Source organism: Atlanticothrix silvestris CENA357 (assembly GCF_016056295.1).
GTDB lineage: Bacteria > Cyanobacteriota > Cyanobacteriia > Cyanobacteriales > Nostocaceae > Atlanticothrix > Atlanticothrix silvestris.
On record NZ_JAECZB010000093.1, the window covers coordinates 1 to 57671 of the forward strand.

Annotated in this window: 44 protein-coding genes and 2 pseudogenes (1 of these 46 running past the window's edge); 39 read left to right on the forward strand and 7 right to left on the reverse strand. The window is 39.7% G+C overall.

Features of this window, described 5'->3' with window-relative positions; genetic code table 11:
• The 7 genes from psbD to I8751_RS23435 form a co-directional block, all read left to right on the forward strand.
• On the forward strand, window positions 1–954 hold a 954-nt coding region (gene psbD / locus I8751_RS23405), incomplete at its 5' end, for a photosystem II D2 protein (photosystem q(a) protein) (protein WP_214441497.1).
• 613 nt (window positions 955–1567) lie between these two features.
• Complete coding sequence (locus tag I8751_RS23410) at window positions 1568–1849, forward strand: 4a-hydroxytetrahydrobiopterin dehydratase (RefSeq protein WP_214441498.1); 282 nt, start codon at window positions 1568–1570, stop codon at window positions 1847–1849.
• Window positions 1850–2227: 378 nt separating this feature from the next.
• A complete protein-coding gene (locus tag I8751_RS23415; RefSeq protein ID WP_214441499.1) occupies window positions 2228–3970 on the forward strand; it encodes an iron uptake porin in 1743 nt (580 codons plus the stop codon).
• A gap of 239 nt (window positions 3971–4209) precedes the next feature.
• On the forward strand, window positions 4210–4647 hold the full coding sequence (locus I8751_RS23420; RefSeq protein ID WP_214441500.1) for an RrF2 family transcriptional regulator: 438 nt from the start codon (window positions 4210–4212) through the stop codon (window positions 4645–4647).
• A 73-nt stretch (window positions 4648–4720) separates the two neighbouring features.
• Complete coding sequence (gene cysK, locus I8751_RS23425) at window positions 4721–5683, forward strand: cysteine synthase A (protein WP_214441501.1); 963 nt, start codon at window positions 4721–4723, stop codon at window positions 5681–5683.
• Between the two features lie 15 nt (window positions 5684–5698).
• Window positions 5699–6403 carry a J domain-containing protein gene (locus I8751_RS23430; protein ID WP_214441502.1) on the forward strand — a complete coding sequence of 235 codons (705 nt, stop codon included), beginning with the start codon at window positions 5699–5701 and terminating at the stop codon, window positions 6401–6403.
• 108 nt (window positions 6404–6511) lie between these two features.
• Window positions 6512–7384, forward strand: coding sequence for a 6-carboxytetrahydropterin synthase (locus I8751_RS23435; RefSeq protein ID WP_214441503.1), 873 nt, complete (start codon window positions 6512–6514; stop codon window positions 7382–7384).
• 176 nt (window positions 7385–7560) lie between these two features.
• On the opposite strand, the gene I8751_RS23440 is transcribed toward I8751_RS23435, so the two are convergent.
• Window positions 7561–7845, reverse strand: coding sequence for a DUF427 domain-containing protein (locus I8751_RS23440; protein ID WP_214441504.1), 285 nt, complete (start codon window positions 7843–7845; stop codon window positions 7561–7563).
• Window positions 7846–8268: 423 nt separating this feature from the next.
• Between I8751_RS23440 and sbcC the strand changes: the two genes are divergently transcribed.
• The 4 genes and pseudogenes from sbcC to I8751_RS23460 all read left to right on the forward strand — a co-directional run bounded on the left by sbcC (window position 8269) and on the right by I8751_RS23460 (window position 13857).
• Complete coding sequence (sbcC, locus tag I8751_RS23445; protein WP_214441505.1) at window positions 8269–11295, forward strand: exonuclease subunit SbcC; 3027 nt, start codon at window positions 8269–8271, stop codon at window positions 11293–11295.
• A 301-nt stretch (window positions 11296–11596) separates the two neighbouring features.
• Window positions 11597–11821: a helix-turn-helix domain-containing protein gene (locus tag I8751_RS23450; RefSeq protein ID WP_214441506.1), complete on the forward strand. Its 225-nt coding sequence runs from the start codon at window positions 11597–11599 to the stop codon at window positions 11819–11821.
• Window positions 11822–11874: 53 nt separating this feature from the next.
• Window positions 11875–12021, forward strand: a pseudogene (locus I8751_RS30515) (IS630 family transposase); the annotation flags it as partial.
• A 723-nt stretch (window positions 12022–12744) separates the two neighbouring features.
• Window positions 12745–13857: a glutamate--cysteine ligase gene (locus I8751_RS23460; protein ID WP_214441507.1), complete on the forward strand. Its 1113-nt coding sequence runs from the start codon at window positions 12745–12747 to the stop codon at window positions 13855–13857.
• Between the two features lie 457 nt (window positions 13858–14314).
• Here the strand turns inward: I8751_RS23460 and I8751_RS29840 are convergent.
• A pseudogene (locus I8751_RS29840) lies at window positions 14315–14456 on the reverse strand (SAM-dependent methyltransferase); the annotation flags it as partial.
• 135 nt (window positions 14457–14591) lie between these two features.
• Here I8751_RS29840 and hemH point away from each other — a divergent pair.
• Window positions 14592–15758, forward strand: coding sequence for a ferrochelatase (gene hemH, locus I8751_RS23465; RefSeq protein WP_214441508.1), 1167 nt, complete (start codon window positions 14592–14594; stop codon window positions 15756–15758).
• Window positions 15759–15902: 144 nt separating this feature from the next.
• Here the strand turns inward: hemH and I8751_RS23470 are convergent, their stop codons facing one another.
• The 4 genes from I8751_RS23470 to I8751_RS23485 all read right to left on the reverse strand — a co-directional run bounded on the left by I8751_RS23470 (window position 15903) and on the right by I8751_RS23485 (window position 22777).
• Window positions 15903–17189: an APC family permease gene (locus I8751_RS23470; RefSeq protein ID WP_214441509.1), complete on the reverse strand. Its 1287-nt coding sequence runs from the start codon at window positions 17187–17189 to the stop codon at window positions 15903–15905.
• Window positions 17190–17323: 134 nt separating this feature from the next.
• The gene (locus I8751_RS23475) at window positions 17324–17647 is read right to left on the reverse strand and encodes a 2Fe-2S iron-sulfur cluster-binding protein (protein WP_214441510.1); all 324 of its coding nucleotides are present in this window, start codon (window positions 17645–17647) and stop codon (window positions 17324–17326) included.
• A gap of 83 nt (window positions 17648–17730) precedes the next feature.
• Window positions 17731–19890 (reverse strand): Tex family protein, encoded by a 2160-nt coding sequence (locus I8751_RS23480; RefSeq protein WP_214441511.1) that lies wholly within the window; start codon window positions 19888–19890, stop codon window positions 17731–17733.
• 625 nt (window positions 19891–20515) lie between these two features.
• Window positions 20516–22777, reverse strand: coding sequence for a GumC family protein (locus I8751_RS23485; protein ID WP_214441512.1), 2262 nt, complete (start codon window positions 22775–22777; stop codon window positions 20516–20518).
• Between the two features lie 1257 nt (window positions 22778–24034).
• On the opposite strand from I8751_RS23485, the gene I8751_RS23490 reads away from it, so the two are divergent.
• From I8751_RS23490 to I8751_RS23620, 27 genes are all read left to right on the forward strand, one after another.
• Complete coding sequence (locus tag I8751_RS23490) at window positions 24035–25390, forward strand: glycosyltransferase family 4 protein (RefSeq protein WP_214441513.1); 1356 nt, start codon at window positions 24035–24037, stop codon at window positions 25388–25390.
• 706 nt (window positions 25391–26096) lie between these two features.
• The gene (locus tag I8751_RS23495) at window positions 26097–26525 is read left to right on the forward strand and encodes a hypothetical protein (protein WP_214441514.1); all 429 of its coding nucleotides are present in this window, start codon (window positions 26097–26099) and stop codon (window positions 26523–26525) included.
• A 40-nt stretch (window positions 26526–26565) separates the two neighbouring features.
• Entirely contained in the window at window positions 26566–27408 is an 843-nt protein-coding gene (locus I8751_RS23500) for an ABC transporter permease (protein WP_214441515.1), read from the forward strand.
• Between the two features lie 9 nt (window positions 27409–27417).
• A complete protein-coding gene (locus tag I8751_RS23505) occupies window positions 27418–28707 on the forward strand; it encodes an ABC transporter ATP-binding protein (protein WP_214441516.1) in 1290 nt (429 codons plus the stop codon).
• A 25-nt stretch (window positions 28708–28732) separates the two neighbouring features.
• Window positions 28733–29245: an acyltransferase gene (locus I8751_RS23510; protein ID WP_214441517.1), complete on the forward strand. Its 513-nt coding sequence runs from the start codon at window positions 28733–28735 to the stop codon at window positions 29243–29245.
• Window positions 29246–29603: 358 nt separating this feature from the next.
• Window positions 29604–30638: a Gfo/Idh/MocA family protein gene (locus I8751_RS23515; RefSeq protein ID WP_214441518.1), complete on the forward strand. Its 1035-nt coding sequence runs from the start codon at window positions 29604–29606 to the stop codon at window positions 30636–30638.
• Window positions 30635–31744: a DegT/DnrJ/EryC1/StrS family aminotransferase gene (locus I8751_RS23520; RefSeq protein ID WP_214441519.1), complete on the forward strand. Its 1110-nt coding sequence runs from the start codon at window positions 30635–30637 to the stop codon at window positions 31742–31744. Before I8751_RS23515 ends, I8751_RS23520 begins: the two co-directional genes overlap by 4 nt.
• A complete protein-coding gene (locus I8751_RS23525; RefSeq protein ID WP_214441520.1) occupies window positions 31744–32748 on the forward strand; it encodes a hypothetical protein in 1005 nt (334 codons plus the stop codon). The genes I8751_RS23520 and I8751_RS23525 overlap by 1 nt, the downstream gene beginning before the upstream one ends.
• A gap of 11 nt (window positions 32749–32759) precedes the next feature.
• A complete protein-coding gene (locus I8751_RS23530) occupies window positions 32760–33725 on the forward strand; it encodes a methionyl-tRNA formyltransferase (protein ID WP_214441521.1) in 966 nt (321 codons plus the stop codon).
• Entirely contained in the window at window positions 33715–34725 is a 1011-nt protein-coding gene (locus I8751_RS23535) for a GDP-mannose 4,6-dehydratase (RefSeq protein WP_214441522.1), read from the forward strand. The genes I8751_RS23530 and I8751_RS23535 overlap by 11 nt, the downstream gene beginning before the upstream one ends.
• A 1-nt stretch (window position 34726) precedes the next feature.
• A complete protein-coding gene (locus I8751_RS23540) occupies window positions 34727–35929 on the forward strand; it encodes a DegT/DnrJ/EryC1/StrS family aminotransferase (protein WP_214441523.1) in 1203 nt (400 codons plus the stop codon).
• Between the two features lie 93 nt (window positions 35930–36022).
• Window positions 36023–37741: a glycosyltransferase gene (locus tag I8751_RS23545; RefSeq protein ID WP_214441524.1), complete on the forward strand. Its 1719-nt coding sequence runs from the start codon at window positions 36023–36025 to the stop codon at window positions 37739–37741.
• Between the two features lie 167 nt (window positions 37742–37908).
• On the forward strand, window positions 37909–38805 hold the full coding sequence (locus tag I8751_RS23550) for a hypothetical protein (protein ID WP_214441525.1): 897 nt from the start codon (window positions 37909–37911) through the stop codon (window positions 38803–38805).
• A gap of 116 nt (window positions 38806–38921) precedes the next feature.
• Window positions 38922–40037 (forward strand): glycosyltransferase family 4 protein, encoded by a 1116-nt coding sequence (locus tag I8751_RS23555; RefSeq protein WP_214441526.1) that lies wholly within the window; start codon window positions 38922–38924, stop codon window positions 40035–40037.
• A gap of 218 nt (window positions 40038–40255) precedes the next feature.
• Window positions 40256–41323 carry an NAD-dependent epimerase/dehydratase family protein gene (locus I8751_RS23560; RefSeq protein WP_214441527.1) on the forward strand — a complete coding sequence of 356 codons (1068 nt, stop codon included), beginning with the start codon at window positions 40256–40258 and terminating at the stop codon, window positions 41321–41323.
• Between the two features lie 47 nt (window positions 41324–41370).
• The gene (locus I8751_RS23565) at window positions 41371–42567 is read left to right on the forward strand and encodes a glycosyltransferase family 4 protein (protein WP_225894368.1); all 1197 of its coding nucleotides are present in this window, start codon (window positions 41371–41373) and stop codon (window positions 42565–42567) included.
• Between the two features lie 55 nt (window positions 42568–42622).
• A complete protein-coding gene (locus tag I8751_RS23570; protein ID WP_214441528.1) occupies window positions 42623–43828 on the forward strand; it encodes a glycosyltransferase family 4 protein in 1206 nt (401 codons plus the stop codon).
• Window positions 43829–43851: 23 nt separating this feature from the next.
• A complete protein-coding gene (locus tag I8751_RS23575; RefSeq protein ID WP_214441529.1) occupies window positions 43852–44943 on the forward strand; it encodes a glycosyltransferase family 1 protein in 1092 nt (363 codons plus the stop codon).
• A 35-nt stretch (window positions 44944–44978) separates the two neighbouring features.
• Window positions 44979–46043, forward strand: coding sequence for an exostosin domain-containing protein (locus tag I8751_RS23580; RefSeq protein ID WP_214441530.1), 1065 nt, complete (start codon window positions 44979–44981; stop codon window positions 46041–46043).
• A gap of 74 nt (window positions 46044–46117) precedes the next feature.
• A complete protein-coding gene (locus tag I8751_RS23585) occupies window positions 46118–47128 on the forward strand; it encodes a glycosyltransferase family 4 protein (protein ID WP_214441531.1) in 1011 nt (336 codons plus the stop codon).
• On the forward strand, window positions 47125–48525 hold the full coding sequence (locus tag I8751_RS23590; protein ID WP_214441532.1) for a hypothetical protein: 1401 nt from the start codon (window positions 47125–47127) through the stop codon (window positions 48523–48525). Before I8751_RS23585 ends, I8751_RS23590 begins: the two co-directional genes overlap by 4 nt.
• A 49-nt stretch (window positions 48526–48574) precedes the next feature.
• Window positions 48575–49726 carry a glycosyltransferase gene (locus I8751_RS23595; RefSeq protein ID WP_214441533.1) on the forward strand — a complete coding sequence of 384 codons (1152 nt, stop codon included), beginning with the start codon at window positions 48575–48577 and terminating at the stop codon, window positions 49724–49726.
• 16 nt (window positions 49727–49742) lie between these two features.
• A complete protein-coding gene (gene asnB / locus I8751_RS23600) occupies window positions 49743–51536 on the forward strand; it encodes an asparagine synthase (glutamine-hydrolyzing) (protein ID WP_214441534.1) in 1794 nt (597 codons plus the stop codon).
• 52 nt (window positions 51537–51588) lie between these two features.
• Window positions 51589–52797: a glycosyltransferase gene (locus I8751_RS23605; protein WP_214441535.1), complete on the forward strand. Its 1209-nt coding sequence runs from the start codon at window positions 51589–51591 to the stop codon at window positions 52795–52797.
• A 24-nt stretch (window positions 52798–52821) separates the two neighbouring features.
• Entirely contained in the window at window positions 52822–53964 is a 1143-nt protein-coding gene (locus I8751_RS23610; RefSeq protein ID WP_214441536.1) for a glycosyltransferase family 4 protein, read from the forward strand.
• 55 nt (window positions 53965–54019) lie between these two features.
• Window positions 54020–54805: a glycosyltransferase family 2 protein gene (locus I8751_RS23615; protein ID WP_214441537.1), complete on the forward strand. Its 786-nt coding sequence runs from the start codon at window positions 54020–54022 to the stop codon at window positions 54803–54805.
• Window positions 54806–54864: 59 nt separating this feature from the next.
• Complete coding sequence (locus I8751_RS23620; protein ID WP_225894369.1) at window positions 54865–55818, forward strand: SGNH/GDSL hydrolase family protein; 954 nt, start codon at window positions 54865–54867, stop codon at window positions 55816–55818.
• Window positions 55819–55954: 136 nt separating this feature from the next.
• Here the strand turns inward: I8751_RS23620 and I8751_RS23625 are convergent, their stop codons facing one another.
• Window positions 55955–57671, reverse strand: the 3' portion of a protein-coding gene (locus tag I8751_RS23625) for a DUF4082 domain-containing protein (protein ID WP_225894370.1). Its footprint extends 893 nt past the window's final position; the window shows 1717 of its 2610 coding nt (coding positions 894–2610); its start codon lies off the right edge, out of view; it ends in the stop codon at window positions 55955–55957.

The window sequence follows — 57671 nt, forward strand, 5'->3', positions numbered from 1 at the left end:
TTATTATTCCCTTGCGCCTTCCTGGCACTAGGCGGTTGGCTAACCGGTACAACCTTCGTCACCTCTTGGTATACCCACGGGTTAGCGTCATCATACTTAGAAGGCTGTAACTTTTTAACAGTAGCAGTATCATCACCAGCAGACAGCATGGGACACTCCCTGTTGTTGCTGTGGGGGCCAGAAGCACAAGGCGACCTCACCCGTTGGTTCCAACTGGGTGGCTTGTGGCCATTCGTGGCGCTACACGGAGCCTTTGCTTTGATTGGCTTCATGTTGCGGCAATTTGAAATTGCGCGCCTAGTAGGGATTCGTCCTTACAACGCTTTGGCATTTTCAGCCCCGATTGCGGTATTCGTCAGCGTCTTTTTGATGTATCCCTTGGGACAATCTTCTTGGTTCTTTGCACCCAGCTTTGGTGTAGCAGCCATTTTCCGCTTCTTGTTATTCCTACAAGGTTTCCACAACTGGACACTCAACCCCTTCCACATGATGGGTGTAGCAGGAGTATTGGGTGGTGCGCTATTGTGTGCCATTCATGGAGCGACAGTAGAAAACACCCTATTTGAAGATGGCGAAGGTTCTAACACCTTCCGCGCCTTCAATCCCACCCAAGCCGAAGAAACCTACTCAATGGTGACAGCAAACCGTTTCTGGTCACAGATTTTCGGGATTGCTTTCTCCAACAAGCGTTGGTTGCACTTCTTTATGCTGTTTGTGCCCGTCACTGGTTTGTGGATGGCATCAATCGGGATTGTTGGTTTAGCACTCAACCTGCGGGCGTATGACTTCGTGTCACAAGAATTGCGCGCGGCAGAAGACCCAGAGTTTGAAACCTTCTATACCAAAAACATTTTGCTGAATGAGGGTATCCGCGCTTGGATGGCTCCTCAAGATCAGCCTCACGAACAATTTATATTCCCTGAGGAGGTTCTACCTCGCGGTAACGCACTATAAGCATGATGAATTAAAATTCATCGATTCATCATTGATTATTTTCCAGAAATCCTCCGCGAATTTGCGGAGGATTTTCTATTTTTAGTTAATAACAAATAAATTGTGTTATATTGTTTCAAGGTGAATAACCCAGAGCTAAATGCTCTGCCCTTTTGAAACTAAGACCACTTAGGCAATAAGGAGGTGATGCCCATGATTGAAAGTAGTAAATGCGTGGGTCATCAGGTTGCAGTTAGCCGGCTGCGCGCCGGGGCTGTTCTTTAAAAGTTAGCCTTAGTTATCCTTGAGATACTAAGTTAGCTCAATTAGCTAGGCTAAGCTAGAAGTTCCTTCCGGCAGTCTGGTTGCAATCTGAAGACCCGCTAGACCGCTCTGATTTAGATCAGCTGATCCGAATCAGAGCGGATAGTTTTTGTGGGTAAGTTTTGATTAATAGATTGCTAATTGTTGACAACTTAAAGTAAGTGTCGCACTCTAAATCTTTTTCACACAAATCGATATTTTGTATCTTCACAGGATAGACCATTTTTCTTATCCTCCTAGTGACCTAGTTGAGATAATCATTGCCAATATCTATAAAAAGCGAGACGTAACTAAATAAGGATTTTTTGATATGGCACAACTATTGAGCGATGCAGAAATCCAAACACAGGCAAGTGGTCTGTCAGGTTGGACAGTTGACGAATCTAAGTTACAGACTACCCGCAAATTTAAAGATTTTATTGCAGCAATTGAATTTGTAAACAAACTCGTGGAACCTGCTGAATCAAAGGGACATCATCCAGATATAGAGATTTCTTATAACAAAGTGAAGATCATACTTACAAGCCATGATGCAGGTGGGTTGACGCAAAGTGACTTTGATATGGCCGCGGTAATTTCACAAATCAACTAACCAACTGGATTGGATCAACCCTAAGTGTCTTTACTTTTAGTAGTCTATGTGGATAAAAACTTGCAAAAAGTTTTAACCTTACTCCCACTGTAGATATATCAGTGATTCCATGTGACAGTTGATCAGCCGATCACTCAGATGTTGCCATCTACTTCAAATAGCTTATAATGATATGCTATAAAGCTATGTTTTTGCATAAGTTAATTACATCAATTTTTAACATTAAATTGATCATTTATGAGCTTTGCAAAAACTAAAATTGTAATAGTGGCAACTATAACCTCATCGATAGATTTTCTAAAAAAGATGTCGCGTCTTTGAGAAAGTTAAGTGCAGCGAAAACAATTATCTATACAAGGTGTGAGGAGAAAAGGAAAGATGTCTAATCTATTGTGGAAAGCCCTGGTAGTTAGCCCAGCAATCTTGGGAGCAACATTGTTAGTTTCAGCAACAGCAATTGCGGCTCCAAGTACCACCAAAGAAGTATCAACAACAGAAGCACCAGCTGTAACGGAATTTGCTCTGACCCCAGAAATTTTGGCTCAAGCAACCCCAGCAGCTAACGATGCCAAAGTAATAGATCAAGTTAATCGCTACAGCGACGAAGGCAAAGAAAGTACTTCTTTGTCTCAAGTCACATCGGTATCACAGTTTTCTGATGTCCAACCAACCGATTGGGCATTCCAAGCCTTGCAGTCCTTGGTTGAACGCTACGGTTGTATTGCTGGGTATCCAAATGGTACTTATCGCGGTAATCGCGCTTTGACCCGTTATGAATTTGCCGCTGGTTTAAACGCCTGTTTGGATCGGGTTAATGAATTGATTGCTACAGCAACAGCTGACTTGGTGACAAAGCAAGATTTGGCTACCTTACAGCGTTTACAAGAAGAATTTTCCGCAGAACTAGCAACCCTACGCGGTCGAGTAGATTCTTTAGAAGCGCGTACTGCTGAATTGGAAGCGAATCAGTTCTCCACTACTACCAAATTAGTTGGTGAAGCTATTTTTGCTGTTACTGACGTTTTTGGCGACAGCACTGGCGACGTTAACAATACTGTCTTCCAAAACAGAGTACGTTTAGGCTTGCAAACCAGTTTCACTGGTAGAGACCTATTGACCACCCGTTTGGCTGCTGGCAATGCACAAGCATTTAATGTCGTAGACAACGTTGGTAACACCATTCCTAGTGCTGAAGGCACCCAAACTTTTCAAATCGGTAGTACCGGCAATAACAACGTCGAGATAGACAAGTTGACCTACGAAGCTCCCATAGGTCCAGCTCAAGTTTATCTTGCTGCTGCTGGTGGTCGTCACAGCCATTATGCTGCGGTCAACAACCCTTACTTTTTCGACAAAACTGACGGCGGTAATGGTGCTTTGTCTGCCTTCTCTTCTGAAAACCCCATCTATCGGATTGGTGGTGGTGCTGGTTTAGCGCTGAATATACCTTTTGGTCAAGGCGGCGGTATTCTAAGACCAAGTTCAGTCACTTTGGGTTATTTGGCTAATGAAGCCAATGCTCCTGGTGCAGGCGAAGGTGTGTTCAACGGTAACTATGCTGCTTTAGGTCAGTTGAATTTTAGTGTTGGCGATCGCCTAGCTTTAGCTGCAACCTACGTCCACGGATACAAGGGAGCAGGTAGTAATCTATTCGACTCAGGTTTGAATCTCACTAACGCAGCTGGTACTCCAGTTGGTGTAGTAGGTACTCAACAAGCCAATACTCTACCAAACGCATCTTCAAGCAATTCTTACGGTTTGTCGGCGGCGTTTAGACCAAGTGATAAACTTTCTGTTAGTGGCTTCGTATCCTACACTGATGTTGTAGGTTCTGGCGCTGGTGATGATTTTGAATCTTGGACTTACGGTGCTGGTGTCGCTTTATCTGATTTTGGCAAAAGAGGTAACGTGTTAGGTATTTTCGCTGGTGCAGCACCCTACTCCTTAAATCGAGGCGCTAACAGTGGAGATGTGCCTTACCAAGTTGAAGGCTTCTACAAGTATCGCGTGTCTGATAACGTTTCCATCACTCCTGGTGTGATTTATTTGACATCTCCTAATCAAAATAGCGACAACGACGACGCTATTATCGGTACCCTAAGAACAACCTTTACCTTCTAGAGGTTTCTAGAGTATCGAAAATCTGTCTACAATCTGAAACTCTATTTTTCCCCGCCTCACGGCGGGGTTTTTTGTTTTTGGTAGAGTTAATCAGCAAACTCCAGTGGAGAACCGGAGTATACTAAAGAAAGTATGAAGGATGAAGTATAAAGTAGGGAAAATTTTGATTTCTTAGCCTTGATGATTCATCTTGAATTCTTCAGCCTTCATCATCTATCCTTCATCTTTAATTGCTGCTTGTGGAACTATCGTGCAAATCTGAATACGCAATTCTTGCCTTACTAGAGATGGCGACTCATCATGAAAGCGGTGAACCAATGCAAATTCGACAAATTGCCGCACAACAAAACATACCCGATCGCTATTTAGAACAGCTTCTAGCAACCTTGAGGCGTGGTGGTATAGTCAAAAGTCAACGCGGGTCAAAAGGTGGCTATTTTTTAACGCGAGAACCTTGGAAGATTACTCTTTTACAAGTTTTAGAATGTTTAGAAGGCTCAGATATGCAAACCTGTGAGGATGAGGTTAATCCTAAAAATTTAGATAGTTCTGTTATAGAAGACATCTGGCGGGAAGCGTGTCAGGCAACAAACTCTGTGTTGCAAAAATATACACTTCAGGAATTGCGAGAAAAACGAGATTCCCGCCAGCAGTTGGATATCATGTATTACATTTAGTCCAAAATCCATAGTCAATAGCATAAAAGTTTTTGACTATTGACTTCATAACTCTAATAACCAAGGAATAATTATGCGGATTGCTCGTAACATTACAGAACTTATTGGTCGTACACCCTTAGTGCAGTTAAACCGCATCCCCCAACAAGAAAGATGTGTGGCTCAAATTGTCGTGAAATTAGAAAGCATGAACCCCTCTGCCTCAGTTAAAGATCGGATTGGGATCAGCATGATTAATGCCGCCGAAGAAGAAGGACTAATCACTCCTAGAAAGACGGTATTGGTAGAACCTACCTCTGGAAATACAGGCATAGCCCTAGCAATGGCAGCAGCAGCTAAGGGTTATCGGTTGATTTTGACAATGCCGGAGACAATGAGTGGGGAACGCCGGGCAATGTTGCGGGCTTATGGAGCTGAATTAGAACTAACACCGGGAATTGAAGGCATGAGTGGGGCAATTCGCCGGGCCCAGGAGATAGTTGACAGTACACCAGATGCCTATATGTTGCAGCAGTTTCGCAATCCGGCGAATGCAAAAGTGCATCGAGAAACTACAGCAGAAGAAATTTGGGAAGATACCGATGGACAGGTAGACATGATTGTGGCAGGGGTCGGCACAGGTGGTACGATCACTGGTGTAGCAGAAGTTATTAAAGCGCGTAAGCCTAGCTTTCAGGCGATCGCAGTTGAACCAGCCAATAGCCCAGTGTTATCTGGGGGACGACCAGGGCCACACAAAATTCAAGGAATTGGTGCTGGGTTTATTCCTCAAGTGTTACAAGTCAAATTAATTGATGAAGTAATTGTTGTCACCGACGAAGAAGCGATCGCTTATGGTCGACGTTTGGCAAGAGAAGAAGGGCTATTATCTGGCATTTCTAGTGGAGCAGCTTTATGTGCTGCAATCCGTGTTGCCCAACGTCCAGAAAACGAGGGACGCTTAATTGTCATGATTCAGCCTAGTTTTGGAGAAAGGTATTTGAGTACACCGTTGTTCCAAGACTTGGAAACAAAGGTCGCCGCTAGCATTAGCTAACGATAAATTGGATGAATGGTCGATTCTAAGCAAGATTTTAACCACTACGAAACCCTCAAAGTTAGTCCCAGTGCGAGCCAAGCGGAGATTAAACAAGCTTATCGCCGCTTGGTTAAGTTATTTCATCCTGACAGCAACCAAGAAACATCTGATAAAGAGCAAATTATCCGGATTAATGCTGCATACGAGGTTTTAGGGGACAATCAAAACCGCCTCAGTTATGATCAGCAATTGCGAGATGATTCCCAGAAATTAAATAGCGATCGCCAACAGCGGACAGCTGCGGCTCAACAACGTTACAAAGCAAGACGACAAACGGGACGGGATGCTGATGAGCAAGTCGAAGAATGGCTGCGTCTAGTTTATCAACCAGTTAATCGCTTGCTTTGTGGCATTCTCTATTCTCTAGAAGAACAAATGGAGCAGTTAGCAGCCGATCCCTTTGACGATGAATTATTAGATGAATTTCAGGAGTACTTACAAATTTGTCGAGATGAACTTAAACAAGCTCAAGTAACTTTTCGTTCTCGACCAAATCCCCCAAGTCTCGCTAGAACAGCAGCTCACCTTTACTACAGCCTCAATCAAGTAGGAGATGGATTGGACGAGTTAGGTTACTTCCCTTTAAACTACGATGAGCGATATTTGCACACAGGGCAAGAACTATTTCGCATCGCGACAAGATTGCATTGCGAAGCACAAGTGTCTGTAAATAGTTAAAAGTCAACTAACAACTGACAACTAACAACTAACAACTGACAAACAAATTAGTTTATGCTGGAAACAGTGAAAGTTTAAGAAATTTTAAATTCTGTTTCCAGAGTACTCATGGAATGCATTGTAAATCGCCGCGCTCAGTTTTCGGCAAGTCATCGCTATTGGTTGCCAGAACTGAGTGAAGCTGAGAATATTGAAAAATTTGGTGCTTGCTCTAAATTTCCCGGACATGGGCATAATTATGTATTATTTATCTCTCTAGCTGGAGAATTAGATAAATATGGCATGGTGCTGAACTTGTCTGATGTAAAACAGGTAATCAAGCGCGAAGTTACAAGCCAATTAGACTTTTCTTATCTCAACGATGTTTGGGTAGAATTTCAACAAACTCTGCCTACTACTGAAAATATTGCACAGGTGATCTGGCAACGGCTAGCACCGCATTTGCCTTTAGTCCGCGTGCAGTTATTTGAACATCCTGAACTTTGGGCAGATTATATGGGAAACGGTATGGAAGCCTATCTTACTATTAGCACTCACTTTAGCGCCGCCCATCGGCTGGCTCATCCTCATCTTAGTAACGAAGAGAATTCTGAAATTTACGGTAAGTGCGCTCGTCCTAACGGTCATGGTCACAACTACCATTTAGAAGTTAGCGTCAAAGGAGAAATTGATCCGCGCACTGGGATGATTGTCGATTTGGGCGCTTTGAACCAGGTGATAGAAGATTATGTATTAGAGCCGTTCGATCACACCTTTTTAAATAAAGACATTCCTTACTTTGCCGAAGTTGTTCCTACTGCTGAAAATATTGCGCTTTACATTAGTAATTTACTGCGATCGCCTATCCAGGAATTGGGAGCTAAGCTTTACAAAGTAAAATTGATTGAAAGTCCTAATAACTCCTGCGAAATCTACTGCACAGACTTAGAATCAAATACCGCAAATTTAGTACAACACGAGCCAGTTTTAGCGCGTATTTAGTGCTTTTTGCGCTAGGTGGTGACTCCTAAACTCTTTTGTTGTTTCTTTGCGCTCTCTGCGCCTCTGTGGTTTAAGATAATTTATTTAACCGCAGAGGCGCTGGGGGCACAGAGCCAGAATATGTTATGCATATAGGGGCCTTATGTGGTAAGGCCCCTATATAATTTTTAACTTTTTTAAGCCTCGACCTTTACACCTTTCCAGAAGGCAACGTAACCCTCAATATTCTTAGCTTTTTCCTTAGCGGTGGGATAGTACCAAGCAGCATCTTTGTTCACTTGACCATCAACTTCGATACTGTAGTAACTAGCGACACCTTTCCAAGGACAAGTAGTGTGAGTATTACTTTCTTGGAAATACTGCTTGTTAATGGCATCAGATGGAAAATAATGATTGCCTTCCACAACTACAGTGTTATCGCTCTCGGCTAAAACAGTTCCATTCCAAATAGCTTTCGGCATAAGTTGAGATTGCAAATAAAGTTCACACATAATATTTTGACACTTCTACAGCTTTCAGCCTTGGGTTTCTCGAAACCTCAAACTATTGATGGGTGAGACCAGCAGTTTCTAACTACTCCGCAATAAATGCAAGTTTGCCGCTGGGACTTTAGCTCTGGAAAGATTTACTATGAGTGCCGAAGCATTCATTAAAAAGCTGTAAGCATGTTTGAAATTTAAGTTCGCTCATCCATAAGATTTAAATTTTTCTCTGAAGATTGGCAAAATAATTTGCCTAAGGTGAAAAATTGGTTCAAAATATTGTTAATTTTCGTAAAATTGCGGCGTTCAAGACTAGAATACTGATATTTACCTAGCTAAACTATCAAAGAGTGCATCTGTACTGCTTAGTTAATCAAACTTAGATGTGGCGCTATAGCCTCAATGATCCCAGTACAACTTATCCTCAAAAACTTTCTCAGTTATCGTGATGCAACTTTAGATTTTCGCGGTTTGCATACGGCTTGTATTTGTGGTTCTAATGGTGCAGGTAAATCGTCTCTTCTCGAAGCAATGACATGGGCCGTTTGGGGTGAAAGCCGCGCCGCTGCTGAAGACGATGTAATTCATTCTGGTGCAAAAGAAGTTCGAGTTGATTTCACTTTCCAAAGTAATCAGCAAAAATATCGAGTCATTCGCACTAGAATGCGGGGTGCTAGTGGCGTTCTAGAATTTCAAATAGAAACACCTTCTGGGTTTCGCGCCCTGACTGGCAAAGGGGTAAGGGCAACACAGGATGTGATTTTAGAACACATCAAGTTGGATTACGATACTTTTATTAATTCTGCCTATTTGCGTCAAGGTCGTGCAGATGAATTCATGCTCAAGCGCCCTAGCGAGCGCAAAGAAATTCTAGCAGAATTGTTAAAACTCAATCAATATGATGATTTAGAAGAACGGGCTAAAGAATCGTCGCGCCAATTTAAAGCTAGGGCTGAGGAACTAGGACGTTCTTTGGAATCGAGTAAAATTCAACTGCAACAACGTGATGTCACCCAGACACAAAGAGCAGAGTTAGAAGTCCAACTTAACCAACTACAACAAGTACAAGCTTTTGATAATATCCAATTGCAAAGTTTGCAAGTTATCCAGCACCAGCGCCAAACAAAAGTAGAACAACTGAGCTTTGTTAGGCAACAATACCAGAATTTAAGTCAAGATTGCGATCGCCTGCAACAAGAGCAATCAGCAGTTAAAAGTCAAATTTCCGGTTTACAAGCCATATTAAATCAAGAAGCAGAAATTAAAAACGGATACACTCAATACCAAAATCTGCAATCTCAAGAAGAAGCTTTTGCCACTAAATTTGAGGAACACAACCGCGCTACAGCGTTGCGTCAACAAAAGCAACAACAGCTAACCAAACAAATTCACGAAATTGAGCGCCAACTGCAACAAGTCCAAGGACAACTAGAAGCATTGCAGCAACAAGAGCAAGAAATTCAGCATACTCTCAGTAAATCAAGTGAGGTGGAAACTGCTTTAGCACAAGTTGCTGTAGCGCGTCGCCGTGTGGCTCATTTGGATGAATTGCAAATGCAAGTTAGTCCCTTATTACAACAGCGGCAAAATTTACAAAGCCAAATCGATAGGGTTCATGCTGGTTTAGTTGCACGGCTAGAACAGCTACAAACAACAGAGAACCAGCTGCAAAGTTCATCACGCCGCCAACCACAACTGCAACAAGCAGTAATGGAAGTGGGAATGCAGATTGATCAAATGGAAAAAGATCGGGTTTATCTGCAACGAGTCCAGGAAAAAGGCCAAGAAAGACGGCACTTTATCGAACGTCTACAAGCTCAACAACGAGAGTATGAAAGAGTATTGGGAGAACTGGATCAAAAACTGCAAATGCTTCGCAACCCCGATGCTATTTGTCCCTTATGCGAGCGTCCTTTAGACGAACATCATTGGAATCGTGTAGCAGAAAAAACTAAGGCTGAATACCAAGATACTGAAGGGCAATTGTGGGTATTTCGGGAACAAATGGCAGTTTCAGATCGAGAAATTCAGTTGTTGAGGCAGGAATATCGAGAAATATCCCAAAAATTGGCGGCTTATGATTCTCTGAGAGAACAGAGGGGACAATTAGCAGCACAACTACAATCTACAAGTGATGCGGAACAACAACTGCAACAACTGGCTGCGGAAAAGCAGCATTTGGAGCGATCGCTACAAGTCGGTGATTATGCGTCTGATAAACAAGCTCAATTGCAACAGCTAGATCAATATCTGCAACAATTAAATTACAATGAGCAAGACCATGCTCTAGCTCGTAGTGAAGTCGAGCGCTGGCGATGGGCAGAAATTAAACAGGGCCAAATCAAAGATGCTACTAAGCGACAAACCCAAATAGCCACCCGTAAACCCGAATTACAAGCTAATATTGCCCAATTAAAAACTAGAATCCAGCAGGAACAAATTGACTCTGACTGTGCCAGAGAAATCACTGAGTTGACGCGTTATATTGGTAAAATTAACTACAGTTCAGAGCAGCATAACAACCTGCGTCAAGCTGTACGCCAAGCTCAATCTTGGCAGTTGCGCTATCAACAAATGTTGTCAGCCCAGCAGCAATATCCCCAACTCCAGGAAAGATTGCAGGATTTAGAAGCTTCCAGGAGTGCAAGATTAAATGAGCGACAACAACTCGCCACCCAAATCGAAAACATTACCCAACAGCTAGCCCAAACAGCCAATCCAACTGAGCAAATTCAAGCATTAGAGCAGCAGTTAGCAACCCGCAGACGGCAACTCGATGAACAAATAGCTAAGTTGGGACGTTTAGAACAACTAGCTCACCAACTGGAAACTCTGCAAATTCAGTATGAGCAACAACAACAGCAACTACAATCTTGCAAGCGACAATACCGAATTTATCAGGAATTAACGCAAGCCTTCGGTAAAAATGGCATCCAAGCTTTAATGATTGAGAATGTGTTGCCCCAACTGGAAGCAGAGACAAATCAACTACTTTCACGCCTAAGCGCTAACCAGTTACATGTGCAATTTGTTACCCAAAAAGCTGGACGCAGTGGCAGTTCCAAGAGAAAAAATGCCAAGTTAATAGATACCCTAGATATTTTAATTGCTGATGCTAGAGGAACGCGAGCTTATGAGACTTACTCTGGCGGGGAAGCATTTAGAATTAATTTTGCCATCCGTTTAGCTTTGGCGAAATTATTGGCACAAAGGGCAGGAGCAGCATTGCAATTATTGATTATAGATGAGGGTTTTGGTACGCAGGACGCCGAAGGATGCGATCGCCTGATTGCTGCCATAAATGCGATCGCCTGTGATTTCGCCTGTATCCTCACTGTCACCCACATGCCTCACCTCAAGGAAGCTTTTCAAGCCCGCATTGAGGTGAATAAAACCCAGCAAGGTTCACAGTTACATTTGCTAATTTAATCTATACATAGTCTTAATCTTACAGTTGTGGCTGAAGGTGTATAAACTCAAGAACAACGCAATTTACTATATTTGAGGGCAATTAGAGAATTATCCGGTTTTTGTTATTCGTTTGATGTTGATGTTAAGATGCCACTGTCCACCGGGTCATACTGTATCGACGGGGATTCTAATAAGCATCACATCTTGTAATAACTCATATTGCAGAAAGTGCAAATTACACCGCAGAGATAAAAATTGTCAGTAGTCATTCACAATTGCGAATTGGTGTGACAGGCGATCGCGCTTAGAAGCAGGGTGTATGAACAAGAAGTATCAAATTAATCTCAGCCCAGAACAGAAACAAGAACTACTGGCTCTAGTCAAAAAGGGTTCAGCAAAAGCCAGAGAAATTCGTCGCGCACATAGATTATTAATGGCTGCGGATGGTAAGACGGATGAGATAATAGCAGAAACGTTACACATATCAGTAGCAACAGTGGAGCCTCGTAAACAGTTCTGTTGTGAAAATTTAGAGCGACATTAACAGAGAAAAAGCGTTCAGGAAAGCCACAGAAGTTAACTAATTATGGCGAAGCATATTTAATAGCAACAACTTGTAGTGATGCACCTGCTGGGAGTACACGTTGGACTTTAAGAATGTTAGCAAACCAACTTGTGAGTCTGGAAATAGTTGATAGCTTGAGCAAAAGTACAGTTGGTAGGATATTAAAAAAAACGATCTGAATTGTCTGTACTTGTCCGTCAATGCCTTCAACGAAGAATTCCCAATATTGAAACTTTAGAACAAGAGGTTTCAATTTGGGAATGCGATCGCAATCTTAATCAGGTTTGTGTAGATTGGCGTTTTCGTACAGAAGATGCAAGAGTTAAGCTTTCAAAGATTTATCTAACCCTTCAAAATTAATGGGACAGACCACTAGTACGTTACGCGTAACTCGTAATTACTTTTCTATAAGGATTTTAGACATTTCAGGTAGTTTATTTCCGCCGTTCTGTAATAGTGAGTTAGCGTAGCGGTAGCGACGTATGAGCGTCGGTTCTCAAATTCTTACTGTGGCTTTAGGTGAGGCTCATTTACACTTAACGCTCAGCAATGCAAATTTCTAAATCCGCAATAGTCCGTCTTGAGGTAAAATCCATTTAAGATGAGTCTTGAGAATTTTTATACTTAAATTGAGGAAAGGAGTTAATCTGTATAGTAGGTAGTGGAGACATGACTAATTCCCTCCTAGATAAGGGTTTACAAGCTTCGGACAGCAGAATATTATTGCAGTAAGCCTCAAATTATCTAGGATGATTTTAATTCACTATTGCAAAAGTATTTCAGATACTTATTATTTATGAGGTATCATTTTCAACCAGTAGGTACGCATTTAGCTCAATTAATATCCACAAGATTCAATTATCCTTTTCTAGATTAGGTTTATATAAGTCATTAAGGTATATATGCAATTTTTTTTTGGTATTGAACACGAAGTTGCTTTCTTAAATAAAGAAGGGAAATTTGCTGATTTTTCCTGCACCAAGTTTGCTGATTTCAATCAAATTGTGGATAGACTACCTACATATCCTGATGATTATTTGCAACTACGAGTTGGTGACGCTGGCATTAGAATGAAGAGATGGTATATTGAGGGATTTGAGAGATTTGCTGATTCTGATAAAGTCATTGATTGTGTTTCCAAAGGAATCGAAATCAGAACAACTATACATTCTAATATTCAAAATGCTATTAATGAATTATCTGAAAGTTTTCGTTTATTGTGTGAAATTGCCACTGAATTTGGTTTTTCGCCAGTTTTAACTAGTTTTAATCCTTACAAGACAGTTTTCCAACCTCAACCGCCATTAAATGATTATGAACTGAAACAGCTACAGGCTTATCCAGACGAACAAACTGCTAATATTTATATGGTGACATACGGCCCAGATTTAAATATTTCAGTGGCAGACTTGCCAATTAAAAATGTAATTGATATCGGTAAAAAGCTAACTTATTACAGTCCTTATATTGTGCCTTTTAGTTATAGTTCTCCCTTTTATAACGGTAGTTTATGGAATGGGCTATCAGTCAGGACATTTATCAGAACAGGAAAAAGATCAGCCGCCCTAGTTTTTGTCCAAACACAAGAACAATTAATCAATAGCGTCCCTTCGTTAACAAAAACTGCCCGCCTTCCTGCTGAAGTGGGTCGTATCGAATTTAAGGCTTGTGATAGTTGTGACGATTTTTTAATATATGCAGCATTACTAGCATTATTAAAAGGTCTGATTTTAGATCAAACCTTACTGGGTAGAGCGACTATACCTGATGCAGATTTACACCAGCTTTCAGCAAAAGAAGGCTTTGGTAACGAAAATATTTTTGCAAATGCCACAAAAGTTTTACAAGCAGTTGAAACTGCCTTAAAGGATGATTCTGACTGTCATTTATTAATACCACTAAAAAATTTATTGGCAAAGCGAAAAACAAAATCTCATGAACTCATAAAAATATTTGAAAGTGTAGGTTCTATAGAAGAGACGCTAAAGCAAACTTACCAAGTCTCAAAAATATAACAATAAGCAGGAGTTAGGAGGTAAAAAATTCATATTCATGATATATATTCACGCTATCCAAATGTCATAATCTATATACTTTTTGATATATCCCTCTTTTGTTACCACGGGGAGAGTATAATCAGCAATAAAATCGAAAATGCTGTGGTTAACAAAAATGTGTAGATATTTAAATGCCTCAAAACTTCTCACTTCTGGGAATAATTTTCTATACCATTCACAGTAATCGTCAACCAATTTTATCGTTTCTGATGCAACTCTAGCCTCAAACATAGTCCAGCAAACAGTTTGTGATACTTTGTATTATTCTCTTATGAGAGTGATGGAAGAACGATATATAGCCACCACAAAAGCCCAAAAAGTCTTGATTATGCTTTGATTAACAACAGTCTATCGTCTGTTTCAGAAAATTATACATAAGCGATCGCTCTCAGCTACTTAAAAGTGATTCTCTAGCTTGCAGAGACTGACCACTATCGCAACATAAATCTAAAACCTAAAGTATCTGAGTAAATTGTTAAGTTTTGTAAGACAAGTTGCCGAAAACGGGCTTTACCACCTATGCTTACAGCTGCTAACCGCGAAGTAACATCATACAGCCATTAATAACGGTAGTTCCAATCCCTTAAAATTGTTACCATTGAATCTTTCCTGACTATTAAGCTTTATATTTAATAAAGATATATTGTTAACATTAGTAAAAAACCTGAAAAGATTGGGGGAAAGTAACTGCTATGGGTCGTGTAGGCGTCTTATTACTCAATCTCGGTGGACCTGACAAGCTAGAGGATGTCGGGCCGTTTTTGTATAACCTATTTTCAGATCCGGAAATCATTCGCCTACCATTTCGCTGGTTGCAAAAACCCCTAGCCTGGTTTATTGCCTCACGACGAACCAGAACATCTCAAGCAAACTATAAGCAAATCGGCGGCGGTTCGCCTTTGCGGCGAATCACTGAGGCTCAAGGGGAAGCCTTAAAAGAGAAGTTAGGCAATTTGGGGCAAGAAGCCAATATCTACGTAGGAATGCGTTATTGGCATCCGTATACTGAAGAAGCGATCGCTATGCTTACTCAAGATAACATTGAGCGCTTGGTGATTTTGCCACTCTATCCCCAATTTTCCATCAGTACTAGTGGTTCTAGTTTCCGGCTTTTAGAAAAACTTTGGCAAGAAGATCCAAAACTTCAGCGCCTTGACTATACCGTTATTCCCTCTTGGTACAAACAACCAAGCTATCTCCAAGCTATGGCAGAACTCATAGCTCAAGAACTCGAACAGTTTCCTAATCCCGATCAAGTTCATATATTCTTCAGTGCCCACGGTGTTCCTAAAAGCTACGTTGAAGAAGCAGGTGATCCTTACCAGCAAGAAATTGAGGATTGTACTGCTTTGATTATGCAGACCCTCAATCGACCTAATACCCACACCTTAGCTTACCAAAGTCGAGTCGGCCCAGTAGAATGGCTGCAACCCTATACTGAGGATGCCCTTAAAGAACTAGGCGCGCAAGGAGTAAAAGATTTGGTAGTCGTGCCTATCAGTTTTGTTTCAGAACATATTGAGACACTACAAGAAATTGATATTGAATATCGGGAAGTAGCAGAAGAATCAGGAATTGACAACTTCCGCCGTGTGCCTGCTCCTAATACCCATCCAGTATTTATTCAAGCATTAGCAGACTTGGTAATTGATGCACTGAAAAACCCTAGTTTCAAGCTTTCGCAGGCCGCCCAAATGAAGAAAAGGGTCAAAATGTACCCCCAAGAGCGTTGGGAGTGGGGTTTGACTACTAGCGCTGAAGTTTGGAATGGTCGGATTGCTATGTTAGGCTTCATTGCCTTAATTATCGAGCTAGTTACTGGTCATGGTTTACTACACATGATTGGGCTTTTGCAGTAAAAAAGTTTTTTGGGCATAGGGCAAGTGGGCATGGGGCATGGGGCAATAGTTAAGAGTTAAAGGGTTTGTTTCTTCATCCTTTAACCTTTTACCCCCTCTTCTTGCTCCTCTGCTACCCTGCTCCCCTGCTCCCTTTTCCCTTGTTTATGCCATTGTCCGCCGCACCTTGTGCCAAATTAATCCAGCAACAATTAATCCTAAACCTACTTGCCAGATAGCAGATTCCACCCAGAAAGCCAAGAATAAGCAAGACACAAGACCTATCCAACCTACCCACACAGGATAGAGTCGCTCAGATGGGGTAAGTTTTAAGGCAGCTAAATTAGTCACTGCATAGTAAATCAAAACACTGAAGGCACTAAAAGACCATGTGGTTTTGACATTGCCTAATAATACCAACAAGGCGATCGCTCCTCCTACCACAATCACAGCCCAGTATGGGGCTGTCTGTTGTTGATTAAGTCGTGCTAAAAATCTGGGAGCATCTGAGCGCCGTCCCATTGCTAGTAATACACGAGATAACCCCAAAATCAAATTCAACAGCACACCCAACATTGCTGTCATCGCACCAATAGCTAAGATAAAAGCCGCACCTGAACCTGCAATGCTACGGACTGCTACTTCTAAGGGGGCTGCCTTTGTCTGTCCTGTAGCATTACCCAAAACATCCACCCCCACAGCTCCAATACCAACCGTCGCCACTGTCATGTAAAGTAACATTGTCAGCAGTAGACAGACGATCATTGCTTGAGGAATCGTCTTTCTTGGGGAACGTGCTTCTTCCCCCATTGTGGCAATGCGACCATAGCCTGTATAGGCAACAAACATCAAGGCGCTTGCCTGAAGTACTGCTCCGGGGGAAGTGGTAAAAAAAGGTGTCAAATTTTCGATGCCCACTACAGTAGCACGGGGTAGGCAAACAACGATAAAAAATCCTAAAGACAGCAGTGTTACCGAAACAATCACTGTATTGACAACATTAGAGCGTCGAATACCGTTCAATACAATCACCGTCATTATCACCACAGCTAAGAGAGCTGTAGGAATAACCCAACTAGCACTTAACCCTAAAATGTTTAGTAAATAACCAGCAAAACCCAAAGCGGCGGTGGCGGCAGAAGCAGTCTTTGCTACCAAAAACATCCAACCTGCTGTAAAGCCTAATGCAGGGGTGAGATATTTATAACCATATTCATAAGTACCACCACTTACAGCATGGTTAGCTGCCAACTGAGCGCTATTGAGTCCATTGCAGGTAGCAACGATCGCACCAATTGCCACTGCTACAATTACCGCAGGCCCGGCAATGCCTGTAGCAATACCAATACTGACAAATACACCCGTACCGATAATTGAACCCAATCCCATCAAAGTGGCACCAAAAACCCCTAACTCTCTTTGCAGTTGGGGTGGTGAGTTGGTAGCGGACATCTTTTATCTCCTTGTTTTAGATGATGAAGATGTAGGTTTCATTGCTGAAGATACCATTACAAGATTTGAATGTTGGTTAAATCTGAATGATATTTTCCTGTATATCTCCAAGTCAATAAATGGTCTGCATTCAGTTACTGCTGATAATAAAGCGCTGATTTATATAAAACTTGTTCTTGATGAGTTTCTAAAGTGCAATCAGATAAAGGGTAAGTGACACAAGTCACAACATAACCAGCTTTGATTTCATCTGGACGCAGAAATTTTTGCTCACTTTGATTAACTTCACCATCGACAAGTTTGGCAATACAGGCGGAACATTCACCTTGTTTGCACCCAGATGGTAAGCGAATACCAGTTTCTTCGGCTATATCGAGGATATATTGATCATCTGGTACTGGAATAGTACGATCTAATCCTGTTCCTGGATTCATGAGTCGAACTTGGTAAACTGTCATGCTAATTCGTAGTTCGTAATGACGCTCGAATACTCGCTAACGCTACGCTAACGTAATTCGTAATTAAGGGACACAAAAAATTTTTATTGCTTAAGTGCTTTCATCGATAAACTAATTCGCTTTAATTTTTCATTGACTTCTAGCACTTTTACTTTCACAACTTGTCCGACTTTGACAACTTTTTTGGGATCGTCTACGAATCTGTCAGCTAGTTGGGAAATATGCACCAAACCATCTTGATGCACGCCGATATCTACAAATGCACCGAAATTGGCAACGTTTGTGACACTTCCCTCTAATTCCATTCCCACCTGTAAGTCGGAGATTTCCTTAATTCCCTCTTTAAAGGTGGCATATTTAAATTCTGCACGGGGATCTCTACCTGGTTTTTCTAATTCACTGAGAATGTCATGTAATGTAGGTTCGCCAACGTTATCAGTAACGTATTTCTTCAGATTTGTTTTTTTAAGTTTTTCGGCAATTTGTGTCACCTGATTTAATGACACATTCAAGTCAGATGCGATCGCTTCTACTACTGAGTAACTTTCTGGATGGACAGCTGTATTATCTAAGGGGTTGTCACCACCACGAATGCGAAGAAAACCCGCAGCTTGTTCAAACGCTTTTGGCCCTAACTTGGCTACCTTCAAGAGTTGTCGGCGATTTTTAAAGGCTCCGTGCTGGTTGCGATAGGCAACAATGTTATTGGCAACCGCTGCCGTAATCCCAGAAACAAAGGTCAAAAGTTCTTTGGAGGCGGTATTTAAATCTACGCCAACATAGTTAACGCAACTTTCTACAGTTTCATCCAACTTCTTTTTGAGCAACTTTTGATCGACATCGTGTTGGTATTGTCCGACACCAATTGATTTGGGGTCGATTTTCACAAGTTCCGCTAAGGGATCTTGCAAGCGGCGACCGATACTAATTGCACCACGCACGGTAATATCTAAATCGGGAAACTCTTCTAGTGCCACTTTGCTAGCAGAATATATAGATGCACCGGACTCATTCACCATTACTTTAATCGGCTGACGATCGATTGTTTGTAATACTTGCAAAACAAATTCATCTGTCTCACGGGAAGCTGTACCGTTACCAATAGCAATTAATTCAACTTGATATTTTTCAATGAGATTTTTAATAGTTTGTGCAGCTTTAGTGCGCTGTTCCGCTGCTTGGTGAGGGAACACTGCCTGATATTCCAAGAATTTCCCAGTTTGATCGAGTACTGCAACTTTGCAGCCAGTTCTAAATCCGGGATCTATTGCCAATGTAGGTTTCATCCCCGCTGGCGCTGATAACAATAACTCCCGCATATTAGTCTCAAATGTCTTGATTGATTCAATATCTGCGTAGGTTTTCTTTTGTGAAATTACTTCTCCTATGAGAGAAGCTTTCATCAGACGATTGAATGCATCCTTCAGCATTACCTGATAAAAATCACGAATTATCCGGATTTTTGTTTTAATTTCTTGGGATTCCAAATACGAAAGCACTATGTCTTCATCGAAAGCAATTTCAAAATTTAATACTTTCTCTGTTTCGCCCCGACATAAAGCCAGCATATTATGAGGTGCAATATTCCTCACTTTAATCTGATAGTTGCGGTACATTTCAAATTTGGTTGTCCCTTCAGGATAATCGTCTTTGATACGAGAGATAAATACCCCTTCCTCTAGCAAATAATCTCGGATGTATGCACGTAACTCCGCTTTTTCCGCCACCTCTTCTGCTAGGATATCAGCAGCACCTTTTAAAGCTTCTTGTGGTGTTTTAACTTGCTGAGCCTCAGAAATATATTTAGCTGCTTCCTCTTCTAGTGAAGCTGGTACAGCATTTTTGATGTTCAATGACTTGATGAAATTTGCCAGTGGTTCTAATCCTTTTTCTCTGGCGATGGTAGCGCGGGTACGCCGCTTGGGTCGATAGGGTAAGTATAAATCTTCAAGTTCAGTTTTTTGTAAACAGAGTGTAATTTTCGCTTTTAGTTCATCGGTCAGTTTACCTTGTTCGGCGATCGCATTTAAAATTACCGATTTCCGTTCTTCCAGTTCTGTTAAATAAGTATATCTATCAGCGAGATCACGCAGTTGAACTTCATTCATTTCATTGGTACGCTCTTTGCGGTAGCGTGCAATAAAAGGGATTGTTGCACCCTCAGCCAAAAGTTCCAGCGCGTTTTGCACCTGATAAGGTTTAAGGTCTAGTTCAGCTGCCAGTAGTTGAGGAATGTTCAGCATTAGGCGTTTAAGTTTAAATACTCCTAAGGGTAATATGCTAGATCGTTCTTATGGTACTAGCGCCAAGTGTTAAGCTAATTTACTGAATGATTGCATAATCTTGACTTTATAAACTGTTTATTTCCATAGAGTGTTGTGACGTAAACCTAGTTAGATGTAAAATCATTCACAATTAGAAACACAATTTTGATATATTTCTGTTGACTTTTGTCGGCAGCTATGTACTTAGTTTCGAGATTAGTAAGATGCCTTTGTTTTTTTTAATTCCACTATTTACTGGTTTAGCAACTGGCTATTTGTCTAAAAAATGCAACGACGAAATAGCATATTTTATAGGGTTGTTTACAATAATCAGTCTTGTTTTGAGCTTGGTCTTGGCCCCTTGGCAGATCCAATTCGTGCTGTTAGTTTTCGTGATTTTCAGTACTAACAGACTATTAAAGTAGAAATCATCACATCGACACTGGAAGATAGGAGAAACAATCAGTAGCGAGTCCATGATAGCAATTACCACGCACTGATTCACTATTAAACTACCTGGAGTTAAATTACATCCAGATATTCGGCTTCGTAGCTGAAGCCGGAAACTCCAAGTGATATGCAATTGAACTTAATAATATACTTCTTAGCTGTTGAAGTTTATTTTTTGACCATTACCAACTACACCTAATACATTCAATCGAGAAAATTTAAGGTTATCTAAAGCTTGATTCAATACCGACGAATCTGTTTTATCTATCCTTACTACCATCAAAAGACCATCTGTATGGGGTGCTAATAAACTTGCGTCAGCTAGTCCCACTAAATGGGGGACATCATAAATTACTAAGTCAAAAGTATTATGAAAATCTGCCATCAATCGCTTCATTTTTTCAGACGAGAGCAACTTTGTCGGATCTGGTGGTATGGGGCCAGCAGTGATCACAGATAATTGATTCATAGAAGGCAGTTTCCGAATCACTTCTTGGACTGGTAAGTTTGTGGAAATTAAGTTACTTAATCCCCATAAATTATTTAAATCTGAGAGTGTGTGAATAGCTGGCTGGCGAAGATCCGCATCTATAAGTAGTACTCGTTGTCCCATAGCTGTAGCTATTTGAGCTAAATGAAAAGCAACTGTAGACTTACCATCACCAAGTGTAGCTGAACTAATCGTAATAGAGCGAATCTGGCGATCGGAACTGAGTAGTTGAATATTTGTATACAGTACCCGTAAAGCTTCTAAAAAGTTTGGAGAATAGTGGTTGTAATCTTGATTTGATTCAACAGTCGAATCATACATCCCCTCAGAAACATGATTATGTACTGCTACTATGGGAGCTTTTTGAGTAAAACTACGATTTTGACTAGTTTCAATTTGCCTTTCAAATGGATTATTTCCTAACAGCGGTAACTTGCTCTTATTTTGCTGTGCATGAATATAAGCACGGTCTTGATGATTTTTAATTTGCTGTTCAAATGGAATATTTCCTAATAATGGTAATTTGACTTTATCTTTCAAAGCTTGAACATTATGATAAGTATTATCCAGTTTTTCCAATAACAAAGCAGCACCAATTCCTAATAGGATGCTAGCAACTAGTCCTACTATTAAATTACGTTTAAAATCTGAAGCATAAACAGGGTTTTCTGGCTTAGTTGGTGGTTGAAGTAATTGCCAACCTAGTTCTGTTTGTGATACCTGAATTTGCAAAGTTTCGCGGGTAGATAAAAAACGATTTAAACTCTCAGTTGCAACCTGTAAAGTGCGTTGTAATTCGGTATACTGTCGTGCCAAGATCGGCCATTGCTTACGTTTTTGTTCAAGCCTCTGCTCTGTTTTAGCTATTTCTTGGCTCTGTACCTCTAAATTCTGAATTTGATTTACTATCTCTGCAAGTTTTACATCATAAACACGCTGTGCTTCTTGGTTCACCAAGGGTAACAAACTTTCGCGTTTTTCTTTCAATGTTTGGAGAGTTGGATTAACATCCTGCAAACGAATCGACTCTGTAGCAATCTGAACATCTAATTGCTGTAGTTGAGCAAGTAACTGCTGATATAAAGGAGCGTTAATCAGTGCTGCTAGTCTGCCATTTTTTCCCTGTAGGATTGCTAAATCGGCACGAGCTTTAGCCAATTCTTGAGCAATATTTTGCCGTTGATTAGTCAAGACAGTAACTTGCTCAGTAATTAAACTGACCTGCTTATCTGGATCAACAAAGTCGTACTTTTGTCGAAACATTTGTAACTCTTTTTGCAATCGATCAACTCGACCTCGTATCGATGGTAGTTCTTTGTCAACAAACCGAATTCCTTGACGTAATTTGGTTTGTCTTTTTTCTTGACTATAGTCTATGTATTCCTCAGCAATTCTATCTAGTACAGTTTTAATCTTATTAGGATCGTTACTGCGATAACGTACTTCTATAATCTTAGTTTCATTTAACTGAGTAATAGTCAGAGAATTAATCAAGGAATTGTAACTGATGTCTGGATAGGAGATTTGTAACGTCCTAATAATGCTTCCCATCAGGGCAGGACTTTTAAGAACCTGAATTTGGCTCTCGTAATCTAGACCAGCCGCGGCTGAATTACCTGAACTATTATCTTTGACAATATCAACAGACCTAGCATCATCTGTTACAGGTTCTACTAACAGTTGAAAATTACCTTCATATTCTGGTGGTTTCTGGTTTAATGTCAAATTTACCACCACAGTTGTCATCATAGTAATAGTTACCCCTACAATGACTAAAGTTCGTCGCCGTAAAACACCCAGAAAATCTTGAAAACTCCAGTCATCTCCTTGTCCTTCAGCAAACGGAATAGGTTGAGCTTGAGGTAATGAAGGTATGGAGTGACTACTACTATCAGAACTTGAGGAATTAAAAGAATAGTTTTCCATTATTCGTATTTATTAATATCTGGTAATAGGTCGTGTAATATTTGCAGAATTTAAATCTTTACTCATTTTGAAGGTGAGGAAATTGACTGTATGAGTTTTAACACTAATTTTATGCTTTTATGATAATTCACATTAGTTTAACAGTTTTTCAAAGCTGAGGTGTGGTACCTTTAAGCATCAGTATTTAAAACAAGCAGCTAATTAGCATCTACATTTTTGTTTTGCTTTTAAGTGAGAGATAGTTAAAAATTACTTAAATGGCAAATTTAAAGGATAGATATAAGTATAACCAATGAAATATACTTGTACTTAATTTTTACATTACCTCTATTTCAAAAAGTTGAAGTATTGCTTTTAAAAGATAAACAACATTTATATTATATTTGCTACAGAGATAGACAAACATATAACCTATTAGTATTAATTATACATAAGAAAATATACAGAGTAAAATCTCTATCTTATGAAGATTCAGTTTAAAGATATTTAAATAAGATAAATTTTCTATGAAGATATAATGGTCAAATTTGAAACATGGTAGTCTAGGAATCGTAAGTCAAATGTCAACGAATAAACTTAGGTCATAACACTCTAGTAAAAAAAGACATGTAACCAAAATTAATACAGTAAAAGTGACTAATGTCAGCAGTGAAAATGCTACTAATTCAAACAAATAACCATAAATCCCGAAATTTTTCACTCAAAAGTAGTGCTAGTTTAAAATGATGGTATTTTCTATCACAGGCTCTTTGTTGAACCTACAGTTAAAATTCTCCAAACTCTTTTAAAGCAACTTGCTTTAGGAAATTTGCATCCATAGCAGAAAACTGTTGATCGCTAACCTAGACTTCTCTTTCTCCTCGTTGTGTTCCCGTATTCAAGAAAAGTGCGTGTTTCAGTTTTGTGTTCCTATCTTTTTAAGAAAAGCGCGTGCGTGTTTAAATTTTTTTGTTTACGTGTCCCAGAGAAGCCCGTCTGTCAATCTTCTGTTTGCGTATCCAAGATAAGTGCATCGGCTAGAGATCAAGTGAATAAATGACTAATGTCAATCATCTGTGTTGTCCATGAAGTTTGTATGTACTTAATTTCAAGCCTATAAAAGTAGGTATAGAGTAAGTGATTACTACATGAGCTTGGAGAAATTTGAAAATATTTATCAATAACTGAGCATAATTCTCACCCAAATTGCTGCTTGTGAGAATTTCATCTGTATTTTCAATAAGTTTTGTAAAGTTTAAAGTAGGATACATAAATCTGATGAGACTTAATCAATGGATTAATCAAAAATTATTGCCATCTACTTCTAATTCTTTAGAAGTCCAGAAAGAGCATTCGCATTCTATAAAAATTCAGCAATCTGTTAAATTATCTGTTATAACTCAGTTTTTTCCTCCAGACTATGCTGCTACGGGACAATTGATTGAAGAACTCGTGAAACAATTAGGGCAGCAAGGGGTAGATATTGAAGTTTTTACAAGTCAGCCTGGATATGCATTTAAGTCTTCTTCAGCTCCAGCAGTTGAACGGGTAGATAGAATCCGAGTTCAGCGATCGCGCACTGCTCAACTTTGGCCAGGGAGGATTCGCGGTAAAGCTGTGAATGGTGTTTTATACACCTTACGTGCTGCTCTTTACATGTTTAAAGCTTGGCGGCGTAGCAACGTAGTGTTGTTGACTACGGCTCCCCCGTTTTTACCAGTTATTGGATATCTGGCTTATCTGTTATTTAGATTGCCTTATGTTTGTATCCTATATGATCTTTATCCAGATATCGCGATCGCCTTAGGAGTAGTTTCCAAAAATAATTGGTTGGTGCGGTTGTGGCGGGCAATTAACAGACAAGTTTGGCTTAATGCTAAGGGCATTGTAGTTCTTAGTCCGGCAATGAAAGAGCGAGTGGTAGCCCATTGTCCCCAGGTAGCCGATAAGATTTCTGTAATTCACAGTTGGGCTAACCCCGACTTGATTAGGCCAATTCCCAAGGAAGAGAACTGGTTTGCCTTGAAGCATAATTTAGTCAACACATTCACCGTACTTTATTCCGGCAATATGGGTCGCTGTCATGACCTTGATACGATGCTGGAAGCTGCCAAGGAATTACAAGACGAGCCGATTCAGTTTGTGTGCATCGGTGGTGGAGCCAAACGCGATGACTTGATTCAGGAAGTGAAAGAATTGGGACTCAGGAATTTCACTTTTCTACCATATCAAGACAAGCATGTACTACCCTATTCTTTGACAGCTTGTGATTTATCACTCGTGAGTGTGGATGCCTCAACCGAGAGTTTGGTTGTTCCTAGTAAGCTTTACTCAGCTTTAGCTTCTGGGCGGCCATTAGCTGTGATTTGTTCTCCATCTTCGTATCTCAGACAGCTGATTTCAGAAGCCAACTGTGGCGGCACATTTGATAATGGAGACAGTCATGGTCTAGCTCAATTTATTCGTTTACTCAGTCGCGATCCCCAACTGGGGGAACGCATGGGTACAGCAGGTCGTCAGTATATGCGATCGCATTTCACTCCTAAGGTTATATCCCAGCAATACCTTGATGTTTTACTGCAGGCAATATTACCTGATGAGATAACCACTATGCCTAAAAGCCATGTAAAATAAGCTCTTTGGAAAGTTAAAATTGGTAGATTCTAAAAGCACAATCATGGTTGAAACTTAATTTTGGTTACAGACACAGTTAGAATCACCATTTATCTTTCCATTTGTGAGGATCAGAAGCTACTTGTACCCCCTTAAGGATTGTGCATGGGGTTACAAATTTAAAACATAAGGAAGTATTTTATATTATGAATAGTAGTAGGGACTGCTATTTTAAGTGAAATATGACCGATTTTTCTTTGGAGTGAATCAAAAGCAAAAATTACTTATCTAGAAATCTTTATCTTAATTCTTTCAGCTTATATTTTCATTGTTCTTTATAAGGGATATTGCACACATAACCAAATCTATCAAACTTAAACATGAGGTAAATATGATGTAAATTTTATTTAAAGAAATATTATTGTCTCAAAACATGTTATAATTACTTACATGTAAGGAAGTAATACGACCAATTAATACTCAGTATGTAAAAGCTATTTTATTTTGCCTTAAATACTACATTACTTAATAAAAAATTTTATTTGTATTCGTAAAAAATCAGCTTAAGTTCCTGTAATAAAGAATAGAGTTCGGATTGTATACCTAAAATTTAATAATTACTTGCGAATTTCTGGAGTTGGGCTTTGATGGTCTTATTGATCTCAGTCCCTCCAACGTAACCTTCCCCATCTGCTTTTTCTGTTTTATTAATTATTGGGAGGTAGAATTGCAGAGAAGGTGTGACCGAAATCGGAAACGTTCAAAACGACGGGCTATCTATTGCCCAATTCATGGCTGCTACATCGATAGCGTAAGTCAAAAATATCAAATATTTGCCGATCAACCAGGACAGTTGCAGCAACGGGGGATGAGTAGGCGAAATGCATTAATGCTGGTAGCAAGCAAAACTACAGTTTCTATTGAGGGTGAGTGGTTAGAAGCTTTCTGGTGCGAAGAATGTCAACAAAAAAAGTGGTATCACGTTTGTAAATCTGACGGACGCACCTATGAACTTTCGTTAGCACCACAAGAGCTTTGGCAGCAGGTAACAGGAGTAATTGATCCTCAAGGCAACCCTTCTGTTGGAGAATTTACTCGTAGGCATTCAAGGCTGGTAGGCTATCACGGTATGAAAGATTTTCAGTTTGTAGTTTAAGTTTTAAAGACAATAGTCTAAATAAGCTTCAATTAACACTATGAGTAGTCAAGGTATGGCGTCTAAGCAGGAGTTAGTAATTGAGGCTGGACGCACTGAGCGCCAGTACTGGCAAGATCTATGGCGCTATCGGGAGCTATTTTATTTTCTGGCTTGGCGTGACATTTTAGTGCGGTACAAGCAGACAGCAATTGGTATAGCTTGGGCATTAATTAGACCATTTTTGACGATGGTAGTATTTACTATAGTGTTTGGAAAGTTAGCAAAGTTGCCTTCAGAGGGGGTACCTTATCCAATTCTAGTGTTCGCAGCTATGCTACCCTGGCAATTTTTTTCTAATGCCCTAGGTGAGTGTAGTAACAGCCTAATTACTAACGCCAATTTGATATCTAAAGTCTATTTTCCTCGTCTGATTGTGCCCATCAGCGCTGTGATTGTCAGCTTTGTAGATTTTATGATTTCTGGCATAATTTTGCTGGGGTTAATGGCTTGGTATAACTTTGTTCCTGACTGGCGAATACTGACACTGCCTTTATTTATTGGTATTGCCTTTGCCGCTTCTATGGGAGTGGGATTATGGTTAGCAGCGTTAAATGTAGAATATCGAGACTTCCGCTACATTGTGCCATTTATTATGCAGTTTGGGTTATATATATCACCAGTAGGGTTTAGCAGCAGCGTTGTACCAGAACAATGGCGTTTACTCTACTCTTTGAACCCAATGGTGGGAGTAATTGATGGTTTTCGCTGGGCAATTTTAGGAGGAGATTCAAAAATTTATTGGCCGGGATTCACACTATCTTTAGGATTAGTTGTTCTTTTACTAGTCAGTGGTATCTGGTACTTTCGCAAAATGGAACGGACTTTTGCTGACGTAATTTAGGCTGGACAGATGTCTAATAATATAATTCGAGTCGAGAATTTGGGTAAAAAATATATCATTTCTCATCAACAGGAGGATTCTGGCGGTCGTTATCGTTATAAGGCTTTGCGAGATGTGATTTCTCAGGGAGCCAAGTCTCTAGGAAAGAAATTTCTCAAGCCAGTTGGTAAACAAATGCCCAATCCATCTCGTGAAGAGTTTTGGGCATTAAACGATGTTTCTTTTGAGATTCTACAAGGTGAAGCTATTGGTATTATTGGGCGCAATGGCGCAGGTAAATCGACATTATTAAAAATTTTGAGTCGAATTACTGAACCGACAAAAGGAAAAATTGTCATCCAAGGACGGGTAGCAAGTTTATTAGAAGTGGGTACAGGATTTCACCCAGAATTAACTGGGAGGGAGAACATTTACCTCAACGGTTCTATTCTGGGAATGAGTGGAGTTGAGATTAAGAAAAAGTTTGATGAAATTGTTGATTTTGCAGAAGTCGAAAAATTTTTAGATACGCCTGTAAAACGTTACTCTTCTGGGATGTATGTGCGCCTTGCGTTTGCTGTAGCAGCCCACTTAGAACCAGAAATTTTAATTGTAGATGAAGTTTTAGCAGTGGGTGATTCGGCATTTCAAAAGAAGTGTTTAGGAAAAATGGGTGATGTGGCTACAAAAGAGGGACGAACAGTATTGTTTGTGAGCCATAGTATGCAAGCGATCGCCCAGCTTACCAAGCGTTGTATACTGCTTTCTAAAGGTAATGTTCAGTTTGATGGTAATACCAGTAAAGCAGTACAGCTATATAGTGCTGGGCAGAAAGCCTCTAACGAAGAACCTGCTTATTATGAAGCTCCTTTGACCAAAACTGGCAACTATATAGCTTGGGCACGAGTACATACTTCTGAGGGAGAAGGAATTCACTCTTGGGGGCAGCCGATTACTTTTGAGTTTGCTCTACACGTCACTAAACCACATGAAAGTCTTTGGTTTTCTTTCCAGATAGTAAGCGCCTTACAGCAACCTATTTCTATTTTTTGGTTTTACGAACCAGAAGCGCCATTTCGCCGAGAAACTGGGACATTTATTTTGAAATGTGAAATCCCAAAACTTAGGCTTTACATGGGTTCATACACTTTAACAACATGGTTTTCTGAGCGTCGTAGCGAAACACTGCTAGAAAACCTCAGAGATATTTGTCTTTTTGAAATCACCATGCACAAGATTGAGCGTCCAGAGTATCAATGGGAATCTGATGAGTGTACTTATTTAGAAGATGCAGTTTGGCAATCTGTTGAAAAGTATTAATTTCAATTCAATCGGCAGATAAATAATGGCAATAAATGATGATGTCCAGTTAGGCAGTAACGTGAAAATTTTTCATCCCAATCTTGTGAACCTTTACGGTTGCGTTATTGGTGATGACACAAAAATTGGTACCTTTGTGGAGATTCAAAAAGATGTCACGGTAGGAAGTCGGTGCAAAATTTCATCACATAGCTTTCTCTGTGAGGGAGTCATTATTGAAGATGAAGTTTTCATTGGTCATGGAGTAATGTTTACTAATGACCTTTATCCGCGTGCAACAAACGAAGACGGCAGTTTAAAAACTGACGATGATTGGTATACAGTCAAAACTTTAGTAAAGCGCTCTGCATCGATTGGTAGTAACGCTACTATCTTACCAGGGGTAACGATTGGGGAAAAAGCCATAGTTGGTGCTGGGGCTGTAGTGACTCGTGATGTTCCTGAATATGCAATTGTAGCGGGTGTGCCAGCTAGAGAAGTTGGTGATGTACGCGATCGCAACCAAAACTTAGAAATAACTGCTAGCAGTTTTAGCTAACTTGTAGCATTGTTTCTCATTCAACAAAATATGTCTGAAAACAAAAAATTAAAACAAGTAATTATTTCAATAATACTTGAATGTATCAATTTATAAATTGAGATTTTTTTGTAAAAAGGCAGTCTTACTGAAGTATTTATTTTTATTGCTTGCCATGTAAATACTCTCTTAAATTCCCTTAATTGGGGAAAAAAATTGTTGGAGTAATTAAAATTTATGTTGCAATCATCAAAATAATAGGTGTTTGACTGGTTAATTTTTTGTTGCGAGCAATCTCACCACAAAATAGCAGTGTCCATTAAGGGCAATAGCTAGTATTACAAGTTTAATGAAAATAGATTTTGATTAGTTAGAAGCAATGGGAAATATAAATATCGGTGTCATTGGCTATGGTTATTGGGGACCTAATCTAGTACGAAATTTTGCTGAAATTCCAGGCGCACAAGTGACCAAGGTCAGTGATTTTAAACCAGAACTACTAGCAAAGGTACAGGCTCGTTATCCCAGCATCCAAGTAACAACAGATTGTCAAGACATATTTAAAGATCCTAAAATTAACGCTGTTATAATCGCCACACCAGTTTCCACTCACTTCGATTTGGCTTTGGCGGCATTGCAGGCTGGCAAGCACGTATTAGTAGAGAAACCAATGACAGCCTCCTCTGAGCAAGCAAGACGATTGATTGAAGAGGCAGAAAAACGCAACTTAGTACTAATGGTGGATCACACCTTTGTCTATACAGGCGCTGTACGCAAGATGCATGATTTGATTGCCACCAATCAACTAGGAGATATTTACTACTACGATTCTGTACGCGTCAACCTGGGACTTTTTCAGCATGATGTCAATGTGATCTGGGACTTAGCAGTTCATGATCTCTCAATCATGAATTATGTATTGCCATCCCAGCCTTATGCTGTCTCTGCTACAGGAATCAGCCATGTTCCGGGAGAACCAGAGAACATTGCCTACTTGACGTGTTTCTTTGAAAGCAACTTGATTGCTCACTTCCATGTTAACTGGCTAGCACCAGTAAAAGTTCGTCGCACCCTGATTGGGGGGAGTCAACGCATGATTGTTTATGACGACTTGGAACCCAGTGAAAAAGTCAAGATTTACGACAAGGGAATTACCGTCAATGGCAATTCTGAAAGCGTATACCAGATGCTGATTGGTTATCGCACTGGGGATATGTGGTCTCCCAAGTTGGATATGACAGAAGCATTGCGGACAGAAGGATTACACTTCATTGATTGTATTAACCAAGGCAAGCGCCCCATTACCGATGGCAAAGCTGGGCTACAGACAGTAAAAATTTTAGAAACTGCTACCCAATCAATCAAGCAGCGTGGTCAATTAGTTGAACTGAATTTAACAGAGGTAGCAGCATGATTCCATTTCTAGATCTGAAAACTCAATACTTAAGTATCAAAAATGAAATTGATACCGCTGTCTTAAAAGTATTAGAAAGTACGCAATTTGTTTTAGGGAATGAAGTTACTGCTCTAGAACAAGAGTTTACCAATTACTGTAGTGCTAAATATGGCATTGCTGTCAATACAGGTACAAGTGCCCTTCATTTGGCACTATTAGCAGCTGGCATTGGTGCTGGTGACGAAGTGATTACCATACCTTTTACTTTTGTTGCTACCGTGGCGGCGATTTGTTACACAGGAGCTACACCAGTTTTTGTAGACATTGACCCTGTTTCCTACACAATAGATGTCACTCAAATCGAAAAAGCCATAACCGAACGCACAAAGGCGATTTTGCCTGTGCATTTGTATGGTCAACCAGCGGACATGGAGCCAATTATGGAGATTGCCCGCCGTCATGGTTTGATTGTTATAGAAGATGCTGCCCAAGCTCACGGGGCTGAATATAAGGGGCAGCGAATAGGTAGCATCGGTGACATTGGCTGTTTCAGCTTTTACCCCGGAAAGAACTTAGGGGCTTATGGTGAAGGAGGCATGATAGTAACCAACAATCCCGAATATGCCCATACTATGCAGATGCTACGTGATTGGGGTCAAGAACGTAAGTATCACCATGTTATCAAAGGCTACAACTACCGCATGGACGGGATCCAGGGAGCCATTTTGCGAGTGAAACTGCGTTACTTAGAAAAATGGACTGAGTCACGGCGAGCAAATGCAGCACAGTACGATGCTTTACTAAAAGATCTCAGCTTGACTATACCTACAGTCATGCCCTACAGCCGCCACGTTTACCATGTATACGCGGTGCGATCGCCCCAAAGAGATGAACTACAGCAGAAGTTAAATGACCAGGGCATCCAAACAGGTATTCATTACCCCATTCCTGTACATTTGCAACCAGCTTATTCAGATTTGGGCTATAAAGTAGGGGATTTTCCGCACTCAGAACTAGCGGCTAGGGAAGTATTTTCACTACCTATGTATGCTGAGCTAACACCACCACAAATTAATATTGTGGCTGAAAGTCTTCAAGGCATCCTTCAGGGAGTTACTGTTTAATGTACGATACCCGTCCTGGTTTAAACTCCCAACGCCTCGTTAATCTAATGCGGCAAGCAGTTAAACGTTGCGAACTGCAACTCGATAACTTGAGCGTACTTACAGAAGCAGCAACTGGAGCTTATGCAGTCACGCCTGTAGTAGCAGCGATTGCCGGAGCAAAAAAGGTGTTTGCTTTCACCCGTACTACTCGATATGGTACTGTAGAGGGAGTTAAAGCACTGACACAGCAATTAGCAGAGATTGCTGGATTAGGTGATCGCATCGAATTTATTAGCGAGAAAACTCCAGACATCGTCAATCAAGCAGATATCATCACTAACAGTGGACATCTTCGCCCCATCAATGCAGAGATGATTGGCTGGATGAAGCCGAATGCAGTGATTGGCTTAATGTACGAGGCTTGGGAGTTTAGACCAGAAGACGTGGATTTAGTCAGCTGTCGCCTGAAAGGTATCCAAGTAGTAGGTGTGAATGAACGCCATCCAGCCGTAGATGTGTTCTCCTTTTTGGGAATCATGGCTGTTAAGCAGTTATTAGACGCAGGTGTATCCGTTTACACTAGCAATCTTTTATTGTTATGCGATAATCCTTTCCGGCAATTTATTGAGCATGGTTTAGTCCAAGTTGGTGCGACAGTAGATAGTGTTGACAGTCTTGTAGCTGCATCCATAGATAAAAACTACGATGCGATTATTGTCGCCTTGCAGCCAAGAATAGAACCAATCTTAACTGCAAACGATGCTGCTGCGATCGCCAAGCAATGGCCAGGTACATTAGTCGCTCAATACTGGGGTGATATTGACAGAACAGCTTTTATTGCCCAAAAAATCCCCCTATTTCCAGAAATTGAGCCAAAACCAGGACATATGGGTATTCTACCATCAGCAGTAGGCCCAGAACCAATTGTCCGTCTGCAAACAGGGGGACTCAAAGCAGCCGAAGTCATTTGGCGGCAAGCCAACCAGCAAGCATCAGGTTGGGAATTTGTGCAACTCCTGTGAGGAATTAGTCAATGGTGAATGTACTGCTAATTGGTATAGGCCCAACAACCTTAACGGCCTTGGACTCCTTAATGTCCAAGTTTCATGTTCAAGGTGTGGTGCGTGATGCTGGCATAGATGACCCTGTAATTAATTTGGCACAAAAAGCCAGTATACCAGTATTTCCGGACACCTCACAAAAAGCAATTAAGTCACTAGTTCTTAAATATCAACCAGATTGTGTCGTAGTTTCTTCCTACAATCAAATCCTGCCGCCATCAATAATTGAATTATCTACATTCATCAACGTTCATTATTCCCCTCTACCCCAATATCGGGGACGGGCTAATGTTAACTGGGCAATAATTAATGATGAACCTTGTGCTGCTATAAGTATTCATAAAATCTCGCCAGATTTAGATGAAGGCAATATTTTATTTCAACAATTAATTCCCATTCGCATTGATGACACCGTAGCTGATTTATATGACAAATTAAATCAAATTCAGTGGCAAAATTTAGGTAACACAGTTGTTAAAGCTTTTAATGGCTACGAAGGTGTCAGGCAAAATAACACTGAGGCAACTTATGGTTGTACTCGTCTACCTGAAGATGGTGAAATTAATTGGTCTACTTCTACTAGAAGTATAAATTGTTTAGTTCGGGCTTTGGTTACTCCTTTTCCTGGCGCTTATACTTATTTTCAAGGCAAAAAACTGTTGATTTGGCAAGCGATTCCTGTCGAAAATCCGCCTGTTTATTTAGGTAGAATACCCGGACGAATTGTTGGTAGATCCAAAGAAGGTTTTGTTGATGTCCTCACTGGGGATGGTATATTGCGAATTTTGCAAGTGCAATTTATAGGTTCAGCAAGAACAGCACCAGCCAATATAATTAAGTCTGTAAAAAGCACTTTAGGTTTACAAACTGCTGATTTATTAAATCGTATTGAAACTCTTGAAGCGGAAATTATCAAACTAAAAGAAAATGCAAAATAATCGAGTACTAATTACAGGTGGCGCTGGCTTTATTGGTTCTGAACTAGTACGTCAGCTAGTAGCACAAGAAACACAACAGGTAATTGTTGTTGATAATTTGGTGAATGGCAAGCGCGAGAACTTGAAAGATATATCTAGCGACAAACTAGAATTAATTGTGGCAGATATTCGAGACAGCGATCGCATGGCTGATTTGATGTCAGGCGTAGATATTGTTTTTCATCTAGCCTGTCTGGGCGTGCGGCATTCCATTCACTCACCTGATGAGAATCATCAGGTGAATGCGACAGCAACGCTTCAGCTATTAAGGTCAGCAAAAGCAGTAGGCGTTTCTCGATTTGTCTACGTCTCGAGTTCTGAAGTTTATGGAACTGCGCGTTGGGTTCCCATGTCAGAAGAACACCCAACATTTCCCATGACTGTGTATGGTGCTTCCAAGCTAGCCGGAGAATGTTACACCAGAGCATTTTATGAAACCTATGGCTACCCAACTGTTGTAGTACGTCCTTTCAACGCCTACGGGCCACGTTGTCACCATGAAGGCGATAGTGGAGAAGTTATACCCAAGTTCCTACTACGCAGCATGGCTGGGAAACCAATGGTAATTTTTGGCGATGGTACTCAAACCAGAGATTTTACCTACGTTAGCGATACCGCCAAGGGCATCATAGCAGCAGGATGTACAGACTCAGCCGTGGGGCAAACCATCAATTTAGGTAGTGGTTTTGAAATTGCTGTTAATGATTTGGCAAAAGAGATAGCCTCAATAGTAGACCGAGCAGACACAAGCGTTATTCATGACGAACCACGTCCTGGTGATGTCCTACGTTTATACGCTGAACTCACAAAAGCACAGCAACTTTTAGGCTTCAAACCTCAAGTAACACTGCGTGAAGGTTTAATCAAACTGCGAGACTGGTATGTAAGTTCTGGAAAATCCCCAGAAACATTACTAAAAGATGAATTTGTGCGTAACTGGGATATAACGAAGGTGAACTAAGATGTCTGAAGCAAAATCTTTTATCCCATTAGCTAAACCTTGGATGGAGGAAGCAGAAGCCGACGCAGCCAGACGTGCTATTATGTCAGGCTGGGTGACACAAGGGCCAGAAGTTGCAGCATTTGAACAAGAGTTTGCTGCTTATGTAGGCGCAAAGTATGCTTGTGCTGTTTCCAATTGTACAACTGCGCTACATTTGGCATTGTTAGCTGTTGGTGTACAGCCTGGAGACGAAGTAGTTACCGTCAGCCATTCCTACATAGCCACAGCTAACAGCATCCGCTATTGTGGTGCAATTCCTGTGTTTGTGGACATTGAGCCACAGACATATAACATCAACCCGATGTTAATTGAGGATGTCATCAATGAACGCACCCGTGCTATTTTGGTAGTCCACCAAATGGGGATGCCTTGCGACCTAACAGTTATTGTAGACATCGCCCGTAGTCACAATTTACCAGTCATTGAAGACGCAGCTTGTGCTATTGGTAGTGAAATTCTTTGGGATGGACAGTTGGAAAAGATCGGTAAACCTCATGGAGATATTGCCTGTTTTTCTTTCCATCCCCGCAAAGTCATTTCCACTGGTGACGGTGGAATGCTTACCACCAACAATCCCGAATGGGACAAACAGTTTCGTCTCTGGCGACAACACGGAATGAGCGTTCCCGATACTGTGCGTCATGGAGCAAAACAGGTTATATTTGAAACTTACCCCATGTTGGGATATAACTACCGCATGACTGATATTCAGGCAGCAGTCGGGCGGGAACAACTCAAACGCCTACCAGAAATTGTTAAACGTCGGCGTTATCTAGCACAAAGGTATCAGGAATTGCTAGCAGATCTACCGGGGTTAAAGTTACCGACAGAACCAAGCTGGGCAAAAAGTAACTGGCAAAGCTTTTGTGTGAGGTTGCCAGAAAAACTTGACCAATTACAAATTATGCAGGCGATGTTAGACGCTGGGGTATCGACACGTAGAGGAATTATGTGTGCTCACCGCGAACCAGCTTACAGTATAGAAGCTTGGTCTTGTAGTATTAATGGGAATGCTTGTGATTGCGAATCAGTAAAGTGTAAACGCCTAAACGAAAGCGAACAAGCTCAAGATCATGCGATTATTTTGCCACTGTTCCCTCGCATGACCGACCAAGAACAGGAAAGGGTAATAAAGTTGCTGAAAAATGCATGTCAGGACTGAAATTGCCCTTTGGATGAAATTATCAGATTATATAGCTTTGCTTACTTAATAGAGTTAGCAAAAAATAGCAAGAGTAAATAACAGAAGAATTGTATGGATAAAATAACTAACTATATAGCTAACGATACACTTAATCTTTGGCGGGAAGAAGGTAATCGCCAAATACCTCAAAATTTTGAGGTTTTCCGTAATTTAGTGGCACAAGCAAAAGACTATTTGAAGCAAGGTAACCATAATATGGCTGCTATCTATGGAGATATAGCAGTCGAATATGCTTCGCTCAATCAACATTGTGGTCTTTTTGTTAGTCCAGAACTCGAAAATCTTCTCCTTACAATTGGAAAAGAAGCTTTACAAAGTAGCAGTCATCGCAGTGAAAATAGATCATTGCATGAAATGCCAAAGAACATACTGCATATTGTTTACGGAGTATGGAATACTGGTGGGCATTCCAGACTACTTTGGCGTTGGATTCAGCAGGATGCTGAGCGTTCACACTCAGTTGTGTTGACTGAAATGAGATTAGATGATACGCCTAAAGTGTTTAGAGAAGCCGTATACAAAAGTCACGGCAAGATATATGCTTTAAACAAAACAATTGGGAATTTTATATCTCGCGCTAAACGATTACGCGAAATTGCTGCATCAGCTGATATGGTTGTATTGCATACAATGCACGATGGCACTCTACCTGTTATTGCATTTGCAAATAGAGAGCAATCTCCACCAATTATTTATGTAAATACTGCTGATGAGCGTTTTTGGACGGGAGTGTGTATCAGCGATGTCGTTGCTAATTTGCGTGACTCTGGTATGCGTCTATCTCAAAAGCGTAGAGGCGTTGAACCAATGCGTAATATGGTTCTTCCTACCATTGTGGAGCCTACTCGCCGGATACTTTCACGGTCAGAAGCAAAGCGACAGCTTGGTATTAGCGAAAACAGTGTGCTGCTTCTTTCCATAGCTAGAGGTGTAAAGTACAACACATCAGATGGTATTAGTTTTGCAGATGTACATCTGCCATTACTGAAAAAACATAAGCAAGCCATCCTGATGGTTGTTGGACCAGGGAATCGCAAAGATTGGTCAGAAGCAATTCAGCAAACTCAGGGAAGAATACGAGTTTTTGGGGACACTCCGGATACAGATGTGTTTTACCAAGCGGCTGACATATATGTTGATTCATATCCTTTTGTTTCAATTACATCGCTGCTAGAAGCTGGAAGTTATGGCCTACCTTTGGTGAGTCGCTACCCATACTCCTCAGATGCCTGCGAAATCTTTGGTGCTGATATGCCTGGTCTGACAGGCAATTTGATTCGTGTGCAGAATCTTGGAGAGTATACGTCGATTTTGTCACGTTTGGTCGAAGATGAAGAGTTCAGACTATCCCTTGGCGAAGCAACTAGAAAAAAGATCACGGAAATACATACAGCCAATAATTGGCAGCAGTCTTTAGAAGATGTATATCTTCGTGCTGCGACTTTACCTAGGATAAATGTAACGTCTGCTCCACAGGAGGAAATATTTGTTGGCGAACCTGATGTCTTTTTGTCAAAAGTTTGTCCCTTCAAAAAAATTGACGTTGAGCAGTTGATTTTAAACCGTGTGAAAGTAATGCCATTCGATAAAAGATTTTCCTGCTGGATCAGACAAATAAAGATGGGTAACTTTCGCCGGATAAGTTTGATGAACTTATTTGCGCCTGAATGGTTCTATGAGAATTTATGGCTCTACGCACATTTGCAAAAATTCTACAGGCGCTTACGTTATGGTTCTTGGAACCCTTCGTTACCTGCAAGGCAAAGGTAATAAGCTCTAGAAAGGACGAGAAAAGCTAACCCTGTTTCGCATAAGCATTTTAAATTCTCAGTCAGTCAAACTACAAAAGCAATATTACACATAAGCGAGGGATTACATACAAAAGGGAATTGCATACAATAATTTAAAATTTTATCAATTTATAATATGGTTTTAAAATGCTAAAAATATCAAACAGATGGATAAAAAATAAGCTAAAAGAAAGCATAAAATATAGAGTTTTTTATAATTATTGTAACTTATTATGCTTTATTAAAACTCTAAAAATACCTCACATTGATTGGAAACCATTAGATAATAGTTTACCAAGGTTTGTTGCAATTGCACGTGAAGCAGATGTGCCACTGCTCGCATACAGTATCCAATCTTTAATGCAACACTCTATCAGCAGACCTAACATTTGGTTGATTGGAGATTCTGATGCTGCTTATATTAAGCTCCAAAAGTGGTTTGCTAATTACCCTTCAGATGTAAAATTTTGGCACTGGCAAACTTTACACGACGAGTTAGATCAAAGCTATAAAAACTTTATTCAGACTTGGCTTGCTTCTGGCCAATGGGGAGGATATGCCAAAAAGTTTGCCATTACTTTAGCTGCAAATGCTCACTCTGACATCCTACTTTTTGATGCTGATGTACTGTGGTTTGGCAATTTTCTATCTGCTTTACAAACTATTAGGCAGAATCATAATACAATTTTAGCAGGTCAAGATTATGTACAATCTTATGACTTGGAGGTAGCTGAGTTTTTATGTAACAAAAAAATTCTTGAAGATAAGCCTTTAAATTGCGGTCTTATTTATTATCCTCATAGTATTTTATTTAAAATAATTACTATTAATAAAGTAAATAATTTAATCGGATACGCGAAGGAAGCAACACCTCATTTTGAACAAACACTTATTGCAGATGCTTTTTGGAAATCAGGCGGTAAGTGGTTTAGTTCGGACACAGTAGCAACCACACTGATAGATAATTTTCAGTTCAAAAAACAAGTTTACGCTTTAGCCCGTCATTATGCTGGAGCTAAACATTTATTTTGGCGTGATGCTTAATACTATGTTTATTTGTAAGCAATTGCGTTATTTGAATCAGGGCAGTTTAACAACATTTAGATATTTATAAAAGTACTAACTAATTAACTGCTAATTTTTTATAAGGGAATTTTACCATGCGATCGCTGCGTATCCTGATAGCTACACATTCGCCCCTAGCTCCGGAATTTGGTGCTGGACAGATGGCGATTAATCTAGCAGCTGCATTTCGGGCGCAGGGACATGATGTTACTTTGTGGTCTCCTCATCCTATCCTTGGACAAACACGATGGTGGCAAGGTCTCCAAAGCCTTCAATTAATGCGAACAAAGCTAGATGAGTTTCTTACAACTCAGAAGCCTTTTGATGTAATTGATTGCTATGCTCCATTTATTACAAATCAGGTTAGTAAATCAGGTTTAGTAGTGGCTCGTAGTGTTCAGCCTGATATTTTATACATAATATCTAACTTAAACAATCCACAAAAAACAAAAGAGATATTGCTTCTGCCATTTGGCTATTTATTTACAATAATAAATATATTCTTACTCCTTCAAGGATGGGGAAGAGCAAAATATATTCTTTGCCTCGGTAGTTTAGAACTTCAATGGATGAGAAAGTGCTTCCCATGGTGGAGGAGTAAATTATTTTCTTATAACAATGCACTGTCAAAAGCTGAACAAGCGGAACTCGCTCAAGTTCGTCTTAATCGAAAAAGAAATGAAACAGAAAGTACTCGGTTTCTATGGATAGGGCGTTGGGTTGCTCACAAAGGAGTCAAGGAACTTGTTGATTTTATAGTTAAAAGAGCGACATCACATCCTCAAGACTCTTTTACAATTGCCGGATGTGGTACATCGGCTGAGAAAGATTTTCCGTCTAAACTTATTCAATCGGGTCAACTAAAAATTTTACCTTCATTTGAAAGGAGTCAACTTATTCATTTACTTGCTAACCATGATACTGGTTTGTTTACAAGCAGAGTCGAAGGTTGGGGACTTGTATTAAATGAAATGCTAGAGTCTGGAATGCCTATTTTCGCAACGCTCGCAGGAGGTGTACTTGACTTGCAGCCCTTTTTTGAGGATATGCTGCGACCATTTCCTCCGACAATACAAAAAATATCTGAAAAACTGATCATCTCTAAAGATATGGACAATTATTACAGTACTTTTTCATGGGAGAAAACAGTAGACAATTATGTTAAATTTCTGTTAAATGGGAAAAATTACAATACTAATCCAACAAAGTAAATATTGTGTTTGCATGATATTAGATTAGGCTAACGAAATACAAAATAAAGGATGTTGTACAAATAATGATAAAAGTAGAGTGAAATTTTATTTCTAAAGAAATAAAATTTTTTAGTTCTGGTGTTAGGTAAATGGTTAACTCGGCTATTTATGGAAACCAAAACACCAAACTGTTTGAATTGAAAAGTTTACACAAGTTGCAATCTAATTAATACATTATGAAACGTAAAGTTATTGTTACTGGTTCTTCCGGACTGATTGGTTCTGAGGCTGTTTGTTTCTTCGATCAAAAGGGTTGGTCAGTACAGGGAATTGACAACAATATGCGGAAAGATTTTTTCGGCGTAGATGGAGATACAACTCATAATCTACATCGCTTACAGAAATCTTGTGAACAATTTGAACATCACGGTTTAGATATTCGCGATCGCTCTAAGATTTTGGAATTATTTAAAGATATCCGTCCCGATGCAATTATTCACTGTGCTGCTCAACCATCTCACGATTTAGCTAAAGACAGACCATTTGACGATTTTGATATCAACGCAGTTGGCACTCTCAATTTGCTAGAAGCAACCCGACAAGCTTGCCCAGAAGCACCTTTCATTTTCATGAGTACCAATAAAGTCTATGGAGATGCACCTAATGAATTACCTTTAATCGAAAAAGAAACTCGTTGGGAGTATGCCCGGACAGAAGATTGGAATGGTATTAATGAAGGCTGTCGAATTGATTCCTGCTTGCATAGTTTGTTTGGTGCTTCTAAAGCATCTGCTGATATTCTTGTGCAAGAATACGGACGCTACTTTAGTATGCCAACTGTCTGCTTCCGGGGTGGATGTTTAACAGGCCCCAACCATTCCGGCGCAGAATTGCATGGTTTCTTGGCTTATCTTGCTCGTTGCTTCCGAGAAGACAGAAATTACAGAATTTTTGGCTATAAGGGCAAGCAGGTTAGAGATAATATTCACTCTCATGATGTTTGTACTGCTTTCTACACTTTCTACAAATCTCCTCGATGTGGAGCAGTATATAACTTGGGTGGTGGACGATACAACAGCACTTCGATTATAGAGGCGATCGCTTCTTTTGAAGAGTTATTTGGCAAATCTATTAAGACCGAATACATCGATAAAAATCGTGTCGGAGACCACATCTGTTACATTAGCGATTTAACTCGTTTCCAAACTGACTATCCCAATTGGAAAATCCAAATTTCCCTCAAAGAAACCATGCAGCAATTTGTGGATTTGTCGAAAGCCAACTCTCTAACGTCAGTTCTGTAACAAACAAAAAATTCTGAGCAAATTTCGCTTTTGAAAGCAGACATAACATGAAGACTCCGTATATCGGCATCTTAATGGAAAGCCCGGTTCAATATCATGCGCCCCTGTTCCAGTTTTTGGCTAAAGACAGTCGCTTTCGTTTGAAAGTGATGTATATGTCCCAGAGAGGAGTCAAACCTTTTTATAATCCACAACTCAAAATGACGCTGCAATGGGATATTCCTGTTTTAGAGGGATATGATTATGTATTTTTAAACAATCACTCTCCTATTACGGATGACGGTGGGAGTTTTTGGACACTTTTAAATTTAGGAGTTCACAAAACCATCGCCCAAGAAAAATTTGACGCAGTTTGGGTACATGGCTATGGCTATGCAACTTGCTGGTTAGCACTGTTAGCCTGTCAAGCAACGGGAACTCCTTTATTTTTACGGGGAGAAAGTGAAGACTTTTTCCCTAGAGCGAAATGGAAGAACCAACTTCGTGATTTAGGATTATCTGTTTTTCTCAAGCAGGTTGCAGCCGCTTTATACATTGGTTCCTACAATCGGGAATTTTACCTCAATCACCACGTTCCAGAAGAACGACTTTTCTACGTACCCTACAATGTCGATAATGACTGGTTTAATGTCCAAACACCAGAGCGTTTAGAATTTAGGAAGCAAATACGGGCTGAACTAGGGCTAGATGAAAATACAGTTGTATTTATCATGGCTTCTAAACACCGCCCAGATCGCTATCCAATGGATGTAATACAGGCATTTTGCCAAGTCCCTAAAGACCTGAATGCAGCTTTATTAGTGCTAGGGGATGGTGTCTTACGACCAGAATTGGAAGCTTATACTCAAGCTTATGGAGATGGGCGGCACATTCACTTTTTAGGTTTAATTCCGCAGTCCAAATATCCAGGTTATATGGGGACAGGTGATATTCTCATCCACCCATCTTCAGAAACCTGGGGATGTGCAATTAATGAGGGTATCTCTGCTAGTTTAGCGGTGATTTCATCTGACCAAGTTCTCGGATGGAGAGATATGGTACATCCAGAAGTCAATGGTTTGATTTACCCCTTCCACAATGTAGAAGCACTAGCAAAGTGTATAGTATCTTTGGCTCAACAACCAGAACGGGTGCAACAAATGCGGCAAGCATCTCGTAAATTGAGCGAAGAGATGGACTTTGGAGTTTGTGCCGATGGAGTGGTAGCTGCATCAGAACGTTTTGGCAGAGTTAATCATAACTAGCAGAAATAGTTTTCCTTGAATCATATCCACCGAAAAAATTCAATTAGGTTCTAACGTGCCAGGAATTAGTATTGCCTATAGCAGCGTTCATCAGGTATATCAGATTGCTCTAGCTGCTCAAGAACTAGGCGAACTGGACAACTTTTTTTGCTCTGTAATTGATGCACCAGGTAAATGGGGCGCTCTGTTTTCCCTGATGTTTGGACGCGATCGCCTCATTAACCGTCGTTGTCCAGAACTGAATTTGCAGCATGTTAAAGAGTATCCTTGGCCTTTAGCATTTCAGTATTTCAAGCAAATGCAGCGCAAAAGGCTTGGGCCTGCTGATTGGGAAGCAACCAATAATCTTTTTGATAAATGGGCGGCGCAAAAATTAAAATCTGTCACTAGCCAACTTTTTGTTGGTGTAGAAACTTGCGCTCTCCGGTGTTTGGAAGTCGCTCATCAGCGAAATATGACAACTCTTTTAGATTGCCATCAAGTACATCCAGATTTTTTGGATAGAGTTATCGCTGACGCTGCATCAGATTTGAGTATTCCTGTACCTGAAACTATAGATACTTCGACTTGGCGAAAACAAAAGTTGCAGGAATTTGAACTGGCAGATTTTTTGCTGCTGATTTCCGAACCTCAGAAACGGAGTTTTTTAGACGCAGGGTTTGCTCCTGAAAAATTAGCAACAATCACATTATGGGCAGATACAACTACCTTTTATCCGCCACCAGCAGCAATTCCTAAAAATTCAGGTGTATTGCGTGTATTATTTGTAGGAGGACTTTGTTTACGCAAGGGGGTTCCCTACTTGTTAAAAGCAATGGAGTTATGTGGTTCTAGTGTGGAACTGAGTTTGATTGGTGCTAAAACTTCCGAAATTGCTGAGTTTCTGGAAAAAGCAGCAGGCAAATTTAATTATGTGCCCACAATGACCAAAGCTCAATTACGAGAATATTATTGGCAGTCAGATGTCCTTGTTTTGCCTTCGTTGGTTGATACCTTTGGCTGGGTAGCAATGGAAGCAATGGCTTGCGGTTTACCTGTAATTGTCAGCGAAAACTGTGGTGTTCCGGTTCCAGATGAAAACTGGCGAGTGCCAATTATGAATGCCGAAGCGATCGCTGAAAAGCTTTCAATCTTACAAGAAAATCGAGAATACTGTGCAAGTTTAGGTGAAATTGCAGCCAACTTTGCCCAAAAATTTACTTCCCAACGTTATCGCGAACAATTGCAGACTTTATTTAAACAAATTTTGTCACAAGGATAATTAAGAGTAATAAATCTTGTCAGATGATTATCCAAATAGTTCCACAAATGCCTCCAGTTATCAACGGAGTCAGTGATTATGCAACAATTTTAGCTAGGAAATTGCGTCAAGACTTTGGGATATCAACCTGCTTTGTTGTGGGTGATCCTAATTGGAATGGAGCCACAGAGATAGAAAATTTTCAAATTCGCAAAGTTGATGAGCGTTCTGCAAAAGCCTTAGTTTCTGTCTTAAAGGAAATTTCCTCATCTTCCACTAAAATACTATTACAATATGTTGGCTATGGTTATGCTCCACGTGGCTGTCCTTTCTGGTTGGTGGATGGACTGCGGCAGTGGCAAACCAAGACAAATAAAGGTACTTTAGTCACTATGTTTCATGAACTTTACGCTACTGGTTATCCGATTTGGAGTAGCGCATTTTGGACAGAACCACTACAAAAATATCTTGTTGCTCGTCTTGTAAGTATGAGCGATCATATAAATACTAATAAGCCTGAATATGCAAAGATACTGCACAAGCTTTGCCCAGGTAAAAACCAACAAATTCCAACTTTACCCGTTTTTTCAAATGTTGGTGAGCCAGAAAAAATTAAACCGCTAGCTGACCGCAAACCACGACTAGTCGTTTTTGGTAACACTGGCAATCGATTAAAAGTTTATGAACAATCGACAACTGCCCTGAAACGTGTTTGTCAAGAACTAGATATTCAAGAGATTATTGATATTGGGCCACCAATAAACCTGTCAATATCTGCAATTAATGATATTCCTATAGTTAAATTGGGGCAACAATCTGCTGAAAATATTAGTGAGATTCTGCAAGATTCATGGGTAGGTTTTTTTCATTATCCTCTTGACTTCCTAACTCGCTCAGGTACTTTTGCTGCTTACAGCGCTCATGGAGTTACTCCGGTTGGCACTACCTACTATGCTTGGGGAAAAGAGCAGGATGGTTTAGAAATCAACAAGCACTACTGGCTCGCAGACAACCAAACTAGAGAGATGAGTTTAGAACAAGGGCAAATGATTGCTAATCAGGCTTATACATGGTATCAGAATCATAATGCATCAGCACATGTCAAAACACTTATAAATCAGCTTTTCTACCAATAAAATTATCAGCTTAAATAGATTTTAGATTTAACTATATGAAAGTTTGGTTAACAACAACAGCGAGAAAAGATTCAAAATTTGAACAGAGTAGAAAATATCACGAGGATGCAAAGCATAATCTGATTGAACCAGCGCGAGAAAGCATGCGCCGATTAGAAGGGCAACGTTATTCATTAGCAAACTCTCCTGAAGACGCGGATATAATTGTTTATATTGAACCGGAATACGTTAAGTTTAGAGAGTATATTTATATATTACTAGACGAAGATTTAATTTTTAAATATCCTAATCGATGTTTTGTGATAGATTGCGCCGATACGTCTTGGGGTTTTTTACCAGGAGTTTATACAAGTCTCTTGACTTCACAAATCAATCGTCAACGATTTAGATCTGGAGGCTATTTAAGAGAATACAATCCTTCGTGCGGAAAATTATATCAAGAAAAAAAACATATTAATCCAAGATTACTATTTTCTTTCCGAGGTGCAGCAAATGTACAAGTCCGTCAAAAAATTTTTGATGCAAATTTTTCAATTAGTGATGTTTCTATCAATAAAATAGTAAGTACTAAATTCTTTGACTACAATACTAACCAGCAAAATTTATATATTGAAGAAATCATTGATAGCAAGTTTGTTTTATGCCCCAGAGGTTGGTCTCCTGCCTCCATTCGATTATATGAAGTTATGCAACTAGGTAGAGTTCCCGTCATATTATCCGATCAATGGGTTCCACCTGAAGGGCCATCTTGGAATGATTTTTCACTCAGAATTTCTGAGAGCAAGGTGAATGATTTACCAGAGATTATCCGATCTTATGAACCTTATGCCTCAGAAATGGGCCAATTAGCTAGGCAAACTTGGGAAAATTTCTTTAGTCCAGACATAATTTTCTTTCGGATGCTCAACTATATTGAAAGCATTCTTTTAGAAAGAGATATTGATTATGATGAGAGTTTTTATCAAAAACAGTGGCTAACTTGGAAGTTTGATTGGGAAAGGGGATGGACTCCTTTGCAAAGTTTTGTGAGAGCAGTCAGGGAGAGAACTCTAATTAATAAACTGAAATCAAAATTTCAATCTTTAAATACTTCTATGTAGCCTATTTGAGATATATATCGATTTTTTAGTTAAGTTACATTATTTAATAATATATTAAAAATTACATATAAATAATGAAAATTTTCATATATTCATCTGTTTTTTACCCTTATATTGGTGGGCTAGAAACAGTTATGTTAAATCTTGCCCATGAATTTGTCGCTCATGGACATGATGTAAAAGTAGCTACTCAATCTCCAACAAATGAAGTTGATAGTTTTCCTTTTGAGGTAATTCGATGTCCCACGATTAGTCAACTTCTCAACTTAACCCTTTGGTGTGACCTCTCTTTTCATGGTTGTATAAGTTTGAAAGCAGTTTGGCCTGTTTTACTCCTGAAAAAGCCTTTGGTAGTCACTCATCAGACGTGGTATCGCTATCCAGGAACTAAATTAACGTGGCCATCTGCCCTGAAACATTGGATGACGCGATTTACGACCAATATAGCACCTAGTCAGGCGATCGCAGATCAACTTCCTGCCATGACAACGGTCATTCCTAACTCCTACCAGGATGACGTGTTTTATGAAATGCCAGAAATTACTCGGAATCAAGATTTAGTCTTTCTTGGGCGTTTAGTTTCGGATAAGGGTGCTGATTTACTCCTCAATTCACTAGCACTACTGAATCAGCAAGGGTTGGAACCTAACCTAACCATTATTGGTCAAGGGCCAGAAGAAGACCAACTTAAACAACAAGCACAAACTCTTAGAATTGCGGATCAGGTTAAATTTGTAGGGACTCAGCGTGGAGAAGCTCTAGCTCGACTGTTAAATGCTCATAAAATCCTGGTTGTACCATCCAAATGGCAAGAACCATTCGGTATTGTAGCTTTAGAGGGAATTGCTTGTGGATGCGTGGTTGTTGGTTCAAAAGCTGGAGGATTGAAAGATGCTATTGGTTCATGTGGGGTTACATTTTCTAATGAAAGTGTAGAAGATTTGACAAAAATATTAGCCGAATTACTCACCAATCTTGATCAGTTCGATATGTATCAAAAACATCGAGAAGCTCATTTAATAAAACACTGTAAAGGCTCTGTTGCTAAAGCCTATCTCCAAGTTATGGAAGCAATAGTGCAATGAACATCATCTTTCTTGCTCTACCCTTTTTAATAATTATACTTATTGCTATCAGCAGCATCAGTTGGCAGCAGCTAGTTAAGGGAGTCTTATTTTTAATAATTCTTGATGGTGCTTTACGAAAGTGGATATTACCACAGGCTAGCAACCTTATGTATCTTTTAAAAGATTTTATTTTAGTTCTTGCTTATATTAAATATTTTCTTTTATCTAATAGACCAAAGACACTAATTAAAAATAATTATACAGGTATTATTCACGGCTTTTTAGCCTTAGCTTCGGTATGGTTGTTCTTTCAGTCCTTTAATCCTGACTTGGGATCACCTATTATTGGAATTTTTGGTTTAAGTCGTTATTTATTGTATGTTCCTTTGATGTGGATGCTTCCAAACTTATTTGATTCAGAGGAAGAACTGTATAAATTTTTACGCAATTATCTTTTGTGTTTAATTCCGGTTTGTATTTTAGGAATTGCTCAATTTTCCAGCCCAGCTTCTAGCCTTCTTAATGTGGCCCCTGGAGGGGAGGAGGCATCGGAATCACTTGGTTTTGGTGAGGGTAAATTGAGAATATCTAGTGTATTTGCTTTTCCCAATATTTATACATCATATTTAGTCTTAAATTTTGCATTTCTCATTACATATCTTACAAATCAAGATAGGAATTCCCAAAAATGGAGATTAATTATTTTATTAGAATTATTATTAATGGTAGCTAATTTTTTTATGACTGGTTCTCGTGGAGTAATTGGCTATTCTGTGTTTATATTGTTATTTTATTTGTTGATAAAAAGTTTTGATAATTTATCAAAAATGATAAATTTTTTCAAGAAAATGGCTATTCCGGCTGTTTTAGGTGTAGTTATTTTGTCTCATTACTTTGCTCCAGCCCTAGAGGCATTTTCATCTCGTGGAAGTGTCGTAGATGCTGCTAAAGGCGATGCTAGAATAGCTTATTCTTTATCTATTCATACTCTACCTGGTAAATTTATTCTAGACTCTTATGGCACTGGTGCAACTCAATCTGCTCGCCAGACTTTTCAAAGATTGTTTGACTTGCCTAAAGGTTTACCTACTCCGCCTGCTGAAGCAGAAACGCATCGTGTCACTATTGAAATAGGGATATTTGGTTTTATACTCTGGTACGGAATGCGTATTGCTCTTTTAATAGCAACTTGGTCAGCTTATCGAAAACTCACCAGACCATTTTTAAAAGATTTGGCATTAGTTTCTTTCTTGATTCATGTATTGTGGTTCATAGGTCAAGTTGTAGTTCATCCTCTGGCTGTAGTTTATTATTGGTTTTTAAATGGATTTATTTTCTTATTACCTAAATTAGAAGCAATCGAAAATAACCGCCAACGACAGCAAATGATCCTGAATTACCAAAGAAAGACATAAAACATAATATCTAAATTAGTTAGTTATAGTATATATATTTTTTATTTTCATGAAAAATATCAATAATAAAAAAGTCCATTTTTGGTTTCCAAATATATTTGATGTCAAGGGAGGAATACAAACTTATTTACAGGCTTTGTTAATAGCGGCGACTGAGTATATTCCTAATTTAAAGATAGAAGTTTATAACAAGCTTGACAAAAATAAAAGTAAACGAGAATCCGTTTCCAATCATGTTGATTTCCATTTTTATGGCAACATACCACATACTATCAGAAGTATTTATTTTGCGGTGAGTCTGATTTTGGACTCAATAAATAAACGCCCAAATCTGATTTTAACTGGTCACATCAACTTTGCCCCTGTCGCTTACTGGATTCATCGTTTAATAGGAATTCACTACTGGGTAGTAGTTCACGGTATTGAAGTTTGGAGCCTAAAAAATCCTATTAAACAAAAAGCTTTACAGTCAGCAGGAAAAATACTTTCAGTGAGTGGGTATACACGCGATCGCCTGCTTAAAGAACAAAACCTTGAGCCTGATCAAATTTCACTTTTGCCAGTTACCTTTGATGCAAATCGGTTTGAAATTGCCCCCAAATCAAAATACTTACTAGAACGATATGGTTTAACTCCAGACCAGCTGATAATCTTAACTGTTGCTCGGCTATCTAGTAGTGAAGGTTACAAAGGTTACGATCAAGTTATTCGGGCACTACCCCAAATTCGACAGCAAATTCCCAATGTTCACTATTTAATAGTTGGTAAAGGTAATGACCGTCCTCGGATTGAGGAAGTAGTGCAAAATCTCAACCTACAAAACTACGTTACTCTAACCGGATTTATTCCAGATGAAGAACTCGTTCCTCACTATAACTTGTGCGATGTATTTGCAATGCCGAGTAAAGGCGAGGGTTTTGGAATTGTCTACCTTGAAGCCTTAGCTTGTGGGAAACCTGCACTGGGTGGAAACCAAGATGGAGCGATAGATGCGCTTTGTCATGGTGAACTCGGAGCATTAGTTAATCCTGATGATATAGAAGAAATTGCTCAAACGCTGGTTCAAATTTTACAACGTACTTATCCTAATGCTTTAATGTATCAACCTCAAGCGCTACGTTCTAAAGTAATTGAAACGTTTGGGTACGAGCATTTTAAAGCTACTCTAGATAGCTATTTGGATGAGTATTTCCAAGTGTAAGGAGCTAATATTTTAAATGTGTGGTATTGCTGGAATTCTTACAGTTAATCAGTATCAAGATAACTTGCAAACCATTATTCAGGGAATGCAAGCTGCCATACGTCATCGTGGCCCTGATGATTCGGGTATTTACATTGCTCAGGAAAAACAAGTAGCCCTCGCCCATACTCGTCTCGCAATTCTCGACCTCAGCTTGGCCGGACATCAGCCCATGTCTACTTCCGATGGGCGTTATTGGATTGTTTTCAATGGTGAGATTTATAACTTTGAAAAAATTAGGCAAGACCTGATTAGCCAAGGCGAAGAGTTTAAATCCCAAACAGACACAGAAATAATTCTCAAACTTTATCAAAGAGTAGGTTCTGATTGTGTCCGCTATTTACGCGGTATGTTTGCTTTTGCAATTTGGGATGATGCTGAAAAAACTTGTTTTTTAGCTCGTGATCCTTTAGGCATAAAGCCACTTTATTATTGGCAATCTGGTTCAACGTTAGTTTTTGCTTCAGAACTTAAATCTATTCTTGCATCCCGTTTACCTGCGATTAACTTGAGTGCAGAGGGATTGTATGGTTATTTAATTAGTGGTTCTGTGCCAGAGCCAAATACGTTAATTGAAGGAGTTTACTGCCTCAATGCTGGTCATTCATTGCATTGGCAAGCAGGTAAAATTAGTCAAAAACAATATTGGCAAATTGATTTTACTCCAGCAGAAACTTCACTTGCGGAAGCTCAAGCAAAAGTAAGGGCTGCTTTAATTAATTCTATTCATAATCATTTTGTGAGTGATGTACCTGTAGGTATATTTCTGAGTGGCGGGATTGATTCAACGGCAGTTTTAGCCTTAGCACGTCAAACCCAAAAAGGTTTACTAAAAACTTACTCAATTGCATTTGCAGAATCAGAGTGGAATGAAGGCGAAATTGCGAGCAAAGCTGCTCAAGAATTTGATACTGAGCATACAGAATATAAAATTACTGCTGATTTAGCCAAAGCTCTATTTCCAAAATTTTTAGAAACAATTGACCAGCCTAGTATAGATGGCTTCAATACATTCTGTGTCTCCAAAGTAGCGCACGACGATGGTACAAAAGTTGTTCTTTCCGGTTTAGGTGGAGATGAACTATTTGGAGGTTATGGTTCTTTTCAAAAAGTTCCACAAATGGTTCGATTAGGCAGAAAAATTAAGGCTTTTTATCCCATCAATATTGGCATTGGGAAGGGGTTAGAGAATTGGGCGCGATCGCCAAAAATGAGACGTTTAGGAGATTTTTTACAACAACCTCCCGATTCAGGTGCCGCTTACCGCAGTTTTCGGGGAATATTCTCTCATCAAGAAGCTTGCAAAATTGCTCAACGATATCTTCCAGATCATGTTTTACTTGAACGTTACAGTACTAATCAAATTACTTCCCAGCCAACCCTAGAGGATGAAGTTAGTTTATTAGAAATTAGTGGCTATATGCGTAATCAGCTATTAAGAGATAGTGATGTGATGAGTATGGCATGGGGTTTAGAACTGCGAGTTCCACTAGTTGATCGTGTTCTTGTCGAAACAATTTCTTCAATTCCTAGCAATTTACGTTTAATGTCTAACAAGCAGTTATTAATTCAAGCTGTTCCAGAATTACCCACTTGGGTGTACAATCGTCCCAAACGTGGATTTTACTTCCCTTTTCAACAATGGCTTCAACAGGAATGGCATGAGTGTTTTCAGCGAGTTCCTGCGTTTAACGATATACCGTTAAGTATGTGGTATCGTCGTTGGAGTCTAGCTTTATTTCAACATTGGTGGGAGAATATTTCAAACTAGACTAGTAAATAGCTTGTGTAATTAGCTATATCAATCAAGCTAATCCTTAAATATGAAAACAAATACCAAGCAACTACGTGTTTGTCAGGTAGTTGCTAGTATAAACGAAGTTGTAGGTGGGCCAGCATATTCTGTAACAAATCTAGCTCAATCTTTATCTGAGCTACAAATTTGCTCTCATTTATTCACCCTTGACTATCAAAATGCTGGGAAACAAGTTCCTACTATAAATGTAAATGTTCATAGTTATTCTGCTACAAAATTAGCCAAATATTTACGGGGATTTCAACCTAGTGCCAACTATGCTTTACAGCAAATAGCATCATGTGAGTTAGATTTAATTCATAATCATGGGCTGTGGATGTTTCCGAATCTGTATGCTCGTCAAGCAGCTGTAAACAATAATTTACCATTGATAATTTCTCCGAGAGGAATGCTGGAGTCGTGGTCTTTAAGAAATAGCTGGTTCAAAAAATTACCTGCATGGTATCTGTATGAACAGCAGAACCTCCAAAAAGCGATCGCCTTCCATGCAACCTCAGATGAAGAAGCTAAATCCATTCGCCAGCTTAATTTTCGTCAACCTATCGCTTTAATTCCTAATGGAGTAAGTCTACCTAATCTCAGTAATCTACCTAATCGAGAGATTTTATTTAAACAGTTCCCTGAAATCACTAAAAAAAAATGGCTCTTATTTTTATCTAGGATTCATCCTAAAAAAGGTATAGACAATTTACTTTATGTCTGGAAAAAGCTAATCACTCAATTTCCTGATTGGCATTTAATCATTGCAGGTCCCGACTTAATTGGCTATCAAGCAAAATTAGAACAGTTAACAGCACAATTAGAATTACAGCCACGAGTAACTTTTACAGGGATGCTTTCAGGAGAACAAAAAGCTTCTGCCTTATGTAATGCAGATTTGTTTGTTCTACCAACTCACTCGGAAAATTTTGGCATTGCCATAGCAGAATCTTTAGCTTATGGAGTACCTGTGATTACTACCAAAGGCGCGCCCTGGAAAGATTTAGAAGGTTATGGTTGTGGTTGGTGGATTGAAGATAATCAGCAAGCACTCATGGATGTTTTAATAGAGGCGATAGAAATGCCTGAGAGTCAGCGACAAGCAATGGGTTTAAAAGGACGAAACTTAGTTGAAACCAAATACTCTTGGAGCGTAATCGCTAAAGATATGGCCAGTGTTTACCATTGGATTCTGAATGGGGGTAGTCCTCCTAGTTGTATTCAAGTTAATGAATAATGGGCTGATAACAGAGAGGTTAATGTGAAAATAGCTATTGCTACAGGCCCTTGGTTTCCTGTACCTACTTTACAGGGAGGAGCGCATCATCGTCTTTGGCAAGGATTGGCAGAAGAATTTGCCGCCGCAGGTCATCAAGTGACTATTTTATGTCGTTCTTATCCAAGCCAACCAGATACAGAAAACATTAACAATGTTGAATACATTCGCAAAGGTGGTTTTTCCCAAAGTCCAAATATCTGGTTTGACTTGCTGAAAGATTTGGCTTATGCCTTTTTGACTTTTCCTACTTTACCCCACGCAGATATTTTGGTGATCAACGATTTTTGGTTGCCTGTATTTGCTCCACTACGTTCTAGAGTTGGCAAAATTGTTGTCAGTGTCGGTCGCTTTCCTAAAGGGCAATACCCTTTATATGCTCGTGTAGATTTGTTTACAGTTCTGTCGCAAGCAATTTGGGACGGAATTGCTCAACAGTACCCTAATGCGATTCCCCGGATGCGATTAATTCCCAATCCTGTTGACACTCGCGTATTCTATCCGTCTGCTCAATCGAAACCAGAGCGAGCAGAGAAGGTGATTTTATATGTAGGCAGAATTCATCCAGAAAAAGGAATTCATCTTTTATTAGATGCCTTTGCTCTATTATCTCAACAGGACTCTCCAGCCAAGTTAAAAATTTTAGGCCCAGTAAAAGGTAGTCAAGGTGGAGGTGGTGAAGGATATTTTCATCAGCTTAAACTAAAAGCAGAAGGTTTAAAAGTTGAGTTTATAGAACCAATTTTTGATACAAAACAACTTGCTAAAATATATCGAAGCGCAGATTTATTCTGTTATCCTTCATTAGCTGAAAAAGGCGAAGCGTTTCCAATCGCTCCTCTAGAAGCAATGGTCTGTGGCTTAGTTCCTATAGTATCAGACTTATCTTGTTTTAAAGATTATATAGAAGATGGAGAAACAGGATATTTCTTTAATCATCGTGACTCTAACGCAGCACAAAATTTAGCGAATACATTAACAAAAGCTATTTCCAGTTCCAAAGATAATATATGTCAGATGAGTGATAATGCTAGCCAAAAAGCATCTGAATTTAGTTATGAGCGTATTGCTAAATCATACCTTTCTAATTTTGAAAATTTACTAAATTCTGGTAAAAAATCAGGATAAAAATTTTGGTCAAAAAGAAAGATAGTGCAGAAGCAATTAAACTGTGAGGTTTTTGATGCTTAAAGAAGTTACTCCTCTTATCCTCACCTACAATGAAGCGCCCAATATTAAGCGTACCCTGCAACATTTGACTTGGGCAAAGACGATTGTAGTTGTTGATAGCTATAGCAATGATGAAACTTTAGAAATTTTGCATTCTCATCCGCACATACAAGTTTTTCAACGTAAATTTGATACTCATGCTACGCAGTGGAACTATGGTTTGGAGCAAGTCAAATCTCAATGGGTGCTTTCTTTAGATGCAGATTACATAGTTACAGATGAGTTAATTATTGAAATTACATCTTTACCAGATAATGAGCAGATAAATGGCTACTTCACCAAATTCAAATACTGCGTTTTTGGCAAGCCCCTAAGAGGTACAATACTTCCGCCTCGACAAGTTCTTTTTCGCAAAGAGAAAGCAATTTACATAGATGATGGACACACTCAACTTTTAGAAGTCACTGGTAAATCAGCAGTGCTTTCTGGTTGTATTCATCATGATGATCGCAAGTCTTTAAGCCGTTGGTTGTGGGCGCAGGATCGCTATATGATAGTTGAAGTCAAAAAATTACTGGAAACTTCAGCTAACGAATTGAGTTTGGGCGATCGCATTCGCAAACAAAAGATTGTTGCTCCCTTTATTATCCTATTGTATTGTCTAATTTTAAAAGGAGGCATCTTGGATGGATGGGCTGGCTGGTACTATGCTTTCCAGCGGATGTTAGCCGAAATTTTGTTATCAATCCGCTTAATTGAGTATGAAAAACTTGAGCTAAACCAGACTAATAAGCATTGATGCGTAAAAAAAAATCCAAATTCGGTAAATATAGAATACTAATATTTAGTGCCATCTTTTTGGTAGCTATTGAAGTCTCTTTAAGGCTTTTATTTGGGCTAGGAAATCCTGTTTTAAGCCAAGCTGATATTTCTACAGGCTATCGCTTTCAACCTAATCAACAAATAGTTCGCTTTGGCAAACGAATAGAATACAACCAGTACTCTCAACGTTCTCAACCCATCAGTCTACAAAAACTTGAAGGAACTCTGAGAATTTTAATGGTTGGAGACTCAGTTCTCAATGGTGGTAATCCTATTGACCAAAAACAAATAATTACTGAACAATTGAAAGCCAAACTAAAAGCTTCAGGGCAAACTACAGAAGTATTGAATGCTTCTGCCGGCTCATGGGGAATTGGCAATCACTTAGGTTATTTAAAAAAGTTTGGTACTTTTGGTAGTGATATTGTAATTTTACAAATTGGTACACACGATCTAACTCAACCTACTAGCACAGGTGAACGTGTGGGAAAAGATCCTAATTACCCAGTTCATTCTTTGTCAGCAATTCAAGAGGCTTTTACTCGCTACATACTACCTCGATTGTTGGGAAACGTTAACTTAAACCCATTTTCTAATCAAGAAATTCCTCAGATTTCCCCTGCACAAGTGGCTCAACATTTTCAGAAAAACATGGAATTTTTTAAAACAGCAGTCAATTTAGTGCGGGATAAAAAAACACCAATTTACGTACTGTTTACACCTAATCGTTACGATTTAATTCCAACACCTGTAACTCCACCTTACAAACCGGAGTTTATGCAAGTAGTGAATTCTTTACAAATACCAGTATTTGATACTTACGAAGCTTGGTCGAAACTTCCTACTAATGTTGTTGAAACTTACTTTCGAGACGAAGTTCATTTAACTGAAGTTGGTTATGAGGTAGTAGCAAATTTAATTTTTCAGCAGCTTTGCATACAACAGAAATTTTCAGGTTGTTCTCTAGCTTCACCTGTACATACTCGTTGAGTACTCATGATCAATAACTTTTTTGTAAAAGGGAAAATTCAATTCAACATCGCAGTTTTATAGCAAAAAACCTTGTACAGAATAGTTCTATACAAGGTTTTGATTTAACCTATTTCACGCCATCCGAAATATAATTCTAAATGACCTCTTCAAAGTTGACCATAAAGGGGTTGCCCTTAACTGGATTAGAGAATCCATGCATAAAAATGAGGTTCTCTCCATTTGATCCGACAAAATTTATCCGTTCTCTATTCCAATTAAACCCATCATTGACCATGTAGTTAACAACTTGTTTGCCACCGAAGTCCATCACTGACATCACATGAGCATACATAGCTTTATCTGGTCCAGAACCACCAAATCCGGCACCGTCTGTTGATACTGCGACACTTACAGGGTCTTTCAGACGGGAATCCCGTAATACTCCGTTGATTATGCCATTGTAAAATGCGTAATAAATAGCTCGATCACCACGACTAACAATGAACAAGTCATCGTTGGCAGTGCTATAAAATCCATGAAACATCTGAACTGGATTTTTACCGACTTGGAATAATTTAAACGGATTATCAGAAACAGCAGCCGTAGCATTTGGATAAATTAGCGACTGGACATCATACATTCGCACAGCACCATCCATAGAAGCGATGTATGCCGTCATCAAAGGCTTGCGTTCTTCACCATAGTTTTGTGATCTTGGATTTTTAGCAGTATTGTACCAGTTACCTGTTGCAACAGATGTTGGTTGATTAATAGTCAACACTTTCGATACAACTGGCATCTGCTCTGGTGCGTAACTAAACGTGTGTGGCCATTGGTTAGAAGCTGTACCTTCATTCTTCGTTTGATCAAAGTTCGCCTGAGTAGTCAAGTTCATCTTACGATAGTACTTTAGCAGAGGACGGAGGTCGATAAATGCAACCTTGTTTTCTGCCCGTGAACTGACGATCGCATATCCACTTTGAGCTGTCTGCTTCCACTTATTATTATTGACATCATCCCATTGTCTGCTGTACCAAGTGTTACGTACTGACTGGGAATTCAAATCGTCATTTAGGTTATCATTAAACCCTCGAGCATGACCCAATACTGTACTCACTGTCACATCGATCGCATTCGGTGCCGCAAATGGCAGATCAACATAACCAATCACTTTGAGACCTTTAACAGTTGGCCATCCTGGCAACCCCCAGTAAAACCTGTTCTCCTGAGCTAATTGGCGCGTTTTCGCCGCTAAAACTGCTACCTGTCCTTTGCGATTAACAGTGTCCCAAACAGTTACTAACACAAACTCATTGTTGTTGGTAACTGTCATTGCTGTCGGGACTTTCCCCGCATCAAGTTTTGTTGAAAGGTAGCTATACCCTTCCGAAGTATATGCATCGTTGCCAGTTCCGGCAATCCCTATCAGTCCATTCTGGAAGGCTAAAAAACCAGTCACAGAGGCACCACCAACTCCTCTAGCTGTTGCAACTGGTGGTAGCGGCAATGTACTACCAGAAGCATCATAATATTCCTTAACAGCTGGGGTCGTAGGAGTACTAATATTATTCCGATTCCACCAATCCCCAATCCATTCTGCACGTGCTCTCAAGCACAACCCATTGTCGACGAAGCTGATGACTCCATCAGAATTTCGCATGTTTGATGAGCCGAACTTATACTCGGCAGGCGCATCTGCATCAGGTGAAAACAACATTTGACCCGATGTCATCCAAGCTGCTCCTGGGTCGCCGTCTGTTCCTGGATTTACTCGGCACCAAGCGCCAGCATTTTTGCGAATAATACCGTCACTTGATGGCTGATATACTAACGGAAATGATTCTTCTGTGGTGTGAAAGTCGCTATATTTG

Coding starts and splice junctions, on each gene's coding strand:
- I8751_RS23410 (WP_214441498.1), top strand. CDS start 1,568: ATGGCACAACTATTGAGCGATGCAGAAATCCAAACACAGGCAAGTGGT.
- I8751_RS23415 (WP_214441499.1), top strand. CDS start 2,228: ATGTCTAATCTATTGTGGAAAGCCCTGGTAGTTAGCCCAGCAATCTTG.
- cysK (WP_214441501.1), top strand. CDS start 4,721: ATGCGGATTGCTCGTAACATTACAGAACTTATTGGTCGTACACCCTTA.
- I8751_RS23430 (WP_214441502.1), top strand. CDS start 5,699: ATGGTCGATTCTAAGCAAGATTTTAACCACTACGAAACCCTCAAAGTT.
- I8751_RS23435 (WP_214441503.1), top strand. CDS start 6,512: ATGGAATGCATTGTAAATCGCCGCGCTCAGTTTTCGGCAAGTCATCGC.
- I8751_RS23440 (WP_214441504.1), bottom strand. CDS start 7,845: ATGCCGAAAGCTATTTGGAATGGAACTGTTTTAGCCGAGAGCGATAAC.
- sbcC (WP_214441505.1), top strand. CDS start 8,269: ATGATCCCAGTACAACTTATCCTCAAAAACTTTCTCAGTTATCGTGAT.
- I8751_RS23450 (WP_214441506.1), top strand. CDS start 11,597: ATGAACAAGAAGTATCAAATTAATCTCAGCCCAGAACAGAAACAAGAA.
- I8751_RS23460 (WP_214441507.1), top strand. CDS start 12,745: ATGCAATTTTTTTTTGGTATTGAACACGAAGTTGCTTTCTTAAATAAA.
- hemH (WP_214441508.1), top strand. CDS start 14,592: ATGGGTCGTGTAGGCGTCTTATTACTCAATCTCGGTGGACCTGACAAG.
- I8751_RS23470 (WP_214441509.1), bottom strand. CDS start 17,189: ATGTCCGCTACCAACTCACCACCCCAACTGCAAAGAGAGTTAGGGGTT.
- I8751_RS23475 (WP_214441510.1), bottom strand. CDS start 17,647: ATGACAGTTTACCAAGTTCGACTCATGAATCCAGGAACAGGATTAGAT.
- I8751_RS23480 (WP_214441511.1), bottom strand. CDS start 19,890: ATGCTGAACATTCCTCAACTACTGGCAGCTGAACTAGACCTTAAACCT.
- I8751_RS23485 (WP_214441512.1), bottom strand. CDS start 22,777: ATGGAAAACTATTCTTTTAATTCCTCAAGTTCTGATAGTAGTAGTCAC.
- I8751_RS23490 (WP_214441513.1), top strand. CDS start 24,035: ATGAGACTTAATCAATGGATTAATCAAAAATTATTGCCATCTACTTCT.
- I8751_RS23500 (WP_214441515.1), top strand. CDS start 26,566: ATGAGTAGTCAAGGTATGGCGTCTAAGCAGGAGTTAGTAATTGAGGCT.
- I8751_RS23505 (WP_214441516.1), top strand. CDS start 27,418: ATGTCTAATAATATAATTCGAGTCGAGAATTTGGGTAAAAAATATATC.
- I8751_RS23510 (WP_214441517.1), top strand. CDS start 28,733: ATGGCAATAAATGATGATGTCCAGTTAGGCAGTAACGTGAAAATTTTT.
- I8751_RS23515 (WP_214441518.1), top strand. CDS start 29,604: ATGGGAAATATAAATATCGGTGTCATTGGCTATGGTTATTGGGGACCT.
- I8751_RS23520 (WP_214441519.1), top strand. CDS start 30,635: ATGATTCCATTTCTAGATCTGAAAACTCAATACTTAAGTATCAAAAAT.
- I8751_RS23525 (WP_214441520.1), top strand. CDS start 31,744: ATGTACGATACCCGTCCTGGTTTAAACTCCCAACGCCTCGTTAATCTA.
- I8751_RS23530 (WP_214441521.1), top strand. CDS start 32,760: ATGGTGAATGTACTGCTAATTGGTATAGGCCCAACAACCTTAACGGCC.
- I8751_RS23535 (WP_214441522.1), top strand. CDS start 33,715: ATGCAAAATAATCGAGTACTAATTACAGGTGGCGCTGGCTTTATTGGT.
- I8751_RS23540 (WP_214441523.1), top strand. CDS start 34,727: ATGTCTGAAGCAAAATCTTTTATCCCATTAGCTAAACCTTGGATGGAG.
- I8751_RS23545 (WP_214441524.1), top strand. CDS start 36,023: ATGGATAAAATAACTAACTATATAGCTAACGATACACTTAATCTTTGG.
- I8751_RS23550 (WP_214441525.1), top strand. CDS start 37,909: ATGCTAAAAATATCAAACAGATGGATAAAAAATAAGCTAAAAGAAAGC.
- I8751_RS23555 (WP_214441526.1), top strand. CDS start 38,922: ATGCGATCGCTGCGTATCCTGATAGCTACACATTCGCCCCTAGCTCCG.
- I8751_RS23560 (WP_214441527.1), top strand. CDS start 40,256: ATGAAACGTAAAGTTATTGTTACTGGTTCTTCCGGACTGATTGGTTCT.
- I8751_RS23565 (WP_225894368.1), top strand. CDS start 41,371: ATGAAGACTCCGTATATCGGCATCTTAATGGAAAGCCCGGTTCAATAT.
- I8751_RS23575 (WP_214441529.1), top strand. CDS start 43,852: ATGATTATCCAAATAGTTCCACAAATGCCTCCAGTTATCAACGGAGTC.
- I8751_RS23580 (WP_214441530.1), top strand. CDS start 44,979: ATGAAAGTTTGGTTAACAACAACAGCGAGAAAAGATTCAAAATTTGAA.
- I8751_RS23585 (WP_214441531.1), top strand. CDS start 46,118: ATGAAAATTTTCATATATTCATCTGTTTTTTACCCTTATATTGGTGGG.
- I8751_RS23590 (WP_214441532.1), top strand. CDS start 47,125: ATGAACATCATCTTTCTTGCTCTACCCTTTTTAATAATTATACTTATT.
- I8751_RS23595 (WP_214441533.1), top strand. CDS start 48,575: ATGAAAAATATCAATAATAAAAAAGTCCATTTTTGGTTTCCAAATATA.
- asnB (WP_214441534.1), top strand. CDS start 49,743: ATGTGTGGTATTGCTGGAATTCTTACAGTTAATCAGTATCAAGATAAC.
- I8751_RS23605 (WP_214441535.1), top strand. CDS start 51,589: ATGAAAACAAATACCAAGCAACTACGTGTTTGTCAGGTAGTTGCTAGT.
- I8751_RS23615 (WP_214441537.1), top strand. CDS start 54,020: ATGCTTAAAGAAGTTACTCCTCTTATCCTCACCTACAATGAAGCGCCC.